The sequence below is a fragment of the Janthinobacterium lividum genome, assembly GCF_034424625.1.
In the GTDB taxonomy this organism is placed as follows: Bacteria; Pseudomonadota; Gammaproteobacteria; order Burkholderiales; family Burkholderiaceae_D; genus Janthinobacterium; species Janthinobacterium lividum.
In genome coordinates this window covers 4,688,147-4,743,751 of record NZ_CP139976.1, presented here as the reverse complement: position 1 = coordinate 4,743,751, position 55,605 = coordinate 4,688,147, and the positions used below count along the sequence as shown (strand labels likewise).

Here is a 55,605-nt window from a genome sequence, read left to right as displayed (position 1 = left end):
ACGGCGCCGGCAAGTCCTACCTGGGCTTCATCCTGTACGACCTGTTCTTCAAGAATGGCAACGACGGTTCGCACATCTACGGCATCGAGACGCGCGAAGAACTGGTGCAGCGTTCGCAGGAGCTGGCCAAGAAATTCAAGTTCCCAGGCATGTCGTTCTTGCCGCTGTCCGTGGCCGAATCGACGGAGTCGAACTTGCTGCCGCAGCAGATCGACATCGTCACGGCCTTGCACGCGTGCAATACGGCCACCGACGACGCCATCCACTTCGCCTTGAAGAAAAAGGCGAAATTCATGGTGCTGGTGCCATGTTGCCAGGCGGAAGTCGCTTCCGTGTTGAAGAAGAACAAGGGCAAGAGCCTGGGCAAGAGTGTCTTGACGGAACTGTGGCGCCACCCGCTGCACACGCGCGAGTTCGGCAGCCAGATCACCAACGTGCTGCGCTGCCTGCAGCTGGAAGCGCATGGCTACCAGGTCAGCGTGACGGAACTGGTGGGCTGGGAGCATTCGATGAAGAATGAGCTGATCATCGCCAGTTACAAGAACTTGCCGCGCCAGCGCCCGACGGAGCGTCTGCAGGAAGTGCTGCAAACGCTGGGTCTGGAAGAGATGGGGCACCGTTTCTTTGCCGAGGAGCTGGCCAAGGCCACGGCCTGATTGTTGGATTACGCGGCAAGCCGCTAATCCAACCTGCGAAACGGATTGTTGGATTACGCGTACCGCTAATCCAACCTACCTGATGCACTACGTAGGTCGGATTAGCGCAGCGTAATCCGACAACCACCTGCGCAATCAACAAGAGGGGAGGAGCGGGTCGGTTACAATACCGGCTTTCTCCTCCTCTTGCTTTTTGCGCCTCCCCATGACCACACCCATTGAAATGCCCACCGTCCGCCTGGCCAAGCGCCTGTCTGAAGACGTGCCCTGTTCGCGCCGCGAGGCCGAGCTGTATATCGAGGGCGGCTGGGTGACGGTCGATGGCGTGCTGGTGGAAGAGTCGGGCGCGCGCGTGGCCGATAATCAGACGGTGGTGCTGCTGCCGAATGCTACCCTGGAAGAAATGCCGCCCGTGACGATCCTCCTGCACAAGCCGGCCGGCATCAATGGCGGCGTGGGCGCGGAAGGCAAGCCAGCCTTGAGCTGCCTGCGTCCCGAAGAAATTTTCACACCGGAAAATGTGGCGCCCAGCTCCGTCACGCGCTTCCTCAAGCGCCACCTGATCGGCCTGACCATCACCAATCCGCTCGAGACCATGGCTTCCGGCCTGCTGGTGTTTACGCAGGATTTCCGCGTCGCCCGCAAGCTGGTCGACGAAGCGAAAACGGTGGAGCAGGAATTCATCGTGGAAGTGTCGGGCGCCATCGCCGAGAATGGCCTGGCGCTGCTCAATCACGGCTTGCCCTTCAATGGCAAGCCTTTGCCGCCGATCAAGGTCAGCTGGCAGAACGAAACGCGTTTGCGCTTTGCCCTGAAAAACGTGCAGCCGGGCCAGATCGCCCATATGTGCAAGATGGTGGGACTGGACGTGGTCGCCATGAAACGGCTGCGCATCGGCCGCATTTCGATGGGCGCCATGCCGTCAGGTCAGTGGCGCTACCTGCAGGGTTACGAGAGGTTCTAAAGCTGCGGCGCCGTGATGGCGTGGTTTTCCGCAAAGCTTTTCCATAGCCGTTCGGCAATATTCAAGGCGATGGTATCGGCCTTCTCTTGCAGGGCCGCATTGCCCATGCTCTCGGTCGTGGCGAAGAACAGGGTCAGCCAGCGGCGGAACATGCAGGGCGTCAAATTTTCCATTTGCGCGTGCTGGGCCAGCGGCTTGCCGTGGTAGCGCATGGTGCCGCGCAGCAAACCTGACCAGAAATCGATCAATGTTGCCAGATGGGCGTCCCAATCCTTGACCTCGGCGGCAAAGATGGGGCCCAGCATGGCGTCGTCGCGCGCGGCCGCATAAAAGGTGTGGACGAGATGCCTGACTTCGTCTTCGCTGCAGACTTCCTCGCGGTAGGGGGCGAAGCGTGTGTGGGGGAGGGGGGCGGTATTATTCATGGCATGCCATGATCGCAGAGCCCCCGTGGCGCTTCAATGACCCAGGTCAAGCCGCGCAAAAACTCAGGCGGCGACTTTCTTCGACTTCTTTGCGGGGGGCGGCAATTGGACGATCTGCGTGCCGACCAGCTTGTCGTGCAGGAATTGCCCATTGCCCGTGAACAGGGCCGTGCTTGACCAGGCCAGGATGCCGATGCCGATGGCACCCAGGGCAGTCCAGTGCTGCAGGTCGAAGGCATACGCCGCCACGAGCGCTGGCAGCAGCCACATCCATGACAGGACGTAACGGTACGCGGCCACGCGCAGTGGCACGTGGGCATGGCCCGGTAGTACCAGTTGCAAACGCCACGTCTTCATGGCCAGGGTTTGCCCTTCGCGGCTCCATTGATGGATGAAATACGCGCCCATGACGAGGAAGGCCAGGCATTGGCGCATGTGTTCCGTCAACGGCGTATGCGCGCCTTGCACGGCCAGTTCAAACAGCAGGAAGGGCAGGAACAGCACGGCCAGGGCCAGCAGCGACTCGTACACCATGGAAATCAGGCGACGCTTGATCGTGGGATGGGAAGTGATGCTGGCGGCAGGCGTGCTATTTGACATTGGTTGGCAGTGGGGCAGGCGTGGTAGGTGGCGTGACTGGCACGGCGGCAGGATCGCTTGCCGGCACTGCCGGCGCTGCGGGAGCGGGCGGCAGGACGGGCACGGCGGCGGCAGGCGCTGCCGGCGTGGCGGGCGCCATGAGCACGGGCGGCTTGCTCGTGTTGGAATTGATCGCGGGCACTTTGCCCAGCGGTTTCTTCGGCACGAGTTCCGTCGCCAGCTTTTTCTTTTGATCTTCCGGCAATTGCTGGTACTGCTCCCATTGCGCGGTTTTTTGACCCGGATCAATCTTCTTCGTGCGCGTATAGTTTTCGCGCACGAGGCGGCGCTGTTCCGGCGTCAGCTTGATCCATTCGCGCATGCGCTCATGCACGCGGGTTTGCTCGTCCGGCGTCATGGAAGCAAAACGGCTGGCGATATCGAGCCATTTCTGCTTGCGCAAGGCTTCCAGCTTGTTCCATTCGCCCGCCAGCGGCTGCAGGGCTTCCTGCTGCGCGCGTGACAGCTTGCTCCAGGACGGGTTATCGCCGGCCTTCGGCGTGCCGCCTTTGCCTGCCGTGCGGGGGGAGCCGGGCTTGACGGCCGGGGCTGGGGGCGCCACCACCACGGGCGCGGCCGCCACGGGAGGGGCGACGGGAGCGGCATGTTGCTGCGCGCCTACCCAGGCGGCGCCAGCGAGGGCGCAGGCACCCAGGCCGATGCCGCCAGCCAGCCAGCCTTTGCGTACGCTCGAGCGTGCCATGTTTATTGCTCGCGTTTCGTCAGGTAGGCGTTGAAGCCATGGTCCATGTAGGCGGAGAGCGGCAGTTCGTCCGACAGCACGGCGGCGTCGATTTCTGCCAGTTCGGCAATATGTTGTTCCTGTTCAAACTGATAGATGCCCACCAAGCCGCCGACCAGCAGCAGCAGGGGGATGATGACGCTCATGCGGCCCAGCCACGACAGCGGTTCGACAAACAGGCTGCTGGCCGCGCCGGCGAACACGTTCTGACGCACGGTGACGGCGGCGGGCGCGTCCGCCTTCTTGCGCGACAGGGCCAGTTTGCGTGCCGCTGCCAGGCGATCGGTGGCCGATGCGGGCAGGTCGTCGAGTTTTTCGTTCAGTGCATGGCGCACTTTGTAAGCGAAATTGAGATCGTCGGTGTTCATAATTTAATTCCCTTGGCTTTCAGCGATTCGGCGAGCGTGTGGGTAGCTCTAGAGCAATGTGTTTTCACGCTACCTTCGGAGCAACCCATCGCTTCCGCTGTTTCAGCCACATCCATGTCCTGCCAATAACGCATGAGGAAGGCTTCGCGTTGACGTGAGGGCAGTTTTTGTACCTCTGCATCAATCAAATCAAGGATTTGCGCGCGTTCGACCTGGTCGGCCGAGGATTCGGCGGCGCTGGAGCCCTGTTCCGATTCATAAGTATCAAGTATATCAAAATCCTCATGCTCGTCGCCCGAGGGCTTCATGCCGGAGAAGAGGCTGACCCAGGTGTTGCGCACTTTTTCGCGGCGGAAATAGTCGAGTATGGTGTTTTGCAAGATGCGTTGGAACAACATCGGCAGCTCGGCGGCCGGCTTGTCGCCGTACTTTTCGGCCAGCTTGATCATGGCGTCCTGCACGATGTCGAGTGCCGATTCTTCCTTGCGGACCGCGTAGGCGGCCTGCTTGAAAGCGCGCCGCTCGACATTTTCTAGAAAGTCGGATAATTCTTTGTCTGTTGCCATGCGGTATGGGGCGAGCTAACGGCTGCGTGTGCTGTGGGCGGAGAGGAGGCGGGACTGCTTTTCGTAAACTGAGCGCATGCTAGCAAAAAATGTGCGTTTCCGCATGGTTTTTGCATATCGGGTGAGCAAAAAGGCAGCAGCGCTGACATTTTCCTTGACCATAATGGTGCAACGCGATAACGTATGGGACGCTTTGAACACCCCAAAGCCCTATGGTCAGGTCGCGACCGGCACACAAGGCCATCCGCGGCAAGACGCGCTTTCATTTGTAGGCAGTTTGTTCTAACCCGCGCCACAAGCGCGAGCGGTTCGTACAGGCGCCACAGAAACTCCGGCCAAACGAGTTGCGTTAAGCGTTGTTTTGTAAGGTATCTATGGGTGCCCAAAGAAATGTCGTGACCGCATGAAAAGGGAAGCAGGAGCACTGTCGCGCACGGCGAACTTCGTCAGGAAAGAACATCCGATCAATCTCCAATGGACCTTGAAAGGAATGTTTCATGAATACCGAAGCAGCAGCAGGACCAATTACCGGCGCAGAAATTGTCGTGCGCTGTCTGGCTGAAGAGGGCGTCGAGCACGTCTTTGGATACCCGGGCGGAGCCGTACTCTACATCTACGACGCCATCTTCCAGCAAAACAAATTCCAGCATATCCTGGTACGCCACGAGCAGGCCGCGATCCACGCCGCCGATGCCTATTCGCGCAGCTCGAACAAGGTCGGTGTCGCCATCGTCACGTCCGGTCCGGGCGTCACGAATGCCGTCACGGGCTTGTCCACCGCGTACATGGACTCGATTCCCATGGTCGTGATCTCCGGCCAGGTGCCGAGCCACGCCATCGGGCAGGATGCGTTCCAGGAATGCGACACGGTCGGCATCACCCGCCCCGTGGTCAAGCACAACTTCCTCGTCAAGGACGTCAAGGACCTGGCAGCGACGATCAAGAAGGCTTTCTTCATCGCCCGTACCGGCCGTCCGGGACCCGTGCTGGTCGATATCCCGAAGGATATCAGCATGCACAAATGCCATTTCGACTATCCGAAGGAAGTCGAGATGCGTTCCTACCGTCCCGTCGACAAGGGCCATTCCGGCCAGATCCGCAAGGCCGTGCAATTGCTGCTGCAAGCGGAACGTCCGATGATCTACACGGGCGGCGGCGTGATCCTGGCAAATGCCTCGGCCGAGCTGAACAAGCTGGTCGACCGCCTGGGTTTCCCGTGCACCAACACCTTGATGGGCCTGGGCGGCTACCGCGCCTCGAGCGAGCAGTATGTCGGCATGCCTGGCATGCACGGCACCTATGAAGCGAACATGGCGATGCAGAACTGCGACGTCCTGATCGCCATCGGCGCCCGTTTCGATGACCGCGTGATCGGCAACCCGAAACATTTCGCTTCGCATCCGCGCAAGATCATCCACGTGGACATCGATCCATCGTCGATTTCCAAGCGCGTCAAGGTCGATATTCCCATCGTCGGCAACGTCAAGGATGTGCTGATCGAATTCCTGGCGCAACTGGACGCGGCCGAAGCCAAACCGAACGTCAATGCATTGAGCAACTGGTGGAAGCAGATCGCCGAATGGCGTGGCCGCGAATGCCTGAAATACCCGACCTCCGACCTGGTCATCAAGCCGCAAGCGGTGGTGGAAAAGGTATTCCAGATCACCAAGGGCGACGCCTTCATCACGTCCGACGTGGGCCAGCACCAGATGTGGGCTGCGCAATATTATGGCTTCGACAAGCCGCGCCGCTGGATCAATTCCGGCGGCCTGGGCACCATGGGCGTCGGCTTGCCGTATGCCATGGGCGTGCAGATGGCCAATCCGGATGCCACCGTTGCCTGTATTACCGGCGAAGGTTCGATCCAGATGTGCATCCAGGAATTGGCGACGTGCAAGCAGTATCACTTGACGCCGAAGATCATCATGCTCAACAACCGTTTCCTCGGCATGGTGCGCCAGTGGCAGGAAATCGATTACGGTTCGCGCTATTCCGAGTCGTACATGGATTCGCTGCCCGACTTCGAGAAGCTGGCTGAAGCCTACGGACACGTGGGCATGAGAATTGAAAAACCGGGCGACGTCGACGGCGCCCTGAAAGAGGCGTTTGGCATGAAAGACAGGCTGGTATTCATGAACTTCATTACTGACCAGTCCGAAAACGTGTGGCCCATGGTGAAAGCCGGCAAAGGCCTGTCCGAAATGATGCTCGGCTCGGAGGACCTCTAATCATGCGCCATATTATTTCTGTCTTGCTGGAAAACGAAGCGGGCGCCCTGTCGCGCGTGGTGGGCCTGTTCTCGGCACGCGGCTATAACATCGAAACATTGACGGTGGCGCCGACGGAAGACTCGACCCTGTCGCGCATGACCATCGTCACCAGCGGCTCGGACGACATCATCGAGCAGATCACCAAGCACCTGAACCGCCTGATCGAAGTGGTGAAGGTGGTGGACCTGACCGAAGGCCAGCATATCGAACGCGAGTTGATGCTGATCAAGGTTCGTGCCGTGGGCAAGGAGCGCGAGGAAATGAAGCGCACCGCCGATATCTTCCGTGGCCGCATCATCGATGTCACCGAAAAGACGTACACGATCGAACTGACCGGCAACAAGGTCAAGCTCGACGCGTTCATCGATTCGATCGACCGCGCCGCCATCCTGGAAACCGTCCGTACGGGTGGTTCCGGTATCGGCCGCGGCGAACGCATCCTCAAAGTATAAAAGACAAGCAGCACTACGCGGCCCTGGCGCCGCATTTAAAACAACAACGCATCATCAAATTATAGGAAATACCATGAAAGTTTTTTACGACAAAGACGCTGACCTCTCCTTGATCAAAGGCAAAAACGTTGCCATTATCGGCTACGGTTCGCAAGGCCATGCACACGCACAAAACCTGAACGATTCGGGCGTCAACGTCACCGTCGGCCTGCGCAAGGGCGGCGCTTCGTGGACCAAGGTCGAGCAAGCGGGCCTGAAAGTAGCGGAAGTCAACGACGCCGTGAAAGCAGCCGACGTCATCATGATCCTGTTGCCGGATGAAAACATCGCCCAGGTCTACAACGAAAACATCGCCCCGTTCGCCAAGCAAGGCGCCGTCCTGGCTTTCGCCCACGGCTTCAACGTGCATTACGGTCAAGTCGTGCCACGCGCCGACCTGGACGTGATCATGGTCGCGCCGAAAGCCCCGGGCCACACCGTGCGCGCCACCTACACCCAGGGCGGCGGCGTGCCCCACCTGATCGCCGTGTACCAGGACAAATCGGGCATCGCCCGCGATATCGCCCTGTCGTACGCCTCGGCCAACGGCGGCGGCCGTGCCGGCATCATCGAAACGAACTTCCGCGAAGAAACTGAAACGGACTTGTTCGGCGAACAAGCCGTGCTGTGCGGCGGCGCCGTGGAACTGATCAAGGCCGGCTTCGAGACCCTGACGGAAGCTGGTTACGCGCCTGAAATGGCCTACTTCGAGTGCTTGCACGAACTGAAGCTGATCGTCGACCTGATCTATGAAGGCGGCATCGCCAACATGAATTACTCGATCTCGAACAACGCCGAATACGGCGAATACGTGACGGGTCCTAAGGTCGTGACCTCGGCCACCAAAGATGCGATGCGTCAATGCCTGAAAGACATTCAAACGGGCGAATACGCGAAGAGCTTCATCCTGGAAAACAAGGCAGGCGCACCGACCCTGATCTCGCGCCGCCGCCTGACGTCCGAGCACCAGATCGAAGAAGTGGGCGCGAAACTGCGCGCCATGATGCCTTGGATCGCCAAGAACAAGATGGTTGACCAGTCGAAGAACTAAGCAGTCATAGTTCCTCACAAGAAGCCGGCGCAAGCCGGCTTTTTTTGTGCGCCGGCGCCTGGCAGGCAACATCCGTTACAATCAGGCCCATTCAACAATACCGTCAGCACCATGCTTGTTTTTTCTAAAGTTTTTATCGGTAATCTTCATGTGGTCAAGCGCCCCGTCTCGGTTGCCATCAGCTGCTGGTTTCTGGTCATCGGCTCGCTGTCAGCGCTGGTGTCGGCTTACCTCGGTCGCGACGATCCCGCCATGCTGGCCGGAATGGGGGACAGCGTGATTCCCGCCGGGGTGCAATACGCGATGTTGCTCTTCAGCCAGGGCATTACCCTGGTGGCAGCGCTGGCCATGCTGCAAAGGCAGCGTGGCGCGCGCACTGTGTATCTGGTGTGGGGCGTGATCGACATTGCATTCTGCCTGGCGACCGTGCCGCTGAAGATGAACGTCTTGCCTGGCGCGCTGACGTTCGCCGTCATCTGCGCCTTCCTGTACAGTCCGAAATCGAATGCCTGGTTTTCGCCGCGCAAGGCGGCCAATGATGCCTGCATGACACCAGCTTGAGCACTGCCGGTTCAAGCACGGCTGTCTTGGCGCGCCCGTTTTTCGCCCGCCTCCTGTCTTTTTATATTCCTATATAATTCCGCCCTTCCTTTGCAGTTTCCCATGGACTGCATCTGTTTCGGTATCTGCCGACCGCAACGCGCATCACCGCTTTTGTAGCACGCCAGGCGCTAATTGATCAGCCGCTTGCGCAACCTGAAGGACCCCTATGACCGACCGCATTACCGCCACAGTACCCATGCCGGGCGCTGCAGAATCCTCCGTTTCCGAACGGCTTCCCGTCCTGGCCTTGCTGGCCCTGGCCATGACGGCGTTTCTCGCCCTCCTGTCGGAAACCTTGCCGGCCGGCTTGCTGCCGCAGATTGCCCGGGACCTGAATATTTCCGAAGTCATGACGGGCCAGCTGGTGACCGTCTACGCCATCGGTTCCATCCTGACGGCGATTCCCCTGACGGCCCTGACGAGCGGCTGGCGCCGGCGCAATGTCTTGCTGCTGGCCATCATTGGCTTTTTGATCTTCAATACGGCGACGGCCCTGTCGCCCAACTATATGGTCGCCCTGGCCTCGCGCTTCGTCACCGGCATGGCCGCTGGCCTGGCCTGGGGCTTGATGGCTGGATACGCGCGCCGCATGGTCAGCGTCGAACAGCAGGGCAGGGCGATGGCCATTGCCATGATCGGCACGCCGCTGGCCCTGTCGCTGGGCGTGCCGCTGGGCACCCTGATGGGTGGCGTGCTGGGCTGGCGCAGCATCTTCGGCATCATGTCCGGCATGGCCGTGGTGCTGGTCGCGTGGGTGTTGCTGGCCGTGCCCGATTATCCGGGGCAAAAGAATGGCGAACGCCTGTCGATCCGTCAGGTGTTCATGACGCCGGGCGTGCGGCCGATCTTGGCCGTCATCGTCGCCTGGATGCTGGCGCATAACATTCTATATACCTACATCGCGCCGTTCCTGGCGCCGTCAGGCTTGCGCCCCCGCGTCGACCTGGTGCTGCTTGTGTATGGCGTGGGCTCGCTGGCCGGCATCTGGCTGGTCAGCCAGCTGATCGACCGCTGGCTGCGCCCGCTCGTGCTTGGCTGCATCGCCGCGTTTGCCCTCGTGATGGTGGCGCTGGGCCTGGCGATGGACTCCCCGATCGTCATCTATGTCAGCATGGCCATCTGGGGCATCACCTTTGGCGGCGCCGGCACCTTGCTGCAGACGGCGTCGGCGGACGCGGCTGGCGACGGCATGGATGTGGCGCAGGCTATGGTGGCGACCATCTGGAACGTGGCCATCGCGGGCGGCGGCCTGGCGGGCGGCATGCTGCTCGACGGCTATGGCGCGGCGTCGTTCCCGTGGGCCATGCTGGCCTTGCTGATGGTGGCACTGACCATCGCCTGGCGCGCGCACCGGCATAGTTTCAAGCCGGGCCGGCGCAGCGGCGGCGCAGTGCACGGTCACTAAGAACACTGTTATTTTGAATGTCGCTGTGTTGAAATGTGAGCAGATGTGACTGGCAAGCACATTTTGTGACGATTTGTTAATTTGCGCCACAGGAATGAATGAGGCGTTAGAATCTACACAGTTTGACAAGTTTCTCAGGCGAAAGGGATGGCAAAAGCGTCCCCTTCGCTGGCTGTCAGCCATATTAACTACCTAGGAGTACCCCCATGACCGTGATGAAATCCGTCCTTGTTGCCGCCGCCGCCACCGTTGCCCTGAGCGCACAAGCCCAATCCCTGCCGACCAACGGCACCCTGGTGGTCGTACCCGCGTTTGGCGAAGTCAAGCATGTCAATGACCAGGTGGTCGCTACCCTGGCCGTCGAAGAACAGGACAAGGACAAGGCTGCCGCCGCGTCGAGAGTCAACCAGAAGATGAACAAGGGTATCGCCATCGTCAAGCAGGCCGATCCGTCGGCAGCATTGAAATCGTACGGCTACTACACCTATCCCGTGTATCCGGAAGAGCGTCCATTGCCGGCTGGCGCCGTTGCCAAGCCGCGCCTGCCAACGGCCTGGCGCGTGGGCCAGTACCTGGAAGTGACGACGGCCAACCTGGCGTCCCTGCCAAAAACCGTGTCGGCGGCGCAAGGCGTGCTGACCCTGAATGGCTTGAATTTCGGCCTGAAGCCGGAAACCATCCGCCTGCTGGATGACCAGCGCATCGCCGCCACGTATAAAAACCTGAACGAGCGCGTGGCCGCCATCGCCAAGGCCATGGGCCGCAACGTTTCCGACGCCGTGCTCGATACGGTGGACTTCGAAGGTTCGGGCAACTATGTCACCGAAAACCGTGCTGCCGCCGCGCCGATGATGATGCGCAGCGCCAAGATGGCTGAAGACAGCACCGTTGCCGAACCGAGCTTCGAGCCGGGCGAAACGACGCTCGACATGCGCGTCGTCGGCAAGGTCAAGTTCAAGTAAGCTCAAGTAAGCTGAGTCGCGCGGAAATGCTTCCGCGTTAGCATGTTGTAAAGATCATGGGGCTGCTGGCCCCATGGTCGTTTTTGCCCCATTATTTCCAGGAGAACACTATGACCGTCATGAAAGCTATGCTGGCAGCCGCCGCCGCTACCGTTGCCCTGAGCGCACAAGCCCAGGCCCTGCCCACCTCCGGCACACTCGTGGTGGTGCCCGCCAACGGCGAAGTGGTGCATGCGAATGACCAGGTGACCGTCACCCTGGCCATCGAAGAGCAGGACAAGGACAAGGCCGCCGCCGCCTCGCGCGTGAACCAGAAGATGAACCAGGGCGCGGCCATCGTCAAGAAAGCCGACCCGCAAGCCGTGCTGAAGACCCAGGGCTACTACACGTATGCCGTGTATCCGGAAACGGCGCCCTTGCCGCCGGGCGCCGCCGCCAAGCCGCGTGTGCCGACCGGCTGGCGAGTGGGCCAGTATCTGCAGGTAACGACGACCAACCTGGCCGCCTTGCCGAAAACCGTGTCCGCGGCGCAAGGCGTGCTGACCCTGAACCGCTTGAATTTCGGCCTGGCGCCGGCCACCATCCGCAAGCTCGATGACCAGCGCATCGCGGCCGCGTACAAGAACTTGAACGAGCGCGTGGCCGCCATCGCCGGCGCCATGGGTCGCAATGTCAATGATGCCGTGATCGATACCATCGATTTCGAAGGTTCGGGCAATTACGCCCAGCGCGTCAGCGTGGCCGGCGCGCGCAACATGAGCGCCGATGCCATGGGCTATGGCGGCAACCAGGTGGCCGAACCGAGCTTCGAAGCGGGCGAAACGACCCTGAACATGGGCCTGGTGGCGAAGATCAAGTTCAAATAGGATAGTATCGGCGTCAATATTGCCAGCTTGACGCCGCCGCGCTTTTCTTTGGCGGTGGCTCCTCTATAATGGCAACATCGGCAGGCGCATGCCGCAAGACGAATGCGCCTGCCATCTGGCACCGAATCCCCGCAGTACACAAGATATGGAACAACATGGCAAACTTCCCCCGTCGTAGAGGCAAGAACGGCACCCCCGCAGTATCCAAAGCGTCCCGCTTCAGCAAATTCGTGCGCCAACCGGTGAGCGATGGCACTGGCAAGAAAACCTTGCGCCGCCGCGGCATCTATCTGTTGCCGAATGCCTTCACGACGGCAGCCCTGTTTTGCGGCTTCTACGCCATCGTCATGGCCATGAACCAGAAATTCGAACACGCAGCCTGGGCCATCTTCATCGCCATGATCCTCGACGGCCTCGACGGCCGCATCGCCCGCCTGACGAATACGCAGAGCGAATTCGGCGCCCAGTACGACAGCCTGTCCGACATGGTGTCGTTCGGCGCCGCGCCGGCGCTGGTGATCTATGAATGGTCGCTGCGCGGCATGGGCAAGCTGGGCTGGCTGGCCGCCTTCGTGTATTGCGCCGGCGCCGCCTTGCGCCTGGCACGCTTCAACACGAATATCGCCGTGGTCGACAAGCGCTTCTTCCAGGGCTTGCCCAGCCCGGCGGCGGCGGCCATGGTGGCCGGTTTCATCCTGCTGATGAACGACCTGGAATTTGCCGGCAACCAGCTGGCCTGGGTCTCGTGGACGATCGCCTTGTTCTCCGGCCTGACCATGGTCACCAACGTGCCGTTCTACAGTTTCAAGGATGTGAATTTCCGCAAGTCCGTGCCCTTTATCGTGGTATTCCTGCTGGCATTGTTTTTTGCGCTCATTTCCATTGATCCGCCGAAAGTGCTGTTCCCGATCTTCGTCGCCTATGGCCTGTCCGGCTACGCCGTGTTTTTCTGGCGCATGGCGAAGGGCAAGCCCGTCAGCATCATCCAGACCGACCCCGAGCATTGATGCGCTGAGTCGGTAGCGTCGCCAGTCTTCAGCCAGCCAGGAGCAGCCATGAACACCAGCAACCGACTCATCATTTTTGACACCACCTTGCGCGACGGCGAGCAATCGCCGGGCGCTTCCATGACGCGCGAGGAAAAGCTGCGCATCGCCAAACAGCTCGAACGCATGAAGGTCGACGTGATCGAAGCGGGCTTCGCCGCTGCCTCGCAGGGCGATTTCGAGTCGATACGGGCGATAGCCGGCGCCGTGCGCGAGTCCACCATCTGTTCGCTGTCGCGCGCCAACGACCGCGACATCGCCCGCGCCGCCGAAGCCCTGCAGCCGGCCGAGCGCAAGCGCATCCACACTTTTATCGCCACGTCGCCCCTGCACATGCAGATGAAGCTGCGCATGACGCCCGAGGAAGTCTTGCTGCAGGCACAGAACGCCGTGCGCTTTGCCCGCCAGTTCACGGACGACATCGAATCAGCCCCGAAGACGGCAGCCGCTCCGACGAGGATTTCCTGTGCCGCGTGCTGGAGGGCGTGATCGCCGAGGGCGCCACCACCATCAATTTCCCCGACACGGTCGGTTACGCCGTGCCGGAGATCTTCGGTAATACCATCAAGCGCTTGCGCGAACGCATCCCGAACTCCGATAAAGCCATCTGGTCTGTCCATTGTCATAACGACCTGGGCCTGGCTGTGGCCAATTCGCTGGCCGGCGTCATGATCGGCGGCGCGCGGCAGATCGAGTGTACCGTCAATGGCCTTGGCGAGCGGGCCGGCAACACGGCGCTGGAAGAAGTGGTGATGGCGCTGCGCACGCGCGCCGCCTATTACAACTTGACGGTGGGCATCGATACGACGCAAATCGTGGCGGCATCCAAGATGGTGTCGCAAATCACGGGCTTTGCCGTGCAGCCGAACAAGGCCGTCGTCGGCGCGAACGCCTTTGCGCACGCGTCCGGCATCCACCAGGATGGCATCTTGAAGGCGCGCGAGACGTATGAAATCATGCGCGCCGAAGACGTGGGCTGGACGGCCAACAAGATCGTCCTCGGCAAGCTGTCGGGCCGCAACGCCTTCAAGCAGCGGCTGCACGAGCTGGGCATCGCGCTGGAATCGGAAGCGGACATCAACGCCGCCTTCATCCGCTTCAAGGAGCTGGCGGACCGGAAATCCGAGATTTTCGACGAAGACATCATGGCCCTCGTCAGCGAAGAACAGCAGGCGCAGGAGAGTGAGCACTACCGTTTCATTTCACTGACGCAGCAGTCGACGACGGGCGCCGTGCCGCATGCGCGCGTGGAATTCCTCGTCGGCGGCAAGCAACTGAGTTGCGAAGGGCGGGGCGACGGCCCCGTCGACGCCACCGTCAACGCCATCGAAAGCGCGGCGGCCAGCGGCGCGGAGCTGGTCTTGTTTTCAGTCAATGCCATCAGCACGGGCACGCAGTCGCAGGGCGAAGTCACCATGCGCCTGTCGCGCGACGGGCGCATCGTCAACGGCGTGGGCGCCGACCCGGACATCATCGTGGCCTCGGCCAAGGCGTATCTGTCAGCCTTGAATAAACTGCATGCCAAGGATGAACGTATCGACCCGCAGCCGTAGGCAGTACGCCTGATCAAACCTACTGCGCGTCGCGCTTTGCAGCCGGCGATGCTCACCGTGCTTCAGCACGGCTGCGCTTCTCGGCCACAAATCACTGCCGCTCGCTACGGTTTTATCAGGCGTCGTTACGCTGGTAATGTTCTACCAAAAAAAACGCCGCTCTTCCTTGGCCGGATCGGGCCCGTTCATCATCATGCGCACGATGCCGTCGTGGTCGAAGTGCACGTGCATCATGGAATCCCAGACGCCCGATTCCTTGTAGCGGTAGGACCAGACGTGCAGTTTCGGCAGCGACAGGTACGATGTTTCCGTCGGGCGGCCCAGGGTGTGCAGCACGTCTTGCTGGGTCGACACGCCCACCTTGATGCGGGCAAAGCCCGGCGTGTCGAGCACTTGCTCGTAGGAAATTAGCTTGTCATCGGGGCCGAAGCGGGCCATATACGTGTACTGGCCGTACGGTCCCGTCGCGTATTCCAGTTCAGGCCCGGTGGGCAATTGATAGATATTCGTCGGCCGGCCCAGGCGCGCTTCCACGGCGGCGCGCGGCTCGCCCGGCTGGGGCGGCGGGGCGTTCCAGCTGGCGCAACCGGCCAGCACGGCAAACAGCAGCGGTGTTGCCAATTTGAGCAGTTTTTTCATGTTTGACCTCCTGAAATGCAGGAAAACCCTATCATGCACCGAGAAAAGCGCGCACGGCAGGATACAGGCGGGCATTTTTCCGATATACTTGCGCGTCTGGTTGGCAGCATAGGCCAGTATTTTAATAATCGTAGTTCACGGTGGATAGGGTTCAGACTCTGTGCACCGCATGTGAAAGGTTTATCATGACAGTAGAAAACATCAACAAAGCCGCTATCATCGCGGACAACGCACGTGGTCAAAACGACACCGGCTCCCCTGAAGTGCAAGTTGCACTGCTGACAGCTCGCATCAACGAACTGAACGGCCACTTCAAAGCCCACTCGAAAGATCACCACTCCCGCCGCGGCCTGATCATGATGGTCAACCGTCGTAAGAGCCTGTTGTCCTACCTGAAGGCTAAAGACGCTACCCGTTATCGCGACCTGATCGCTAAACTTGGTCTGCGCAAGTAATTTTTGCCGTACAAGGTTTATACAGAAATGCCTGCGCCAGTTCGCTGACGCGGGCATTTTGTCATTTGAATTCCGGATTTATATCGAGAAGTACAGTATTCTCTCCCGATATCATGTTTTAAAAGTAAAGTAGTAAAGGTGGCAACGATGTTTCTGCCGCCTGTGGTGAGGTGAACGACAGCCCCTGAAAATCTGTCGGCAATTAGAAAAGGGATACCCCATGTTTAACAAAGTTACGAAAACCTTCCAGTACGGTCAACACCAAGTGACCCTGGAAACCGGCGAAATCGCACGTCAGGCATCCGGCGCAGTGCTGGTGTCGATCGAAGATACCGTCGTTCTGGCAACGGTAGTGGCACGCAAAGATGCCAAGCCAGGCCAGGATTTCTTCCCTTTGACGGTTGATTATGTCGAGAAAACCTATGCTGCCGGTAAAATCCCGGGCGGTTTTTTCAAGCGCGAAGGCCGTCCTTCCGAAAAAGAAACACTGACATCCCGTTTGATCGACCGTCCTATCCGTCCGCTGTTCCCGGAAGGCTACCTGAATGAAGTGCAAGTCATCATTCACGTGTTGTCGGTCAACCCTGAAATCGATCCGGACATCGCTGCCATGATCGGCGCATCGGCCGCCCTGTGCGTATCGGGCGTGCCTTTCAACGGTCCTATCGGCGCAGCGCGCGTCGGTTACGCCAATGGCCAGTACATCCTGAACCCGACCGTCCAGCAGCTGAAAACGTCGGAAATGGACCTGGTTGTCGCCGGCACCGAAACGGCCGTGCTGATGGTCGAGTCGGAAGCGAAACAGCTGTCCGAAGAAATCATGCTGGGCGCCGTGGTCTTCGGCCACGACCAGATGAAAGTCGTCATCGACGCGATTCACGACCTGGTGCGTGACGGCGGCAAGCCGGAAGTGGAATGGGCGCCTGCGCCGAAAAACGAAGCACTGATCGCCCGCGTCGCGCATTTCGCCAACGCCAAGATCAATGACGCGTATCAAACCAAGGACAAGCAAGAGCGTACGGCCAAGCTGAAAGCGGCGACGTCGGAAGTGATCGCCGACCTGTCGGCCGAAGCGGCTGCCGCCGGCGGCGCGTCCATCGACAGCGCTGAAGTCAACAACATCCTGTTCGACATCGAAGCGAAAATCGTGCGTACGCAGATCCTGGACGGCGAGCCACGCATCGACGGCCGCGACACGCGCACCGTGCGTCCGATCTCGATCCGCACCAGCGTGCTGCCACGCACCCACGGTTCGGCCCTGTTCACGCGCGGCGAAACGCAAGCGCTGGTCGTGGCGACGCTGGGCACCGCCCGCGACAGCCAGAAGATCGATGCGCTGATGGGCGAGTTCACCGATTCGTTCATGCTGCATTACAACATGCCTCCGTTCGCCACCGGCGAAACGGGCCGTGTCGGTACGCCAAAACGCCGTGAAATCGGCCACGGCCGCCTGGCAAAGCGCGCGCTGATCGCCGCCCTGCCAGCCGCTGAAGAGTTCAGCTACTCGGTGCGCCTGGTATCGGAAATCACGGAATCGAACGGTTCCTCGTCGATGGCATCGGTGTGCGGCGGTTGCCTGGCACTGATGGACGCCGGCGTGCCGATGAAAGAACACGTGGCCGGTATCGCCATGGGCCTGATCAAGGAAGGCGGCAAGTTTGCCGTGCTGTCCGACATCCTGGGCGACGAAGATCACCTGGGCGACATGGACTTCAAGGTAGCCGGTACCCGCAACGGTATCACGGCGCTGCAGATGGACATCAAGATCATGGGCATCACCAAGGAAATCATGCAAGTGGCACTGGCGCAAGCCAAGGAAGGCCGCGAGCACATCCTGGGCGAAATGCAAAAAGCCATGCCGCACGTCAAAACCGAACTGTCCGATTTCGCACCGCGTCTGATCACGATCAAGATCAACCCGGAAAAAATCCGTGACGTGATCGGCAAGGGCGGCGCCGTGATCCGCGCGCTGACCGAAGAAACGGGCACCCAGATCGACATCAGCGACGAAGGCGTGGTCACCATCGCTTCCGTCGACGCTGCTGCCGGCCAGGAAGCCAAGCGCCGCATCGAAGAACTGACCGCTTCCGTCGAAGTGGGCAAGACCTACGAAGGCACCGTGCTGAAACTGCTGGACTTCGGCGCCATCGTGCAAGTCATGCCAGGCAAGGACGGCTTGCTGCACATCTCGCAGATCGCCAACGAGCGCGTCAACGCCGTGGCCGACTACCTGAAAGAAGGCCAGCTGGTCCGCGTCAAGGTTCTGGAAACGGATGACCGCGGCCGTCTGAAGCTGTCGATGAAAGCTGCCGAAGGCAACGAAGCGCCAGCCGCTTAAGTCAGGCTGAGTGCGGCCTAGTCCGCATGCTCAACAACCGCCGGCGCGCAAGCCCTGGCGGTTTTTTTACGCCTTGTTTGCGCTGTATCGAAGGTGTGTGCCGACGTGTGCATGGGTCTTGATCCAGCGCGTATCGGCCGCTGCCGCGCCTTGTAGATTCGGGGTGGGACCTTCCCCTGAACGAGTCTTCCAAGGAGATGCAGCATGCGCACATTCTGCGGTCTGGCCGCCGCCTTTCTGCTTGCCGTCGCGCCCGGTGTCCGGGCGCAGCTGGACAATGCACCCACGCCGGTGCCGTTGCCCATCCCCATCGCCGCCGCGTCCGCGGCCATGCCGGCGCAAGACCTCGACGCCTTGCGCGCCGTGCATGCGCGCGAAATCAATGACCTCAGCACCTTCAAGACGGCGGGCTTGCAGCGCGAAGCGATCGATCCCTACCTGGACAGCGCACCGGGCCGGCAATTCCTGCGCGAACTGCGCACCGCCGATCCAGCCGCCCCGGCCGAGACGATTTACGCGCGCGCCGTCGAGCAGCTTGCTTCCGGCAGCACCTTGCCCGATTTGCAAGCCATGTCGGCCGCGCTGGTGAAGATCGTGCCGCATGGCCAGAACGTGTCGCCGTACTCGCCGTATTTCACCACCAGCGCGCAATTGCAGCTGGCGTCGGGCCAGTGCGCCAGCCTGGCCGACTGTTTCGGCTTGCCCTTGAAGATCGAGGCGCCGCTGTATGATGTGTATCAGATCATGCCCAAGGGCACCGTCAACGTGTTCGTCAGCCAGGTGGCGCCGACGCAAGAGCTGGGCGGTCTGGTGCGGCGCCGTGGCGGGGCGCAGCAGTATTTATTGCCAAATCGCAACTTGTGGTCGGCGCCCGTGCTGATCGGCACGATCAAGAATTGAGGAGAGATGATGGATCAACAGCGTTTGCAAGCCCATGCCGCCGAACTGGAGCAATTGTTGGCCCGGCTGGCGCCCGCCGATGGGGAGGTGGCCGACCTGCGCAGCGCGCTGGAACCGCTGCTGGCCCTGGCGGGCAGCGGGGCCTTGAGCGCGCCGCTGCCGTGGGGCGACATCCCCGGCGGGCGTTATTTTACGGAAGGCGGCTTGCGCCAGTACCCTGAACTGGAGCAGGCATTTGCCCGTTTCCGCATCGAAGCGACGGGTGGTGAATCGCCGGCCCTGCGCAAGCTGCGCGGCGAGCTGTAATTAATATATGGTATCAATTGTTGTTTATGGGTAATTGACTGTCAGTATTGCTTGACGACAAAATCTTATTCATCGACCATGGCGCATCCCTCCCGATTTTCTCTTTTTTATTGGATGCACCATGTTGTCCTCCCTTAAGGCGCGGCTGATCGCCATCGCCGTTTCCATCGTCGTGCTGGCCATGCTGGCCGTTGCCATCGCCAATTTCTTCACTACGCGTTCCAGCACCCTGGCCGCGCTCGACACGCAGATGCTGCAGTTGTCGCACAGCCATGCCGCGGCCATCGCCGAATGGCTGCGCTCCAAGCAAGCCGTGGTGGGCTCGCTCAAGCAGGGCGCCACGGCAGCCGATCCGCTGCCGGCCCTGAAGGCGGCCGAGCAGGCGGGCACCTTCGACATGGCGTATATCGGCTTTGCCGACAAGCACGCCGTCTTTTCGCAAGAGCGCAAGCGCGCCGCAGACTATGATCCTACGGCGCGGCCCTGGTACAAGCTGGCGTCCGAAGCGGGCGGCCCCGTCATCACGGCGCCGTATATCGGCGCCAGCACGGGCAAGCTGGTGGTGACGTTTGCCGAGTCGCTGGGCGGCAAGGGCAGCGTGACGGGCGTGCTGGCGGCCGACGTGATGATGGATGCCGTGGTGCAAAACGTCGCATCGATCAAGCCGACGGCGTCCAGCTATGCCTTCCTCGTCGATGGCGGCGGCAAGATCATCGCCCACCCGGACGGCAAGCTGACCTTGAAGCCCCTGGCCGAGCTCGATCCGGGCCTGAGCGCGCAGGCGCTGGCCGATATTGAAAAGAGCGGCGATGGCGCCGCCATTCGCCTGGGCGAGCGTGACGGCATCTTGCATGTAAGTAAGGTGTCTGGCAGCGACTGGTTGCTGGCGACCGTGCTCGACCGCGCAGAAGCGACGCAGGCATTGACCTCCATGCTGCGCGCCTCGGCCTTGACGGCCTTGCTGGTGCTGGCCCTGGCCGCCACGGTATTGAGCGCGCTGGTGGCGCGCGCCTTGCGCCGCCTGGGCCTGGTGCGCGATGCGATGGAAGCGATCGCCACGGGCGACGGCGACCTGACCAGCCGCCTCGACGCGGAAGGCTCGGACGAGCTGGCGCAGATCGCCAAGGCGTTTAACTTGTTTGTCGAAAAGATCGCCACCGTGCTGGTGCAGATCCGCAGCATCAGCACCCTGGTGCGCAGCGAGTCGGCCGATATTGCTGCAGGTAATGCCGACCTGTCTTCGCGCACGGAAGCGCAGGCGGGCGCGCTGGAAGAAACGGCCAGCTCGATGGATGAGCTGACCTCGACCGTCAAGCAGAATGCGGAAAACGCGCATGCGGCCAATGAGCTGGCCGTATCCGCCTCGGAAGTGGCGGCCAAGGGCGGCCGCGTGGTGCAGCAAGTGGTCGGCACCATGGCCGGCATTCAGGAAAGTTCGCGCAAGATCGTCGACATCATCGGCGTGATCGACGGCATCGCCTTCCAGACGAATATCCTGGCCCTGAATGCGGCCGTCGAGGCGGCGCGCGCGGGCGAGCAGGGCAGGGGCTTTGCCGTGGTGGCGTCCGAAGTGCGCAACCTGGCGCAACGCTCCGCTGGCGCGGCCAAGGAAATCAAGGAATTGATCGGCGACTCGGTGGAAAAAGTCGATGCGGGCGGTCGCCTCGTCGATGAAGCGGGCCAGACCATGGATCAGGTGGTGGCGTCGGTGCAGCAATTGACCACCATCATGAGCGAGATCACGGTGGCCAGCCGCGAACAGAGCGCCGGCATCGGCGAAATCAATACGGCCGTCACGCACATGGATACCATGACGCAGCAAAACGCGGCCCTTGTCGAGCAGGCGGCCGCCGCCGCGGAAAGCCTGCAGGAACAGGCCGTGGACCTGGCGCAAGCCGTCGGCATGTTCCGCCTGGGCGATGCGCCAGCTGCGGCACCGGCGTCCGTGACGCGCCTCAAGGCTAAGCCTGTGGCCCCTGCGCCGCGCGCGCCGGCCCGCGCGCTGTCGCCGGCCAGGCCCGTCAAGGCGGCCAAGTCCGGCGCCGACGAGTGGGAAGAGTTTTAAGCGCGCAGCAGTAAATCGACGTTTATCCGCGTTTTTGTCAGGCCAGCCTGCCAAAAGCGCATTTCGTCGCAATCGGCGTGTCTGCCGGGAGCGGTATGGCTATAGTGATCACATACCGCAAGCCCACTGCCAGACACCCGAGGAGAACAACATGAACGTCGCTAAAAACATGGAAGTCATTGCCGTTGCCGCCGCCATCCTGCTCGGCACCAGCTGCTACGCCATCGCCCCGGCCGCCCCGGCCCTGCAAGTGGCCAGCTCCACCGCCACCCTGGCTGCGCCAGCGGGCAAGGCTGCCATGCACGTGGTGGTCGTCAAGGCCAAGCGCCTGAACGCCGCCGAAAAAGCCCGTTTCGCATAATTGATTGTCAGCAATTTTTGCTGCTGCTACAGTGGCAGCCAGTGGCAATGCGCGGGAGCTCCATGAGGGCGCCGCGGCACATAAAAACAAGATACCGAGGATGCATTACATGAAAAAGACACTGCAACTGGCGCTGCTGTTCCTGGCGACTTTGGGCCTGGTGCGCGGCGCGGCCGCCGAGACCCGCTTGCTGGAAATGCGCAACGTCGACGCCCGCGTGGTGCGGGTCAAGCTCGATGGCGTGATGGAAGTGCGCATTCGACAGGGCAACGTGCCTTCGCTGAGCATCACGGCCGACAAGCGCTATATCGCCGATGTCAGCACGGCGCAAAGCGGCGATACCCTGCACATCGAAACGGAAGTGCGCGGCTTCAAGATCGGCCCTTCGTCGATCCGCGCCGACCTGGTCTTGCCGAATTTGCGCGAACTGAGCTCGGAAGGCTTTGGCAGCACGGACATCACGGGTTTCAAGGGCGAGGAACTGACCCTGTCGCTGGAGGGCGCGGGCAGCATCAAGCTGGTGGGCGACTACCGCAAGCTCAATGCCAGCCTGGGCGGCGTGGGCAGCATGCAGATATGGATAGGTAACAATGAGCGGGCCGAGCTGGACTTGCAGGGCGCCGGCTCGGTGGTGCTGGGTGGACGCGGGCGACTCCTGAAAGCCAGCCTGGGCGGCCTGGGCAGCCTGAATGCGCAGCAGTTCGAAGCCGATGCCGTTAACCTGGAATTGAGCGGCCTCGGCAACGCCACGGTGAATGCCCATACGAATGCCAAGCTGAACTTGAGCGGGCTCGGTTCTGTGGTGGTGTACGGCAAGCCGGTCAACCGCGATGTCAGCGTCGAGGGCCTGGGCAAAGTTAGCTGGAAGTAAAAGCATCCTGCCGCAGGCCTTTTGGCAGGACAAGAATAAGTAGTCAGACCACATCCCATTCCGATGAAAAAACTGATCATTACATTACTCATGCTGTTGACGATACAGCTACCCGCGCGGGCTGGCTTCGCCGAAGGCGCCAGCGCCTACAACAACAAGAATTACGCGCTAGCCTACAAGGAAATATTGCCACTGGCCAAGACCGGCAGTGCCGATGCCCAGCATTTGCTGGGTTTGATGTATTACATGGGGCGGGGCTTGCCGCAGGATTACAAGCAAGCCATGTTCTGGCACCGCAAGGCGGCCGAGCAGGGCAAGGCCGACGCCCAGTATGTGGTGGGCGCCATGTATTACACGGGCAACGCCGTGCTGCAAGACCATAAGCAGGCCGTCGGCTGGTTCCGCAAGGCGGCCGAGCAGAATCATGCCGAGGCACAGCAGGTGCTGGGCCTGATGTACCGCTACCACATGGGCGGCGTGCAGCAGGACAACGTCATCGCCTACATGCTGTGGAACCTGGCGGCGGCGAATGGCAACGCGAATGCGGCCGACCAGCGCGCCGCCGTGGTGCGCAAGATGACGCATGAGCAAGTCGAGGAAGGGCAAGCCCTGTCGGCGAAATGGAAGCCCGGCACGCCATTGCCGCGCCAGTCGAAGACGGGCGGCGCCTAAGGGGAAGCGGTGCTCTGCAAGGGCTAGCGGCTTGGCGTACAATCGCCGTTTTCCCTTGAAAGAGTCCCGCCATGCGTGCAGTTGCCATCAGCCAGCCAGGTCCCGCCGACGTTTTGCAGATCGCGGAGCGTCCCACGCCGCAATTTAAGGCGGGCGAACTGCTGATCAAGGTGCACGCGGCCGGCATCAACCGTCCCGACGTGCTGCAGCGCCTGGGCAAATACGCGCCGCCAGCCGGCGCGTCGGACTTGCCGGGCCTGGAAGTGGCGGGCGAAGTTGTCGATGGCGACTTCACTAATACCGCATTCAGGAAAGGCGACCTGGTCTGCGCACTGGTGCAGGGCGGCGGCTATGCCGAATACTGTGCCGCGCCCGCCGGCCAGTGCCTGCCCTTGCCGAAAGGCTTGACGGCGCTGGAAGGCGCGTCCCTGCCCGAGAATTTCTTTACCGTCTGGAGCAATGTCTTCGACCGCTGCGCGCTGGCCGATGGCGAAACGTTATTGGTGCAGGGCGGCACGTCCGGCATCGGCGTGACGGCCATCCAGCTGGCTGCCGCGCTCGGTCACCGCGTGTTTGCCACGGCGGGCAGCGACGAGAAGGCGCGCGCCTGCGAGGCCTTGGGTGCCGAACGGGGCATCAATTACCGCACGGAAGATTTCGTTGCCGTCGTCAAGGAATTGACCGATGGCAAGGGCGTCGACGTCATCCTCGACATGGTGGGCGGCGACTACCTGCCGCGCGAAATCGATTGCCTGGCCGACGATGGCCGCATCGGCCTGATCGCCGTGCAGGGCGGCACCAAGGCGGAACTGGACCTGGGTAGCTTGCTGCGCCGTCGCCTGACGGTGACGGGTTCCACCCTGCGTCCCCGTTCGGTCGCCTTCAAGGCTGCCATCGCCAACCACCTGCGCGCGACCGTCTGGCCGCTGATCGAGGCAGGCAAGATCAAGCCCGTGATCTATAAAACTTTCCCGTTGGAAAAAGCCAACGAGGCGCATGCCTTGATGGAAGCGAGCACGCACGTGGGCAAGATCATGTTGCAAGTTGCCTGAAACGGGGCACTGCCTGTTTGACCGGCATCGGTGCCGGAGTTAGAATGACGGGTTATTAGAATTTAGGCTACTATGCGTCGCAAACTCGTCGTCGGAAATTGGAAAATGAACGGCAGTCGCACCTCGAACGCGGTGTTATTGTCTGAAATAGTTGCTGGCCTGGCTGCCTCTGGCGCCGCCAGCGCCGTTTGTGTGCCTGCGCCGTATCTGGCGCAGTGCCAGGCGCAATTGGCAGGCACGGCGCTCGGCTGGGGCGCGCAGGATGTGTCCGCGCATGCCGGCGGCGCCTACACGGGGGAAATCTCGACCGCCATGCTGCAGGATTTTGGCTGCGGCTATGTGGTGATCGGGCATTCCGAGCGCCGCGCCTACCATGGCGAGAGCGATGCGCAAGTGGCGGCCAAGACGGTTGCCGCGCTGGCGGCAGGCATCACGCCTATCGTCTGCATCGGCGAAACGCTGGCGCAGCGCGAAGCGGGCCAGACCAATGCCGTGGTGGCGCAGCAGCTGGGCGCCGTGCTGGCGGCGATTTCCGCCGACGATGTGGCGAAACTGGTGCTGGCCTATGAGCCAGTCTGGGCCATCGGCACGGGCAAGACCGCCACGCCGCAAATGGCGCAGGACGTGCATCAGGTATTGCGCGGCCAGCTGGCGGCAAAGAATGCGGTAGCGGCCGCCGGCGTGCAAATCCTGTACGGCGGCAGCATGAAGCCGGAGAACGCAAAAGAATTGATGGCGATGCCGGATATCGATGGCGGTCTGATCGGTGGAGCAGCATTGAAGGCGGCGGATTTCCTGGCAATTATTCACGCCGCTGATTGAATTAATTTAAACTAAGAATGGAATTGCAATGAACATGATGTTCAATCTGGTAGTGGTAGTACAGGTTATTTCGGCATTGTCGATTATCGCGCTGGTGTTGCTGCAGCACGGCAAGGGCGCCGACATGGGCGCCGCCTTCGGTTCGGGCGCCTCGGGCAGCCTGTTCGGTGCGACGGGTTCGTCGAACTTCATGTCGAAATCGACGGGCGTTGCCGCCGCGATCTTCTTCGGCGCCACCCTGGCTCTGTCGCTGATGGCCAATCAGCGCGCCACCACGGTGGGCGGCGGCGTGATGGATAAAGTCGTCAAGCCAGTGCCGGTCACCGGCGCGGGCGCGATCCCGACGACGGTGCCAGCAGCCCCTGCGGCACCAGCGGCCAGCGCTCCAGCGGCGGCGGCACCGGTTGCCAGCACCCCGGCCGGCGCGATTCCGAAGTAATTCTGTATTAACTCGATACCTCATCGAGAGTAATTCTCATTACGGGCAGATTATTGCTCAATGTTTTAGCAGTGCGGCAGGAAAAAATCGTGACGCGCTGGAAGATGTAAAAATTTATCGTTTTTATCTGTGTTTTGATGCATTTGTGCATTAACTTTAGCGGCAAAGCAGAGTAGAATACGGGCCTTACCGCCGACGTGGTGAAATTGGTAGACACGCTATCTTGAGGGGGTAGTGGCGAAAGCTGTACGAGTTCGAGTCTCGTCGTCGGCACCAGAAATCAGAAGCCAGCAACGGCGCACGAGCCATGGCTCGTACAAAGTTGCTGGCTTTTTTTACGAGGATGTGTCGTTCGATCCTGGTCTTAGCTTTGATTGGGGTCGTGCGTTAGATACGCTGCAAATGATCGCAGCGTCCTCATTTAACCGATCGTTCAATATAAGCTCATCAATCGTGAACCTCGAAAATTACTTCCCCGTCCTGCTGTTCATTATTATCGGCCTTGGTGTCGGTATCGCTCCCCAGCTCCTGGGGCGCCTGTTAGGTCCTAACAAGCCTGACGCAGCAAAACTCTCCCCGTACGAATGTGGCTTTGAAGCATTCGAAGACGCGCGCATGAAATTTGATGTGCGCTACTATCTGGTCGCAATCCTGTTTATTTTGTTCGATCTGGAAACGGCATTCTTTTTCCCATGGGGCGTTGCAATGCGCGACCTGGGCTGGGCCGGTTTCGTCACGATGATGGTGTTCATCGCTGAATTCGTGGTCGGATTTTGGTACATTTGGAAGAAAGGTGCCCTTGACTGGGAATAAGCCATGGCTATTGAAGGCGTATTAAGCGAAGGTTTCATCACCACCTCGGCCGACAAGCTGATCAACTGGGCGCGCACCGGGTCTATGTTCCCGATGACGTTCGGTCTGGCCTGCTGTGCGGTCGAAATGATGCATGTGGGCGCAGCCCGCTACGATATGGACCGTTTCGGCGTCGTGTTTCGTCCGTCGCCGCGTCAGTCCGACGTCATGATCGTTGCCGGCACCCTGTGCAACAAGATGGCGCCGGCCCTGCGCAAGGTCTACGACCAGATGGCAGAGCCACGCTGGGTCATCTCGATGGGTTCCTGCGCCAATGGCGGCGGGTACTACCATTACTCCTATTCCGTGGTGCGCGGTTGCGACCGCATCGTGCCCGTCGACGTGTATGTGCCTGGCTGTCCTCCGACCGCTGAAGCCTTGCTGTACGGCATCATGCAGTTGCAGAACAAGATCAAGCGTACCAGCACGATCGCACGCTAACGGGGCCGCTTCAGATTATGACAACACATTTAGAAGTATTGCAAAACGCCCTCGGCACTGCCCTGGGCGATCGCGTTAGCACGACGGTTGCGCTGGGCGAAGTCACCCTGGTCGTCAAGGCCGAGGACTACCTGGCCGTGATGCAGACCTTGCGCGACGATCCGACCCTGCATTTCGAGCAGCTGCTCGACCTGTGCGGCGTCGACTACTCGACCTATGGCGACGGTAGCTGGGATGGCCTGCGTTTCGCGGCCGTGTCGCACTTGCTGTCGGTCAAGCATAACTGGCGCGTGCGCGTGCGCGTGTTCGCACCGGACGACGACATGCCGCTGCTGCCTTCCGTGGTGGGCATCTGGCGCGCCGTCAACTGGTACGAGCGCGAAGCATTCGACTTGCTGGGCATCCTCTTCGAAGGCCACAACGACTTGCGCCGCCTGCTGACCGACTACGGTTTCATCGGCCATCCGTTCCGCAAGGATTTCCCCGTCTCCGGCTATGTCGAGATGCGTTACGATCCGGAACAAAAGCGCGTGATTTACCAGCCCGTGACGATCGAGCCGCGGGAAAACGTGCCGCGCGTGATCCGCGAAGAACATTACGGGATGAAATAATGGCTGAGATTAAGAACTACACCCTGAACTTTGGGCCGCAGCATCCGGCCGCGCACGGTGTGCTGCGCCTGGTGCTGGAGATGGACGGCGAAGTCATCCAGCGCGCCGACCCGCATATCGGCCTGCTGCACCGCGCCACCGAAAAGCTGGCCGAACAGAAGACCTACCTGCAATCCGTGCCGTACATGGACCGTCTCGACTATGTGTCGATGATGTGCAATGAACATGCGTACGTGATGGCCATCGAAAAGATGCTGGGCCTGGAAGTGCCGCTGCGCGCGCAATACATCCGCGTCATGTTCGACGAGATGACGCGCATCCTGAATCACCTGATGTGGCTCGGCACCCACGCGCTGGACGTTGGCGCCATGGGCCCGTTCCTGTATTGCTTCCGCGACCGCGAAGACTTGTTCGACGCCTACGAGGCAGTGTCGGGCGCGCGCATGCACGCAGCCTACTACCGCCCGGGCGGCGTGTACCGCGACCTGCCGGACGCGATGCCGCAGCACAAGGCGTCGATCATCCGCAACGCCAAGGCTATCGGCAAGCTGAATGAAAATCGCCAGGGTTCCCTGCTGGACTTCATCGAAGACTTCGCGCGCCGTTTCCCGAACTCCGTGGACGAGTACGAAACCTTGCTGACCGACAACCGTATCTGGAAACAGCGTACCGTCGGCATCGGCGTGGTCTCGCCGGAAGATGCGCTGGCCATGGGCTTTACGGGCGCCATGCTGCGCGGCTCGGGCGTGCAGTGGGACTTGCGCAAGAAACAGCCGTACGAAGTGTACGACTTGATGGACTTCGACATTCCTATCGGCACCAATGGCGATTGCTACGACCGCTACCTGGTCCGCGTGGAAGAGCTGCGCCAGTCGAACCGCATCATCAAGCAATGCGTGGAGTGGCTGCGCAACAATGAAGGTCCTGTCATGACCAGCAACCGCAAGGTGGCGCCTCCGGGCCGTGTCGACATGAAGACCAACATGGAATCGCTGATTCACCACTTCAAGCTGTTTACGGAAGGTTTCCACGTGCCGCCAGGCGAGGCCTACAGTGCCGTGGAACATCCGAAGGGCGAGTTCGGCGTGTACCTGGTGTCCGATGGCGCCAACAAGCCGTACCGCATGAAACTGCGCGCGCCAGACTACGCCCACTTGCAGTCGCTCGACGAGATGGCGCGTGGGCACATGCTTGCCGACGCCGTGACCATCATCGGGACGCAAGATATCGTGTTCGGCAGTATTGACCGCTAAGAGGCAAAAAGTATGTTGTTATCAGAGCAATGCTATAAGAAAATTGACCGTGAGTTGGCCAAGTACCCGGCCGACCAGCGTCAATCCGCCGTCATGGCCGCGCTGGCCCATGCCCAGGATGAACTGGGCTGGTTGGCACCGGAAACCATGAAGGAACTGGCCGATTACATCGGCATGCCGGCGATTGCCGTGCAGGAAGTGGCCACGTTCTACAATATGTACAACGTGAAACCCGTGGGCAAGCACAAGATCACCGTGTGCACCAACCTGCCATGCGCCCTGTCGGGCGGCGTGCGCGCTGCAGACTACCTGAAGCAGAAGCTGGGTATCGATTTCCGCGAAACCACCCCTGACGGCCAGTTCACCCTGGTTGAAGGCGAGTGCATGGGTGCGTGCGGCGATGCGCCTGTCTTGCTGGTCAGTAATAAAACCATGTGCAGCTGGATGTCGAACGAGAAAATCGACGCCATGCTGGAGGAACTCAAGAAATGACGTCACTCCACAACCGCCATATCGATCCATTGATCCTGAAGGATCTGGATGGCAAGAACTGGCATTTGCAAGATTATGTGAACCGCGGCGGCTACAGTGCCCTGCGGCGTATCCTGGAAGAGAAAATCACGCCGGAACAGATCATCGCCGACCTCAAGGCTTCGTCCTTGCGCGGCCGTGGCGGCGCGGGTTTCCCTACCGGCTTGAAGTGGAGCTTCATGCCGCGCCAGTTCCCGGGTCAAAAATACCTCGTCTGCAATACAGATGAAGGCGAACCGGGCACTTTCAAGGACCGCGACATCATTCGTTACAATCCCCATGCCCTGATCGAAGGCATGGCCATTGGCGCTTACGCGATGGGCATCACCGTCGGCTATAACTATATCCACGGTGAAATCTTCCAGGAATACCTGCGTTTCGAAGAAGCGCTGGAAGAGGCGCGCGCCGCCGGTTTCCTGGGCGACAAGATCATGGGCAGCGAGTTCTCGTTCCAGTTGCATGCGCACCATGGTTATGGCGCCTACATCTGCGGCGAAGAAACGGCCCTGCTGGAGTCGCTGGAAGGCAAGAAAGGCCAGCCACGCTTCAAGCCGCCTTTCCCTGCCTCGTTTGGCCTGTACGGCAAGCCGACGACGATCAACAACACGGAAACCTTCGCGGCCGTGCCATTCGTGCTGAACATCGGTCCAGAGAAATACCTGGCGATGGGCAAGCCGAACAACGGCGGTTCGAAGATCTTCTCGATCTCGGGCGACGTGGAAAAACCGGGCAACTACGAAGTGCCGCTCGGCACCCCGTTTGCGACCCTGCTGGAACTGGCAGGCGGCATGCGCGGTGGTAAAAAGATCAAGGCCGTGATCCCTGGCGGCTCGTCCGCTCCGGTGATCCGCGGCGACATCATGATGCAGACCGACCTGGACTACGACTCGATCGCGAAAGCCGGTTCGATGTTGGGTTCGGGCGCCGTCATCGTGATGGACGAAACACGCTGCATGGTAAAGGCGCTGGAACGCCTGTCCTACTTCTACTTTGAAGAATCGTGCGGCCAGTGTACGCCTTGCCGTGAAGGCACAGGCTGGATGTACCGCATGGTGCACCGCATCGAGCAGGGGCAGGGTCGTCCAGACGACCTGGACATGCTCAACTCGATCGCCGACAACATCCAGGGCCGCACCATTTGCGCGCTGGGCGATGCGGCTGCCATGCCGGTACGGGCCTTCATTAAGAATTTCCGTGAAGAATTTGAATATCATATCGAGCACAAGCATTGCTTAGTGCCCGCATATATCTAAGCTGCGTCAGGTAACGATCACCATGGTTGAAATCGAAATAGACGGCAAAAAAGTCGAAGTCCCTGCTGGTAGCATGGTGATGGACGCCGCCAACAAATTGGGAACCTACATTCCGCACTTCTGCTATCACAAGAAATTGTCGATCGCAGCGAACTGCCGCATGTGCCTGGTCGAAGTGGAAAAGGCGCCCAAGCCTTTGCCCGCTTGTGCGACCCCGGTCAGTGCCGGCATGATCGTGCGCTCCGCCAGCGATAAAGCTGTGCAGGCGCAAAAGTCGGTGATGGAATTCTTGCTGATTAACCACCCGCTCGATTGCCCTATCTGCGATCAGGGCGGCGAATGCCAGTTGCAAGACTTGGCCGTGGGTTACGGCAAGAGCGAATCGCGCTACAAGGAAGACAAGCGCGTCGTGCAGCCGAAGGAAGCCGGTCCGCTGGTGTCCATGCAAGAGATGTCGCGCTGCATCCAGTGCACCCGCTGCGTACGCTTTGGCCAGGAAGTGGCTGGCGTGATGGAGCTGGGCATGATCGGCCGCGGCGAACACTCGGAAATCGTGTCCTTCGTCGGCCAGACGGTCGACTCCGAACTGTCGGGCAACATGATCGACCTGTGCCCGGTCGGCGCACTGACCTCGAAGCCGTTCCGCTACAGCGCCCGTACGTGGGAACTGTCGCGCCGCAAATCGGTCAGCCCGCATGACGGCCTGGGCGCGAACCTGATCGTGCAAGTGAAAGCTGGCAAGGTCAAGCGCGTATTGCCTCTGGAAAACGAAGCCGTCAACGAGTGCTGGATCTCGGACAAGGACCGTTTCTCGTATGAAGCGCTGGACAGCGCCGAACGCCTGATGTCCCCGATGCTGAAACAAGGCAACGAGTGGAAAGAAGTCGATTGGCAAACGGCGCTGGAATACGTGGCGCACGGCCTGAAAAACATCAAGCACGAGCATGGCGCTGACGCCATCGCCGCGCTGGCAACGCCGCATTCGACCGTCGAAGAGCTGGTACTGCTGCAAAAAGTGGTCAACGGTCTCGGTTCCGAGCACGTCGACTTCCGCCTGCGCCAGACCGACTTCGCACTGGACGCCGGCGTCAAGCCATGGCTGGGCATGCCGATCAACGAATTTGGCCAGATCAAGCGCGCCTTCGTCATCGGCTCGTTCCTGCGCAAGGACCACCCATTGCTGGCCACGCGTTTGCGCGCGTCCGTCAAGGGCGGCGCCAAGCTGTCGATCCTGCACGCCTCCGACGATGACCAGTTGATCACCATCGCCAACAAGATGATCGTCGCGCCTGGCGATTGGCTGGCGGCCTTGTCGGAAGTGGTCGTCGCCGTTGCCAAAGCCAAAGAAATCGCCGCGCCGGCCGGTTTTGAAGCGATCGCCGCTTCGGACGTGGCTGTCGCCATCGCCGCCAGCCTGATGGCTGGCGACCACGGCGCCGTACTGCTGGGTAACGCGGCAACGCAACACCCGCAAGCGTCGCAATTGCATGCTGCCGCGCAATGGATCGCCGAACAGACGGGCGCCAAGCTCGGCTACCTGACGGAAGCGGCCAACACGGTTGGCGCGCACCTGGTCGCCAAGCCGCGCGCCAATGTGCAAGCTGCCTTTGCCGCGCCGAAAAAAGCCTACGTGCTGCTGCACGCCGAGCCGGAACTCGACGCCGCCAACCCGCAAGCGGCCCGCGCCGCCCTGGATGGCGCCGACATGGTCGTGGCGATGTCGGCCTTCAAGCACGGCATGGATTACGCCGATGTCTTGCTGCCGATCGCTCCGTTCGCTGAAACCTCGGGCACCTTCGTGAACTGCGAAGGCCGCGCGCAAAGCTTCAACGGCACCGTGAAACCGCTGGCGGAAACCCGTCCAGCCTGGAAAGTGCTGCGCGTCCTGGGCAACATCCTGGGCCTGGCCGGTTTCGACTACGACACTTCCGAAGCGATCCGCGACGAAGCGTTTGGCGCAGGCGTGACCGATCTGTCGGCACAGCTGAACAACATCGCGAAAAACGCGCCGGAAGCGGCAAGCTACGCACCGGCTTCGCCTGCGCTGCAACGCATCGCCGACGTGCCGATCTACTTCGCCGACGCGCTCGTGCGCCGCTCCGAACCGCTGCTGCGCACGGTCGATGGCGCCGCACCGCAAGCGCACCTGTCCCTGGCGCTGGCTGACAAGCTGGGCATCAAGGCGGGCGACAAGGTCAAAGTGGCGCAAGGCTCCGGCAGCGCCATCCTGGTGGCGGCACTCCATGCCGGCCTGCCAGCCAATGTGGTGAAAGTGTCGGCGGCGCATGCCTCGACGGCTAGCCTGGGCGGCATGTTCGGTGACATCACAGTTGAAACAGCAGAGGGGAAAATCTGATGGCTCTGCCTGAATTTGTAAACGTCATCAACAGCAGCGGCCAGGATTTGCTGGGCGGCTCGTGGCCGTTCTTCTGGACCCTGATCAAGATCCTGTGCGTGCTGCTGCCGCTGATGGGCCTGGTTGCCTACCTGACCTTGTGGGAACGCAAGCTGATCGGCTGGATCCAGATCCGCGTCGGCCCGAACCGCGTGGGTCCATTGGGCTTGCTGCAGCCGATCGCCGATGCATTGAAGCTCTTGTTCAAAGAGATCATCATCCCGTCCAAGGCCGCCAAGGGCCTGTTCGTGATCGGCCCGATCATGACCATCATGCCGGCCCTGGCCGCCTGGTCGGTCGTGCCGTTCGGTCCGCAAGCCGTGCTGGCCAACGTCAACGCAGGCTTGCTGATGCTGCTGGCGATTACCTCGATGGAAGTCTACGGCATCATCATCGCCGGCTGGGCCTCGAACTCGAAGTACTCGTTCATGGGCGCCATGCGCGCTTCGGCACAGATGATTTCGTATGAAATCCCGATGGGCTTCGTGATGGTCATCGTGCTGATGGTGTCGGGCAGCCTGAACTTCATCGACATCGTCAGCGGCCAGCAAATCGGCTTCTTCGCCGACAAGGGCGTGAACTTCCTGTCGTGGAACTGGCTGCCGCTGCTGCCGATGTTCGTCATCTACCTGGTGTCGGGCCTGGCTGAAGCCAACCGTCACCCGTTCGACGTCGTCGAAGGCGAGTCGGAAATCGTCGCCGGCCACATGGTTGAATATTCGGGCATGGCCTACGCCATGTTCATGCTGGCCGAATACGCCAACATGATACTGATCGGTGCACTGGCTTCGATCATGTTCCTCGGTGGCTGGTCCGCACCATTTGCTTTCCTTGAGTTCTGGGGTGGTTTCGGCGGCTTCTTCTGGCTGTTCGCCAAGACCTTCTTCATCGTGTCGGTGTTTATCTGGGTGCGCGGTACTTTCCCACGCTACCGTTATGACCAGATCATGCGCCTCGGCTGGAAAGTGTTTATCCCGTTGACGCTGGTCTACCTGGTCTTCGTCGCTGCCTGGATGCAGACATCCTGGAATATTTGGAAGTAAGAGAGTGCATACGAATGGATAAGGTAAAAGATTTCTTCAGCAGCCTCTTGTTAGGCGAGCTGATCAAGGGCATGGCGTTGACAGGCAAGTACATGTTTTCGCGCAAGATCACGGTGCAATTCCCGGAAGAGAAGACACCGATCTCGCCGCGTTTCCGTGGCTTGCACGCGCTGCGCCGCTACCCGAACGGCGAGGAACGTTGCATCGCCTGCAAACTGTGCGAAGCGGTTTGCCCGGCGATGGCCATCACGATCGAATCGGAACAGCGTGACGACGGCTCGCGCCGCACCACGCGTTACGATATTGACTTGACCAAGTGCATCTTCTGCGGTTTCTGCGAAGAGTCCTGCCCGGTCGATTCGATCGTCGAGACGCAAATCCTGGAATACCACGGCGAGAAACGCGGGGATTTGTATTACACGAAAGAGATGTTGCTGGCCGTGGGTGATCGTTATGAAAATGACATCGCCGCTGCGCGCGCCGCCGACGCACCTTATCGCTGATGGATGCGCCGCAGCTGACCAGCTGCGGCGCGCCCCTCGTTCATCTGTACGTCTATTGGGTTTTTTATGGACTTTAAAACAATTTTGTTTTACGCCTTCGCGCTGATCTTGATTCTGGCAGCGACGCGCGTCATCACGGCCCGTAATCCGGTCCACGCAGTACTGTTCCTGGTACTGTCCTTCTTTTCCGCAGCGGGCATCTGGATGCTGCTGCAAGCTGAATTCCTGGCCATCGTGCTGGTATTGGTGTATGTCGGCGCCGTGATGGTGCTGTTCCTCTTCGTGGTCATGATGCTCGATATCAATATCGACCGCATGCGCGAAGGTTTCTGGGGCTATCTGCCACTGTCCGTGACGGTGGGCGTGATCATCGTGCTGGAAATGGCCGCTGTCCTGTGGCACGGTTTCCGCAACTTTGCGCCTAGCATCGCTCCGGTCAACGTCAACCTGGGCGGCACCAAGGAACTGGGCCTGCTGATCTACACGAAATATGTATTCGCCTTCGAGATCGCTGCCGTCGTGCTGCTGGTGGCCATCGTTGCCGCGGTCGCACTGACCCTGCGCAAACGCAAGGATACCAAGCATTTTGCTCCGGGCGATGCCGTGCGCGTCAAGCGCAACGACCGCCTGAAGATCATCAAGATGGACGCGGTCGTCGAGCGTCCTGCGGCTGAGCCGGAAGTTAAGGAGGCACCATGACATTATCGCTCACACATTTTCTGGTCCTGGGCGCGATCCTGTTCGCAATCTCGATCGTCGGTATTTTCCTGAACCGCAAGAACATCATCGTATTGCTGATGGCAATCGAATTGATGTTGCTGGCGGTGAATATGAATTTCATCGCGTTCTCCCATTTCATGGGCGACGCGGCCGGTCAGATCTTCGTTTTCTTCATCCTGACGGTTGCCGCCGCTGAGTCGGCTATCGGTCTGGCTATTCTGGTGGTGATGTTCCGTAATCTGGATACCATCAACGTCGAAGACCTGGACAGCCTCAAAGGCTGATGTTTTTCAGACTCGATCTCTCGAATAATAACGATTAAGGTTCATCATGGCGGGGCAACTCCTCAACCCTAACCTCCTTCTTGCCGTACCGCTGGCGCCGCTGGCCGGTGCCGCGATTGCAGGTTTGCTTGGCACCCAGTTCCTGGGTAATTTGGTCGGACGCAAGACGTCGCATACCGCGACGATCCTGGGCGTACTGATTGCGTTCATCCTGTCCGTGCAGACACTGCTGGCAGTGATGGATGGCGCGACATTCAATGGCACGATCTATAACTGGATGACGATCGGCACCCTGAAGATGGAAGTGGGCTTCCAGATCGATTCGCTGTCGGCGATGATGATGTGCGTGGTCACCTTCGTCTCCCTGATGGTGCACATCTACACGATCGGCTACATGAAGGACGACGAAGGCTACAACCGCTTCTTCGCCTACATCTCGCTGTTCACGTTCTCGATGCTGATGCTGGTCATGGCCAACAACTTCCTGCAACTGTTCTTCGGTTGGGAAGCCGTGGGCCTGGTTTCCTACCTCCTGATCGGTTTCTGGTACCAGCGTCCGACGGCCATCGTGGCCAACATGAAGGCTTTCCTCGTCAACCGCGTGGGCGACTTCGGCTTCATCCTCGGCATCGGCCTGTTGCTGGCCTACGCCGGCACCATGAACTACCAGGAAGTGTTTGCCAAGAAAGACGAACTGGCGCTGCTGAGCTTGCCAGGTACCGACTGGGCCCTGCTGACCGTTGCCTGCATCTGCCTGTTCATCGGCGCGATGGGCAAGTCGGCGCAGTTCCCGCTGCACGTGTGGCTGCCTGATTCGATGGAAGGTCCTACCCCGATCTCGGCGCTGATTCATGCCGCGACGATGGTGACGGCCGGTATCTTCATGGTTTCGCGCATGTCGCCGCTGTTCGAACTGTCCGACACGGCACTGTCCTTCATCCTGGTGATCGGCTCCATCACGGCGCTGTTCATGGGCTTCCTGGGCATCATCCAGAACGACATCAAGCGCGTCGTCGCTTACTCGACGCTGTCGCAGCTCGGTTACATGACCGTGGCGCTGGGTTCGTCCGCATACTCCGTGGCCGTGTTCCACCTGATGACGCACGCATTCTTCAAGGCACTGCTGTTCTTGGGCGCCGGTTCCGTCATCATCGGCATGCACCACGACCAGGATATCCGCAACATGGGCGGCCTGCGCAAATACATGCCGATCACCTGGATCACTTCCCTGATCGGTTCGCTGGCCCTGATCGGCACGCCGCTGTTCTCCGGTTTCTACTCGAAAGACAGCATCATCGAAGCCGTCGAAGCGACGCACATCTGGGGTGCTGGCTTTGCCCAGTTCGCCGTGCTGGCTGGCGTGTTTGTCACCGCCTTCTACTCGTTCCGCATGTATTTCCTCGTCTTCCATGGCAAGGAACGTTTCGGCCAGGCGCATGCGCATGGCCATGACGACCATCACGCACCGAAAGCGGCCCATGGCGCGCACGGCGATGCGCATGACGACCACGGTCATGAAGAAGAGGAAGACGACCACGCGCACCACGGTCTGGAACCTGGCCAGAAGCCGCACGAGTCCCCATTCGTCGTATGGTTCCCGCTGGTGATGCTGGCGATTCCTTCGCTGATCATCGGCTACCTGACGATCGGCCCGATGCTGCATGGCGATTTCTTCAAGGGCGTGATTTTTGTGGGCGAAAACCATCCAGCAATGGAAGAGTTGTCGCATGAATTCCACGGCGCAATGGCGATGGCGATCCACGGCCTGTCGACGGCACCGTTCTGGCTGGCATTGTCCGGCGTGGTGGCAGCCTACTACTGCTACATGGTCAACCCGCGTGTACCGGCCTGGTTCTTTGCCAAGTTCCACGCGATCCACACCCTGCTGGACAACAAGTACTACATGGACAAGTTCAATGAAGTCGTGTTCGCCGGCGGTGCCCGCTTGCTGGGTAATGGCCTGTGGAACTTCGGTGACAAGAAGCTGATCGATGGCCTGCTGGTCAACGGTAGCGCCAAGGTCGTCGCCTGGCTGTCCTCGCTGTCGCGAGTGCTGCAGACCGGCTACATCTATCACTATGCATTCGTGATGATCCTGGGCGTGCTGGGCTTCCTGATCTATTTCCTGCCATTCTGGCCCGCTAAGTAAGCTGACCTGATAAAAGAATACTGAGAACCATGATGCAGTCTACGATTTCTACACTACCTCCTTACCTGAGTCTGTCGATCTGGGTGCCGATCATTTGCGGCGTCCTGATCCTGGCTCTCGGCCGTGACAGCAAAGCGGGCTTTACCCGCTGGCTGTCGCTGGCTGGCGCCGTGCTCAGCATGCTGTGCACCTTGCCGCTGATCCAGCATTTCGACAACGCCGCGCACGGCATGCAATTCGTCGAAAAAGCACCGTGGATTGAAACCTTCAATATCTGGTACTCGCTGGGTATCGACGGCCTGTCGCTGTGGTTCGTGCCACTGACGGCGTTCATCACCGTCATCGTCGTTATTTCCGCTTGGCAAGTGATCGAGAAGCGCATCGCCCATTACATGGGCTCGTTCTTGATCCTGTCGGGCCTGATGATCGGCGTGTTCTGCGCGCTGGACGGCTTGCTGTTCTACTTCTTCTTTGAAGCAACCCTGATCCCGATGTTCATCATCATCGGTATCTGGGGCGGTTCGAACCGCGTGTACGCGTCGTTCAAGTTCTTCCTGTACACCTTCTTCGGTTCGCTGCTGACCCTGGTTGCCATCATCTACCTGCGCAATGTGTCGGGCACCTTCGACATCCTGGCCTGGCATGCGTTCAAGCTGACGATGAACGAGCAGATCTTCATCTTCCTGGCCTTCCTGATGGCGTTTGCCGTCAAGGTGCCGATGTTCCCCGTCCACACGTGGCTGCCGGACGTCCACGTGGAAGCGCCAACGGGCGGTTCCGCCGTGCTGGCCGCCATCATGCTGAAACTGGGCGCCTACGGCTTCCTGCGTTTCTCACTGCCGATCACGCCGGACGCCAGCCACTACCTGTCGGGTTTCATGATCGCCTTGTCGCTGATCGCCGTGATCTACATCGGTCTGGTTGCCCTGGTGCAAACAGACATGAAAAAACTGGTCGCCTATTCGTCGATCGCGCACATGGGTTTCGTGACCCTGGGCTTCTTCATGTTCAACGACATCTCGGTGCAGGGCGGTATCGTGCAGATGGTCTCGCACGGCTTCATCTCCGGCGCGATGTTCCTGTGCATCGGCGTGCTGTATGACCGCATGCATACCCGCAACATCGCCGACTACGGCGGCGTCGTGAACCGCATGCCGAAATTTGCCGCCTTCTTCGTGCTGTTCTCGATGGCCAACTGCGGTCTGCCTGCGACGTCCGGCTTCGTCGGCGAGTTCATGGTGATCCTGGGCGCGGTGAAATACAACTTCTGGATCGGTCTGCTGGCTGCAACGGCACTGATCTGGGGCGCGGCGTACTCGCTGTGGATGGCCAAGCGCGTGGTGTTCGGCAAGATCAAGAACAAGCATGTGGCCGAACTGACCGACATCAACAAACGTGAATTCTTCATGCTTGCTGTGCTGGCCATCGCCGTGCTCGTGATGGGTCTGTACCCAGCCCCGTTCACCGACACGATGCAAACTTCGGTTGCCGACCTGCTGCAGCATGTCGCCACCAGCAAGTTGCCTTAAATAGAAGACCGATAACATGACTAATGCACCTAATCTGGTACCGCTGTACGCGGAAATCTTTCTGCTGATCGCCACGTCGGCGCTCTTGCTGATCGATATGTTCTTGCCTGCGGCGAAGCGTTCGATCACCTATGCGCTGTCGCTGCTGACTTTGGCCGGCTGCGCCTTGCTGACCGTGGGCGACTTCAATGCGGGCACCACCGTCTACACGTTCCACAATATGTTCGTGTCGGACCCGATGTCGCAGTTGCTGAAACTGTTCTCGTACGGCGCCGTGGCGCTGACCCTGATCTACTCGCGTGCCTATGCCACCGACCGCAGCATGCTGTCGGGTAACCTGGGCGGCGAGTTCTACGTGCTGGCCCTGTTTGCACTGCTGGGCCAGATGATCATGATCTCGGCCAACAACTTCCTGATCATCTACCTGGGTCTGGAACTGATGTCGCTGTCGCTGTACGCACTGATCGCCTTGCGCCGTGACAATGCCAAGGCCACGGAAGCGGCCATGAAATACTTCATCCTGGGCGCGCTGGCCTCCGGTTTCATGTTGTACGGTATCTCGATGTTGTACGGCGCCTCCGGCACCCTGGACCTGGGCGAACTGCGCGTGGCGCTGGAAAACGGCAAGACCAACGGCACCATCATGGTCTTCGGCCTGGTGTTCCTCGTTGCCGGCCTGGCCTTCAAACTGGGCGTCGTGCCATTCCACATGTGGGTGCCTGACGTGTATCAAGGTTCGCCAACGGCCGTGACCCTGCTGCTGGGCGCGGCGCCGAAACTGGCCGCCTTCGCCATCACCCTGCGCTTGCTGGCCGAAGGCTTGCTGCCGATGGCACATGACTGGCAGCAAATGCTGCTGGTGCTGGCCGTGATGTCGCTGGCGATCGGCAACTTCACCGCGATCGCGCAAACCAACCTGAAGCGCATGTTGGCGTACTCGACCATCGCGCAAATGGGCTTCGTTCTGCTGGGCTTGCTGTCCGGTACCGTGGATGCACCGAACAACACCCTGAACGCGGCTGGCGCAGCCACCGCCTACGGCGCCTCGATGTACTACGTCATCACCTACGTGTTCACCACCCTGGGTACCTTTGGCGTGATCATGTTGTTGGCACGTAATGGTTTCGAAGCAGACGAACTGGCCGACTTCAAGGGCCTGGGCAAACGCAGCCCGATCTTCGCGCTGGTGATGACCCTGTTCATGTTCTCGCTGGCCGGCGTGCCGCCGCTGATGGGCTTCATGGCCAAGTACTCGGTGCTGGCATCGGTATTGGCCACGGGCCAGCTGTGGCTGACCATCGCTGCCGTGCTGTTCTCGCTGATCGGCGCCTTCTACTACCTGCGCGTCGTGAAAATGATGTGGTTCGACGAGCCGACGGACGGCAATGTGCTGGTCGTGCATGGCGACATGCGCGTCGTGCTGGCCCTGAACGGCGTGTTCGTCCTGGCGCTGGGTGTGATGCCTAACAGCATCCTGGCTGCCTGCGCGACCGCCATCACCAAGACGCTGGCGTCCTGACCGATGGATGTCACCGCTTCGAGCTGGCTGGTGATCGCCCTGGGCATCCTGGGCGCCAACCTGCCTTTCCTGAACGAGAAACTGTTTGCCGCCGTGCCCCTGAAAAGGGCGGCGCAAGCAGAGCAGGGCTGGCGCAAGCCGCTAGCGCTGCGCCTGCTGGAGATGGTGATTCTGTACTTCATCGTCGGCGCCGTGGCGTTCGCGCTCGAAGCACGTATCGGCAACGGTTTCCCGCAGACGTGGGAGTTCTATGCCATCACGGGATGCCTGTTCCTGGTGCTGGCTTTCCCAGGCTTTGTCACCCGCTACCTGCGCAAACGACATTAGCCCCATCGACCGAAAGCGGCGCCTCTGGCGCCGTTTTTTTTTATTGAGCATAATCAAGGTATGGATACTGAACGCATGGATATGAATTTAACTGAGACCAAGGTGGACGGCGAGCTCGTCTATCAGGGCGGCTTCCTGCGCGTGCAGCGCGACCGGGTTGCGCTGCCGGACGGCAAGATCACGGCGCGCGAATTCGTCCTGCATCCGGGCGCCGTCGTCATCCTGCCGCTGCTCGACGATGGCACCGTGCTGATGGAACGCCAGTACCGCTATCCGCTGGACCGCGTCTTCATTGAATTCCCGGCCGGCAAGATCGACGCGGGCGAGTCCCATCTGGCCTGCGCCCAGCGCGAATTGCTGGAAGAGACGGGCTACACGGCCAGCGACTGGCAATTCGTCTCCACCATCCATAACGCCATCGCGTATTCCGATGAACACCTGGAGCTGTTCCTGGCGCGCGGCCTGGTGGCCGGCGAACGCCAGCTCGACGAAGGTGAATTCCTGGAAACCTTTACGGCCACCGTGCCGCAGCTGCTCGACTGGGTCAAGGATGGCACGATCACGGACGTGAAAACCGTCATCGGCATCTTCTGGCTCGACAAGATCACCAGCGGCGCCTGGCAACCGGCCTGATTCCGCACATGCGCGCGGCTCTCTTTTTGCTGTTGGCATTTGCCAGCCTGGGCGCGCACGGGGCCGCGCGCACGCCGTTCCAGGTGCGCTGCGAAGACACGATCAGCAAGACGGTGTCCGTGCTGACGGCGCAGCAGAATGGCTACAGCATCGACACGCATCTGCCGTACAAGGCCCTGACCGTCATGAAGGGCACGGCGCGCGCCAATACCTGGGTACTCGGATTGACGAAGACGGATTCGCGCGTGGCCATCGCCCTGGCCGGTCCCATGCTGCAAGACCCGGCCAGCGGCTATGAATGCGTGGCGCCGCAGATTACCGTGTCCCTTACGTATGCGCCCGTGGTGATCTATATCGGCCGCGAGTTTGCCCCCGGCACTTGCGCGTATGATGAGATACTCGCGCACGAGCTGCGGCACATGAGGACCTATATGGAACATTTGCCGCGCGTGGAAAAGACCGTGCGCGCGGCGCTGGCCAAACGCTTCGAGGCACGGCCCCTGTATGCGCCCAGCGGCACGGCCAAGGCGGCGCTGGCGCGCGAGATCGACACGGGCTGGTTGCCGTATATCAAGGCTGAAATGCGCAAGGTGGAAACCTTGCAGGCGGCCATCGATTCTCCACAAGAATATGCGCGTCTGGGCAAGGCGTGCAAGGGCGAAATCCAGAACATCCTGGCGGGCAAGGCAGCGCCCGCCAACTAGACAAGGAATGGCATGACAGCAGCACCGAACACCGTCCGTTATTTTGCGCTGATCCCTGCCGCCGGCGTGGGCACGCGCATGGAAGCGGGCAGTCCCAAGCAATATTTACCTATCGCCGGCAAACCCATGCTGCGCCACGCGCTCGACGCCTTTCTCGCCAGCCCCCTGATCGCGCACACGTATGTCGTCGTCAGCGCGGAGGATAGCGTGATCGACACGGTCGTGCCGGAGCAGGGCGTCACTGTGCTGCGCTGCGGCGGCGCCACGCGCATGGAGACGATCCTGAATGGCTTGCAGGCCGTGCACGGCAGCATCGGTGCCCACGACCAGGTGCTGGTGCACGACGCGGCGCGTCCCGGCCTGACGCCGGCCCTGATCGAAAAGCTCATCGGCGAGGTGGGCGACCACCCGGCCGGCGGCCTGTTGGCCTTGCCCGTGGTCGATACCGTCAAGCGGGCGGGGCCGGACGGCCTGTCGGCGCAGACGGTGCCGCGCGATCATCTATGGCTGGCGCAGACGCCGCAAATGTTCAGCTATGCCTTGCTGCACCGGGCCTTATCCGAAGCGCCCGACCCGCAAGCGATTACGGACGACGCCAGCGCCGTCGAAGCGCTGGGCCTGGCGCCCAGGCTGGTTGAAGGCCACCCGCGCAACCTGAAGGTGACCTTGCCGCGCGACATATACACGGCCGAGCTGTATTTGGCCAACCCTTGAATTCCAGAGAGACCCGCATGAACACAACGACTCCCGTACTGCCTGTCCGCATCGGCCAGGGCTATGACTGCCACGCGCTGGTGGAAAACCGCGACCTGATCATCGGCGGCGTGAAAATCCCCCATCACCTGGGCTTGCTCGGCCATTCCGATGCGGACGTATTGCTGCACGCGATCACGGACGCCATCTTCGGCGCCGCCGCGCTGGGCGACATCGGCCGCCATTTTCCCGACACGGACGCGCAGTTCAAGGGCGCCGATTCGCGCACCTTGCTGCGCGAAGCCGTGCGCCGCGTGCAAGCGACCGGTTATATCATCGGCAATATCGACGCCACCATCATTGCCCAGCGCCCGAAGATGGCGCCGCACATCGCCGCCATGTGCGCCAACGTGGCCGAAGACCTGGGCGTGAGTGTGGGCCAGGTCAACATCAAGGCCAAGACGAATGAAAAACTGGGCTACCTGGGCCGTGAAGAAGGCATCGCGGCCGAAGCCGTGGCCTTGCTGCTGCGCGCCTGAGCGTACCCGGCAGCTCCTTTTTAAGGATTCCTGAAAATTAATATTTCCAAATTGAAATTTGGTGAAAATTTAACGTTATTGTCATGATAATATTTGTCCGCTTTTTCGGACGCGACAAGACGTCACTTTATAACCACGGGAAATATTGAAAGAACGGAATCATATGCGTAGTCGTATGCAGGGACCAGCCGCGCGCTGGTTGGGAGCGGGTATGTTGGCCATGGCCATGCTGGCCGGGTGTGGCGGTGGAGGCGGTGGCAGTGAAACTGCGGCGCCGCCGCCCGTGGCGGCCGTGCCGCAGCCGGCCATCCTGTTTGCCGGTGCCGTGTCGGCGGCGGCAGAAGGTGCCGATGCCGTCGGCAGCATGGGTGGACAGATTGAACTCGATGCCGGTAGCAGCAAGGATAGCGACGGCGGGACGCTGAGCTTTGCCTGGAGCATGGTCTCGAAACCTGCCGGCAGCGGCTTGAACATGGGCGCCGTCTCGACCCCGAAACTGAACTTCCAGCCCGACGCGCTGGGCACCTATGTCTTCAAGCTGCGCGTGACGAATGGCAAGGGCGGTTTTGCGGAAAAGAATGCCACCGTGCTGGTGAATAACCGGGTGCCGAATGCGGTGCTGGTGGTCAATGCGACGTTTACGGCGCAGCCGCTCGTCAAGGATGCCGTGAGTGTCTCGGCAGGCTCCGGCATCGTGCTTGATGCCACGGGCAGCGTCGATATCGACGGCGACAAGGTAACCACGACGTGGGAACTGATCCAGAAGCCGGCCGGCAGTACGTCCCTGCTGTTTGTCAGCGGTCAAACGGCGCGTTTCTCGCCCGATGTGCTGGGCCTGTACAAAGTGCGTGCCCGCGGTGCGGACGGCAAGGGCGCGTATGCCGAAACGGTGTACCTGTTCGATGCCAACAACAGCATGCCGATGGGCGTGATCCAAGGCACGGTCGCGGTGGTCAGCCGCAACAACCAGACCGTCCCCGTCGGCCAGCCGCTGGTCACCAGCGGCATCCTCAGTTATGACGAGGGTGGCGCTCCCCTGAGCTATGCCTGGGCGGTCGATACCCGTCCCGCCGGTTCTGTCGCGGCGGTGGGCGCAGCGACGGCGGCGATTCCTGCATTTACACCGGACGTGGCTGGCGCTTACGTGCTGTCGCTGACAGTGAGCAATGGCCGCCAGACGGCGATCGCTTACCTGAAATTCAATGCGCTCACGTCGACTTCGAGTGTGGTCGCATTGCCGTTCAAGCCGGTTGAGATGCGTTATAGCCTGGCTACCGACCGCCTTGTCGTCGTCACTGCCGAGCCGTACACCGTCAAAGTCATCAATCCGGTTAACGGCGCGACCAGCAGCGTTGATCTGCCGACAGCGGTCAAGGCCCTCAATCTGAGTCCGGATGGCAAGCTGGCCGCTGTGTTGCATGATGGCGTGGTCAGTCTGGTGGATCTGGTGTCGGGGAGCCTGTTGAAATCGACCGGCACCGGTGGCACGCAGACGGAGGTATTCGTTACCAATGCTGGCGTGGTATTTCTCTCGGGCCAATCGATTGGTCCATCCGCGCGGCCCGCTGTTGCTGTTATTAACGCACGTACGGGACAGGCATTGCCTTCGCTTGATTTTGCCAATGGCGGTTTCTATGGCGCTCTGCGCGGCGTATTTGCAGCATCGAAGGACAAGGTCTTTCTCTCGCAGGGCAATTACTCAACGCTCTCGTATTTCACCTTTGACCCGCAAACGCATGCCATCCTCACTAACGGCGCTGTCTATGGCGACTATTACATTTCGTCACCGTTCTTCCTGTCGCCGAAGGAAGATATTTTGTTTACCGGAAACGGTACCTACTTTAATGCCGACACGCTGCAATACATGGGGCGCTTTACCTTCGGCTCAAGCAGCAGCGGCACCAGCAGCATGCAATCGATGACTTATTCGCCCACCAAAGCGGAAGTGCTGCTGATGGAAAGTTCGTTTGAGTACGCTTATCCAGGCTACGATACGGTATATCAGGGCAGTTACAAGAAATATAGCGGTGAATTGCTCTTCCCAGCAGGCAGCGTCAGCCTGCCGGTGATTGGCGGCGAGCAAAGTTATGGCATCGGCATCTTCCATACGGCCGCCGGCGATCCGGTGGCGCTGGTGCAGACGGGCGGCGCGCAGAAAACCACCGCGCGCCCGAAATACTATCTGGTGTATCGCTGATGGCATGAGAACGGCGGCGCGTCCGCCGTGCAATCTGTGCTATTTTTAAAGGCGGCGCGATGGCAAAGACCATCGCGGCCGCCTTTTTTATTGACGACACAGGAGAATTCCCGATGCCAATCATCAAGCGCACACGCTTTGCCACCGCATTGCTGCTGGGAGCCTTCGCCGCCTGCGCCATGCCTGCCCACGCCGAACTGCAAGCGACGGGCGAACCGCCCGCCGCGAAACAGCCATGGAAGACCGTTACCGTGGCCGAGGGCGTGCGCCAACCCTGGGGCATCGCCTGGCTGGGCGAGGGGCGCGCGCTCGTCACCAGCAAGCAGGGCACCTTGCATTTGCTCAATGGAAAGACTTTTACCGACGTGGCGCTGGAAGGCATGCCGAAGGTGTTTACGGGCGGGCAGGGCGGCTTGCTCGATATCGTCCTGCACCCGCAGGATGCGGGCAAGGCGCAGCAGCGCGTCTACATGACGGTGTCGACCGGAAACAATGACGCCAACCGCACGACCCTGGTGCGCGGCGTGTTCGACGGCAGGAAGGTGACGGGCATCCAGACCCTGTTCAAGGTGGCCACGGACAAGAGCGGCGGCCAGCATTTCGGTTCGCGCCTGCTGTGGCTGCCGGACGGCACTTTGCTGATGAGCGTGGCCGATGGCGGCAACCCGCCACTGCGCATCGGTGACCGCCTGGCGCGCGAGCAGGCACAGAATCTGGCCACGCACCAGGGTTCCATCCTGCGCCTGACGGAAGACGGCAAGCCGGCACCTGGCAACCCGCTGGCGGCCAAGGGCGCCTTGCCGGAAATCTGGTCGTATGGCCATCGCAACGTGCAGGGCCTGGCGTTCGATCCTGTTTCCGGCCGCGTGTGGGCCACGGAACACGGACCGTATGGCGGCGATGAGCTGAATCTGGTGGTGGCGGGAGGCAACTACGGCTGGCCCCTGCAAAGCTATGGCGCCGACTACACGACGCATGAACCGGTCGGCAAGCATGAAGTGGCCGGCATGCTCAATCCGAGCGTGGCCTGGGTGCCGTCGCCGGCACCGTCGGGCCTGGCCGTCTACACGGGCGACAAGATTGCCGCCTGGCGCGGCAGCATCTTCAGCGGCGGCCTGGCGGCCAAGGATATCCGCCGCATCGCCGTCGATGCCAGCGGCAAGGTGACGGGGCAGGACCGCCTGGCCATCGGCGCGCGCGTGCGCGACGTGCGCCAGGGGCCGGACGGCTATCTGTATGCGCTGACGGATGAAGACAATGGCCGCTTGCTGCGCATCGTGGCGCAGTAGCACGGCAGGCGCCATCTTCGCTTAAGATGGCGCCTTTACTTCATTCAAGGTGGCGGCATGGCCCGTGATACTTATGCATACCGGCACGTCGCCGTCGAATCGCGCGCGATTAATGGCCGCGTGGAAATCCGCCCCGTGCCGGGCCAGGCCTTCTCTCCCGAACTGGCCGTGCAGTGCTCGCGCCGCCTGGTCGACGTGCAGCGCTACCCGGTGGGCAGCCGCTTTCTGCTCTTTGCCAAGCTGACGGACCGTCTGGGCGGCACGCCCTTCCTGTATGCGTATCACGGCGATGCGGACGTCGTGATGACGCCGGCCGAAGTGACGAAATTCCTTGGCGAATTCCGCCGCGGCCGCATTTGATTCCTACGATGTGACGCAGGCCGCGCCAGCCTTGGGGCTGGCCTGCGGCTTGCCAAAGATAGCGATCGTCAAGGCGCAGCCGAGGGCGAATAGGCCGCCGACCACCATCGCGCTCGATACGCCCAGCCGGTCGACGGCCATGCCTCCCAGCAAGGCGCCCGACGCCAGCGACACTTGCACGATGGCGACAAACAGCGCGCTGCTGCCTTCCATCAGGTGTGGCGCCGCCTTGAACATCCACGTCTGCACGGCGATCGGCATGGCGCCGAAACCGAAACCCCACACGGCCACCAGCAGCATGGCGGTAAGCGAATGGCTGCCGAACGCGGCCAGGGCCAGGGTGGACAAGCCCAGCACGGCACCCGTCACCATCAGCGCGGCCCGTTCGTAGCGGCCGGCGGCCCAGCCGCCCGCGAGGTTGCCGATGAAGCCGGAAGCGCCATACACGAGCAGCATGGCGCTGACCGTGCCGGCCGCCAGGTGCGAGATTTGCGTGAGGAACGGCGCGATATACGTGTAGGCGGCGAACTGGCCCGTGAAGATCATGGCTGTGGCGATCAGGCCCAGCCTGGCCTTGCGGATGCCGAAAATCATCGGCAACTGGCGCAGGCGGATGGCCTGCGTCGGCGGCAGCTTGGGCAGCAGCAACAGCTGGCCGAGGAAGACCAGCACGGCAATGGCGCTGGCCGCGCCGAAAGCGACCCGCCAGCCCACCAGCTCGCCCACAAGCGCGCCGGCCGGCACGCCCGCCACCGTGCCCAGCGAGACGCCGGCGAAGATGATGGACATGGCGCGCGACGCATGCTGCGGCGCCACCAGGCGCGGGCCGATGGCGCTGCCGATGGCCCAGAAGCCGCCCACGCCCACGCCCAGCATGGCGCGGCCCAGCAGTATCCAGGCATACGACGGCGCCAGCGCCACCAGCAGATTCGACGCCACTAGCAGGGCCGTGAGGGCCAGCAGCACAATGCGGCGGTCCAGGCGGCCCGAGCCGACGGTGACAAAGATGGCGGCAAACGCGGCAACGATGCCGGGCGTGGTGATCATCAGCCCCGCCTGGCCCTTGCTGATGGCCAGTTCGGCCGCCATGGCGGGCAGCAGGCCGACGGGCAGGAATTCGGAGGTGACGAGGGCGAAGGCGCCGATGCCGACCGATAAGACGGCCAGCCATGGCGCCACGGTGGTATCGTCGCCAGTAGCGTTGGAAGGTGTGTGCATAGGGGTTCCTGAAAAGCCGGGAGGTTTTTAACCGGTCGGTATATAATCAGGGAAGGCAGACAGTGTTGTCAATAATTTTTTACCGAACGGTATGAAACAAGATAAAAATGAGGAAGCGGTCAAGGCGAAAACGGGGCGGCCACGCACGTTTGACGCGGATCAGGCGCTCGATTGCGCCATGAAAGTATTCTGGGAAAAGGGTTATGAGGGCAGCTCCCTGCCGGAATTGACGAAAGCCATGGGCATGAACCGGCCCAGCCTGTATGCCGTCTTCGGCAACAAGGAGCAATTGTTCCACAAGGCGCTCGAGCGCTACAGCGACACGCGCATGCGGTTCTTCGACGCGGCGCTGGAGCAGCCGACGGCGCGCCAAGTGGTGGAAGCCTTGCTGACGCAATATGTCGACGCGCAAACCATGCCCGATGGCCCGCACGGCTGCATGGGCGTCAATGCGGCGCTCGCCTGCAGCGACGATGCCTTGCCGATCCGCGATGAATTGTTTGCGCGCCGGCTGCGCGGTGAAATCAAATTGCGCGACCGCTTGCGGCGCGCCAGGGAAGAGGGGGATTTGCCGCCCGATTCCTGCCCGGAGCAGCAGGCGCGTTTTGTCGTGACCCTGTCGCAGGGCATGGCCATCCAGGCGGCGGCCGGCGTCTCGCGCGAGCAGTTGCAGCAGATGGTGGGATTGCTGCTGCGCAACTGGCCGCTGTAACTACCCTGTCGGGGCGATGGTCTTGGCCAGGTCGCTGGGCGCCTTGCGCCGCCAGGCGGCCGTCAGGGCGGCGGCCAGCATGTCCAGCTCGGCGTCCGCCAGGCGCACCGTGATGCCGGCCAGGCGTTCGCCCCACCACAGCTTTTCGCAACCCGATGGCGTGATGACGGTGGCGATATGCGCCGCTTCCGCATCGAGCAGCACGTTGATGTGCTCGTCATCGGGCAGGGTGGCAAAGATCTTCCCGCCCACGCGGAACGCCGGACGGTCGTGGTGTTCTTCCTCGGTGGTGTCGGGAAACGACAGTGCCAGATAGCGTAGTTCTTCCAGGTCGACCATTCCTCTTTCCCCCTCATCGGACAGATAGCAGCGTGACTGCATTTTGCCATGCTGTTTCGCCCCGTGGTGCAGAGGCATGCGAAAAGAAATGCGCAAGATGCGACACTGACGGACTGGTCTGTGGTGCAGCCGCGACACGTCACGTGCCGCGCATGGTCGCCGCTCCAGAGTGAGGGATGGGTTTTTTCTGCCACTGGACAGGTGCTTGCCATAAAAATATCTTTCATGGTTAAAAGAAAAATACTTTTCTTCCAAGGAATTTGAGCTAGAATAGCTTCATCGTCTTACCTGACCCGTCAATTGTCTGGTCTTGTCCCGGGAACCCGAACCCTTTCCAGGACGCTTGCAGTGCCGCCATGGCACGCCGCAAGTCCGCGCTGTTTCGCGGAAGCCATGCCCCCGACCGCTCATTCCTGCAATCCCTAGCGCTACGCCGACACGCCTCAATGCAGCGTGTATTCAGCTCCAGCGCCCCTTGCTGCGCCCACTGAATACTTACTTACTGGATACCATCATGAAAAACTTGCCTAAAATCGCTTTGTCCCTGATCGCTGTCGGTGTGTTTGCCCACGCGAACGCCAGCACCATCACCCTGTCCACCGGCTATTCGGGCGCCGGCGCGCAAAGCTCCGCCGCCGACTACCAGTCCGTTGTGAATGCCGCCGTGGCCACGCCTGGCGCCGGTTATGGCTCGACGACGATTGCCAGCTATGACAACGTCAACAACAGCGGCCTGTTTGGCAGCGGCTCGAACATCGCCTTCAAATCCGTCATCAACTTTGGCGTCGGCGCGGCCGATGCGGGCACCTGGAGCTTCCGCAGCGGCGTCGATTTCGGCAAGGGCGGCGCCCTGTTCCTTGACGGCGTGGCGCTGGATTTCAAGAGCAATGACATGTGGTGGGCAGGCAACTACAACAATGGCAGCCAGTTCCTCAGCGGTTCGAGCACCCTGGCGGCCGGCAACCATACCCTGAGCATCTACGGCCTGGAAGGCTGCTGCGATGGCGGCCAGCAAGCGCAGTTCAAGGCGGGCAACAACAATTTCGCCAGCTTCGGCGCCAATGATGGCTTGATCTCGGCCGTCCCAGAGCCAACCACCTACGCCATGCTGCTGATCGGCCTGGGCTTGCTGGGCTTTACGGCACGCCGCAAGCAGGAATCCAAGTTCTAAGTTTGTATCGCCGACCTCGCCGCGCCTGATGGCGCGCGATAAAAAGCCCGCCGGTCTGTCAGGACACGGCGGGCTTTTTGCATGGCGGCGGCTTAATCGCCGCTGTCTTCGTCTTCGTCGGCACCCTTGGCCGCCTTGCCGCGCTCGGCATCGACGGCGCGCTGCAGGCTGGCCGCATCGCGGAAGAAGGCGTCCGTCGTGTGATCCGGGCTCAGGCGTAAGGCCGGCGGGTAGATCACGGACATGTACGGCTCGTCGGCCAGGCGGCCGCTGCTCTGCAAATTGCTCAGCAGGATCAGGGTCGAGCCAAGGATGGCCAGCACGACGGCAACGAGGCCGAAGCGGCGCGGGTGCTGCGGCTTGATCGTGCACAAATGGTAGTAGATCATGGCGCAGACGATGACGATGAACATGTGCCGTCCGTAGCGCGTCAGCACTTCCAGCGACAGCGCATACGCCGCCATGTTGCTGCCCAGTTCCCACGCCTCCATGGCCAGCAAGCCGCAGCCGATGATGAACAGGTGGCGGCCGAAGCGCGCCACATGGCCGAACAGGCGGTTTGCCACGGCCCAGATCGACGCCCACACGAGGCCGCCGGCCAGCGCGTAGGCGATGATCATCAGGTAGGAAATCGGGTCGAAGGCGTCCGCATCGCTGAGCCAGTTGCTGAAGGCGGCCGAGGCGCCGATCATGGCCAGGCCGGCGACGGCGGGGCGCAAGCCTTCCCAGTCATGCCGGGTGGTGTCGCCCAGTTCGGGCGCCACGGGATGGTCGCTGGCGCGCACGCGCAGGCGCGTGTGGCCCAGGCGCACGATGCTGTTGCCGGTCATGGCCACTTGCAGTTGCCGCTGCCCCCGGTGGATCACGCCATTCTGGCTGCCCAGGTCGCGCAACAGCAGGCCGCCTGCGCCGTCGTCCTCGACAATGGCGTGCGCGGCTGCCGTATGCGCATCATCGAGGATGAAGTCGTTGTCGTAGCCGCGGCCGATGCGGATCGGCAGGGATGCCATGCGCTGGCGCTGCCGCACCTCGCCATTCTCGGCGAGGATTTCGATGAAGTATGGTGCTTTCATGGCTTGCGTCCGCTTTCCCGCGACAGCGCTTCGAGGAAGGTGCGCGTGACGCGCATGCCGTTGGCGTAGGACACGCCGCGCGCGTCGATGCGGCTTTGCAGGCTCATCAATGGCTCATCGGTGCTGGCGGCCAGCAGGGCAAAGTCGTACAGTCCCGTAAACTTGCGGTAGGCGCGCACGCACAGGACGGCGCGCAAGGGCAAGGTCTTGTTCTTGACGAACTGTTCGGTGCAATGGGGGCCCGTCAGGTGCGCGCTCTTGTAGCTGCCGAAACTTTCATTCTTGAACGAGGCACTGGCCAGCTCGGAAAAGCGCAGCGGGCCCAGTTCGCTGCTGCGCAAAAATTCGTGGCGCATCGACACCTGCCCCGTCTGCAGGGCGCCGGAGATGAAGATGGCCGATTCCATGGCGCAGCTGGTATTGTCGAGCATATAGGGCTTGTCGGACTTGACGTTGGAGCGGCCCCAGCAGCGCATCTGGTTGGATTCGCGCACGGGCACGCGGTACGGGCCCATGGTTTTCAGGCTCAATGGCGTGTCGAGCAGGCGCGCCAGCATGACTTCCTGGTGCGCCAGCAGCTGCGCCGTCACCAGCGGCTTGAAGTCCTTCGGCGGCTTGCCTTGCTGCGCCACCTTGGCCAGCAATTGCTGGGCATAGCGGGCGGGCACGAGAAAACTGACGAGTTCGCCATCGAGGCGTTTCGATACGTTCACGCCGGCCACATCGCCATTTGCCGTCACGCTGGGGCCGCCGCTCATGCCGGAATTGATCGGTCCCGTAAACATCAGCTGGTCGTAGAAGCTGCGCGTGACGACGCCGTTGTACGAGCCTTCCGAAATGGCGAAGCCCAGGTCCAGCGGATTGCCCATCGAATACAGGTACTGGCCTTGCGTCAGCGGCGCCAGCCCTTCCGGCATCTTGAAAAAGCCCGTGCCATGGCGGTTCACGCGCAATACCGCCAGGTCGTGCAGTACGTCGACGGCCAGCAATTCCACGTTGCCCCGCTGGCCGCTCGTGTCGACCCATTCGCCCACATAGGTGTCCGGATCGAGGGCGAACTGGGAGACCACGTGATAGTTGCTCACCACCAGGTCGCCCGTGCCGATCAAAAAGCCCGAGCCGACGGACGACTGCGTGCGGCCGTTCTTCAGCAGCACGCGCACTTGCAGGATGTCGGCGCGCGCGGCCGTGTACAGCTTTTGTGCGGCCGAGGAGGGCGGCGGCAGGGCCGCATGTTCGGTGGCGGCTGGTGCGGCGGTGGCCGGCGGCGGCTTGATGGGGGGAGTCGAAGCGGTGGGGGCCGCGGCTGGCGCAGGCGCCGGGGCCGCGTGTGCGCCTGCGGCAGCGCACAGGCTGGCCAGCAAGAAGGCGAGGTTAGATAATTTCATGCATCCTTTGTGCGTGAGCAGGAGCGCGGCCGGCGCGGCGCGGTATCGAGCACGCACCGGCCCGGGGCACTACAGGGCGCCGTCTTCCAGCGCCGGTGCCGTTTCCGGCGTCATCATGTGACCGAGCTTGCTTTGCTTGGTATTCAGGTAGTGCTGGTTGAAGGCGTTGCGGTTGACCAGCAGCGGCACCCGTTCGGCCACCGTGATGCCCAGCGCTTCCATGGCGGCGATCTTGCGCGGGTTGTTCGTCATCAGGCGCAGGCTGTGGATGCCGAACTGCGCAAACATGGGTTTGCACAAGGTGTAGTTGCGCGCGTCGGCCTTGAAGCCCAGCTGTTCATTCGCCTGCACCGTGTCGGCCCCCGCCTCTTGCAGGCGGTAGGCGCGGATCTTGTTGATCAGGCCGATGCCGCGCCCTTCCTGGCGCAGGTACAGCAAGATGCCGCGGCCTTCCTCGGCGATGCGTTTCAGGGCGCCTTCGAGCTGGGCCCCGCAGTCGCAGCGCTGGGAAAACAGCACGTCGCCCGTCAGGCACTCGGAATGCACGCGCGCCAGCACCGGTTCGCCGTTGCCGATATCGCCCAGCACCATGGCCAGGTGTTCCTTGCCCGTGGCGTGCTCGACAAAGGCGTGCAGGGTGAACTGGGCCCACGGCGTCGGCAGTGCGCAGGAAGTCGTGTAATCCAATTCGCCTGTCGCCAGGATGTCTGCGCCGCTTTGCATGGTTGTGCTCATATAAGTAATTATCAAAAATAAAAGGCGCGCGACACCACTCCGGTGCCGGCGCGCCTTGCCATCATACCAAAAAGCAGGGAAACGTTTTCCCTGGCTGCCATTCGGTCGTTGCAATGTCTGGTGATAAGCCTTACTTAGGGACACTTCCTCCTTTTACAAGGTGAACTGATGGCTTTGCCTGGCGGATGCCGCCGCCAGGCACGGGACATCAACTGCCGATGCGTCCGCCGTCGTTCTTGGTGATCACGATGGTGGCCGAGCGGGGACGCTTGCCGGCGCCATAGCCGGCGTTGGCCGGCCACTGGCTCGTGTATTTGGACGGATCGCCGATATTCGCCAGCGAGGTGTTTTCACCCGGGTGCTGGATGTTGATGAACATGGTCTTGCCATCGGGCGTTTCGCTGATGCCCGTGATTTCCGAGCCGACCGGTCCCACCAGGAAGCGCTTGAGCGTGTCGGCAGTGGGTTTCTTGCCGATGAAGGTGTCGACCGCCAGGTTGCCGCCGGCCGCCGTCGCGTAGTTCAGGGTGGACTTGGCGCCATCGCCGACCTTGCCGGGAATGGCCGCCAGCATCATGCAGTTGGTCACATCCGTGTAGGCGCCATCGTCGGTCTGGATCCAGCAGATGCCCGTGTACGGGCTGAAGGCCAGGCCGTCCGGGCTCGAGAAATCCTGATCGGCCGTCAGGTTCGACAGGTTGATCTTGCTGGCGTCGGCGCCGCTTTCGGCGCCAAACAGGTAGACATCCCAGGTAAAGCTGGTGGCCGCGGCCGCGCCCGTGCCTTCCTTGAAGCGGATGATATGGCCGTTCGGATTGCCGTTCTGCGCGCTGCTGCCCTTCATGTCCGTGTAGGCGCGCGGGTTGGCGCTGTCCGGCGCCAGCTGCGACGAGCCGCTCGGATTGACGGTGCGGTTCGAGTTGTTGGTCAGCGTGTAATAGATCTCGCCATTCGCAGGATTGACCGAGCACCATTCCGGACGGTCCATCTTCGTCGCGCCCACGGCGTCGGCCGCCAGGCGGGCATTGACCAGCACGTCGGCCAGGTCGGCGAACTTGTAGGCGCTGTACGCCTGGATCAGCGCGTTCGACATGGCCAGCTCGATCCACTGGCCCGTGCCGTCGGCGGCCAGCTTGGCCACGTACAGCTTGCCCGAATCGAGGTATTTGTCGCCGGTGGCCATGCGGTCTGCCGGGTTGGCGTCCGCGGCGGCCCAGACGGCGGTCGTGACGAACTTGTAGATGTATTCGTTGCGCGAATCGTCGCCCATGTAGACAGCCAGCTGCTGGCCCACGGCCGGCACGCTGAAGGCGGCGCTTTCATGCGCGTAGCGGCCCAGGGCCGTGCGCTTGCGGATAGCCTTGGTCTTGTCGTACGGGTCCATTTCGACGATGTAGCCCATGCCGTTCAATTCATTGCGGTAGTCGTCGCTGCCGTTGCTTGATGCGCCGATCTTGCTCAGGTTCCAGCGCGCGTACTTGTCGTCGCTGCCGCCCGTTTCCCAGCCGTGGCGCGAGGCGCCGCCCTGGCTGCGGCCATAGCGGTTCAGCGAAGCGACGGACTTGTCGCCGCGCGCCGCATTGTCGGTGGCCGAGCGGGTGAAATAGCCGGCCCAGT

The 55,605-nt window shown here is 61.2% G+C and carries 58 protein-coding genes, 1 tRNA gene and 1 pseudogene (2 of these 60 only partly in view); 48 read left to right on the top strand and 12 right to left on the bottom strand.

Annotated elements, in window-relative coordinates; genetic code table 11:
• A protein-coding gene (locus tag U0004_RS21490) for a class I SAM-dependent methyltransferase (protein WP_070255659.1) crosses the window boundary here: on the top strand, positions 1 to 656 show its 3' portion. It extends 262 nt beyond the left edge of the window; only the last 656 of its 918 coding nucleotides appear in the window; its start codon lies beyond the left edge, outside the window; its stop codon occupies positions 654 to 656.
• 205 nt (positions 657 to 861) lie between these two features.
• Entirely contained in the window at positions 862 to 1,620 is a 759-nt protein-coding gene (locus tag U0004_RS21485) for an rRNA pseudouridine synthase (RefSeq protein ID WP_034779556.1), read from the top strand.
• On the opposite strand, the gene U0004_RS21480 is transcribed toward U0004_RS21485, so the two are convergent.
• The 5 genes from U0004_RS21480 to U0004_RS21460 form a co-directional block, all read right to left on the bottom strand.
• Positions 1,617 to 2,045, bottom strand: coding sequence for a group III truncated hemoglobin (locus U0004_RS21480; protein ID WP_070255656.1), 429 nt, complete (start codon positions 2,043 to 2,045; stop codon positions 1,617 to 1,619). The two genes, U0004_RS21485 and U0004_RS21480, sit on opposite strands and share 4 nt — an antisense overlap.
• Positions 2,046 to 2,108: 63 nt before the next feature.
• Positions 2,109 to 2,645 (bottom strand): RDD family protein, encoded by a 537-nt coding sequence (locus U0004_RS21475; protein WP_070255653.1) that lies wholly within the window; start codon positions 2,643 to 2,645, stop codon positions 2,109 to 2,111.
• Positions 2,635 to 3,387, bottom strand: a complete 753-nt coding sequence (locus tag U0004_RS21470; protein WP_070255651.1) for a DUF3106 domain-containing protein — start codon at positions 3,385 to 3,387, stop codon at positions 2,635 to 2,637. The genes U0004_RS21475 and U0004_RS21470 overlap by 11 nt, the downstream gene beginning before the upstream one ends.
• Positions 3,388 to 3,389: 2 nt before the next feature.
• The gene (locus U0004_RS21465; RefSeq protein WP_070255648.1) at positions 3,390 to 3,794 is read right to left on the bottom strand and encodes a DUF3619 family protein; all 405 of its coding nucleotides are present in this window, start codon (positions 3,792 to 3,794) and stop codon (positions 3,390 to 3,392) included.
• A complete protein-coding gene (locus U0004_RS21460; protein WP_034779551.1) occupies positions 3,791 to 4,360 on the bottom strand; it encodes an RNA polymerase sigma factor in 570 nt (189 codons plus the stop codon). The genes U0004_RS21465 and U0004_RS21460 overlap by 4 nt, the downstream gene beginning before the upstream one ends.
• A 497-nt stretch (positions 4,361 to 4,857) precedes the next feature.
• Here U0004_RS21460 and U0004_RS21455 point away from each other — a divergent pair, with 497 nt between their 5' ends.
• From U0004_RS21455 to U0004_RS30115, 10 genes and pseudogenes are all read left to right on the top strand, one after another.
• On the top strand, positions 4,858 to 6,588 hold the full coding sequence (locus tag U0004_RS21455; RefSeq protein ID WP_052139969.1) for an acetolactate synthase 3 catalytic subunit: 1,731 nt from the start codon (positions 4,858 to 4,860) through the stop codon (positions 6,586 to 6,588).
• 2 nt (positions 6,589 to 6,590) lie between these two features.
• Positions 6,591 to 7,082, top strand: coding sequence for an acetolactate synthase small subunit (gene ilvN, locus U0004_RS21450; protein ID WP_010399754.1), 492 nt, complete (start codon positions 6,591 to 6,593; stop codon positions 7,080 to 7,082).
• 73 nt (positions 7,083 to 7,155) lie between these two features.
• A complete protein-coding gene (gene ilvC / locus U0004_RS21445) occupies positions 7,156 to 8,172 on the top strand; it encodes a ketol-acid reductoisomerase (RefSeq protein WP_034750044.1) in 1,017 nt (338 codons plus the stop codon).
• Between the two features lie 150 nt (positions 8,173 to 8,322).
• Positions 8,323 to 8,733 carry a hypothetical protein gene (locus tag U0004_RS21440; protein ID WP_070255646.1) on the top strand — a complete coding sequence of 137 codons (411 nt, stop codon included), beginning with the start codon at positions 8,323 to 8,325 and terminating at the stop codon, positions 8,731 to 8,733.
• A 208-nt stretch (positions 8,734 to 8,941) separates the two neighbouring features.
• Positions 8,942 to 10,180 (top strand): MFS transporter, encoded by a 1,239-nt coding sequence (locus U0004_RS21435; RefSeq protein ID WP_081345584.1) that lies wholly within the window; start codon positions 8,942 to 8,944, stop codon positions 10,178 to 10,180.
• A 206-nt stretch (positions 10,181 to 10,386) separates the two neighbouring features.
• Positions 10,387 to 11,142, top strand: a complete 756-nt coding sequence (locus U0004_RS21430) for an SIMPL domain-containing protein (RefSeq protein ID WP_034779548.1) — start codon at positions 10,387 to 10,389, stop codon at positions 11,140 to 11,142.
• A 110-nt stretch (positions 11,143 to 11,252) separates the two neighbouring features.
• Positions 11,253 to 12,008 (top strand): SIMPL domain-containing protein, encoded by a 756-nt coding sequence (locus U0004_RS21425; protein WP_070255643.1) that lies wholly within the window; start codon positions 11,253 to 11,255, stop codon positions 12,006 to 12,008.
• A gap of 155 nt (positions 12,009 to 12,163) precedes the next feature.
• Positions 12,164 to 13,015, top strand: coding sequence for a CDP-diacylglycerol--serine O-phosphatidyltransferase (gene pssA / locus U0004_RS21420; protein WP_070255639.1), 852 nt, complete (start codon positions 12,164 to 12,166; stop codon positions 13,013 to 13,015).
• Between the two features lie 48 nt (positions 13,016 to 13,063).
• Positions 13,064 to 13,830: pseudogene (locus tag U0004_RS30120) on the top strand (2-isopropylmalate synthase); the annotation flags it as partial.
• Positions 13,807 to 14,607, top strand: a complete 801-nt coding sequence (locus tag U0004_RS30115; protein ID WP_370452838.1) for an alpha-isopropylmalate synthase regulatory domain-containing protein — start codon at positions 13,807 to 13,809, stop codon at positions 14,605 to 14,607. The pseudogene U0004_RS30120 and the gene U0004_RS30115, both read left to right, overlap by 24 nt.
• Before the next feature lie 141 nt (positions 14,608 to 14,748).
• Here U0004_RS30115 and bamE read toward each other — a convergent pair whose 3' ends face one another.
• Positions 14,749 to 15,246 carry an outer membrane protein assembly factor BamE domain-containing protein gene (gene bamE, locus U0004_RS21410; RefSeq protein ID WP_070255636.1) on the bottom strand — a complete coding sequence of 166 codons (498 nt, stop codon included), beginning with the start codon at positions 15,244 to 15,246 and terminating at the stop codon, positions 14,749 to 14,751.
• Between the two features lie 185 nt (positions 15,247 to 15,431).
• Between bamE and rpsO the strand changes: the two genes are divergently transcribed.
• From rpsO to U0004_RS21240, 34 genes are all read left to right on the top strand, one after another.
• Positions 15,432 to 15,701: a 30S ribosomal protein S15 gene (gene rpsO, locus U0004_RS21405; protein ID WP_010399743.1), complete on the top strand. Its 270-nt coding sequence runs from the start codon at positions 15,432 to 15,434 to the stop codon at positions 15,699 to 15,701.
• Between the two features lie 220 nt (positions 15,702 to 15,921).
• The gene (pnp, locus tag U0004_RS21400) at positions 15,922 to 18,039 is read left to right on the top strand and encodes a polyribonucleotide nucleotidyltransferase (RefSeq protein ID WP_010399742.1); all 2,118 of its coding nucleotides are present in this window, start codon (positions 15,922 to 15,924) and stop codon (positions 18,037 to 18,039) included.
• A 204-nt stretch (positions 18,040 to 18,243) separates the two neighbouring features.
• Positions 18,244 to 18,939, top strand: a complete 696-nt coding sequence (locus U0004_RS21395; protein ID WP_070255633.1) for a hypothetical protein — start codon at positions 18,244 to 18,246, stop codon at positions 18,937 to 18,939.
• A 9-nt stretch (positions 18,940 to 18,948) separates the two neighbouring features.
• Positions 18,949 to 19,245: a hypothetical protein gene (locus U0004_RS21390; protein ID WP_070282162.1), complete on the top strand. Its 297-nt coding sequence runs from the start codon at positions 18,949 to 18,951 to the stop codon at positions 19,243 to 19,245.
• A gap of 121 nt (positions 19,246 to 19,366) precedes the next feature.
• Positions 19,367 to 21,310 carry a methyl-accepting chemotaxis protein gene (locus U0004_RS21385; protein ID WP_070255630.1) on the top strand — a complete coding sequence of 648 codons (1,944 nt, stop codon included), beginning with the start codon at positions 19,367 to 19,369 and terminating at the stop codon, positions 21,308 to 21,310.
• 151 nt (positions 21,311 to 21,461) lie between these two features.
• On the top strand, positions 21,462 to 21,671 hold the full coding sequence (locus U0004_RS21380; protein ID WP_071653667.1) for a hypothetical protein: 210 nt from the start codon (positions 21,462 to 21,464) through the stop codon (positions 21,669 to 21,671).
• A 109-nt stretch (positions 21,672 to 21,780) separates the two neighbouring features.
• Positions 21,781 to 22,542: a GIN domain-containing protein gene (locus U0004_RS21375; protein ID WP_034779536.1), complete on the top strand. Its 762-nt coding sequence runs from the start codon at positions 21,781 to 21,783 to the stop codon at positions 22,540 to 22,542.
• Positions 22,543 to 22,605: 63 nt separating this feature from the next.
• Complete coding sequence (locus U0004_RS21370; protein ID WP_070255624.1) at positions 22,606 to 23,214, top strand: tetratricopeptide repeat protein; 609 nt, start codon at positions 22,606 to 22,608, stop codon at positions 23,212 to 23,214.
• A 71-nt stretch (positions 23,215 to 23,285) separates the two neighbouring features.
• The gene (locus U0004_RS21365; RefSeq protein ID WP_070255621.1) at positions 23,286 to 24,266 is read left to right on the top strand and encodes an NAD(P)H-quinone oxidoreductase; all 981 of its coding nucleotides are present in this window, start codon (positions 23,286 to 23,288) and stop codon (positions 24,264 to 24,266) included.
• 72 nt (positions 24,267 to 24,338) lie between these two features.
• Positions 24,339 to 25,088 carry a triose-phosphate isomerase gene (gene tpiA / locus U0004_RS21360; RefSeq protein ID WP_071653666.1) on the top strand — a complete coding sequence of 250 codons (750 nt, stop codon included), beginning with the start codon at positions 24,339 to 24,341 and terminating at the stop codon, positions 25,086 to 25,088.
• A 28-nt stretch (positions 25,089 to 25,116) separates the two neighbouring features.
• Positions 25,117 to 25,527: a preprotein translocase subunit SecG gene (gene secG / locus U0004_RS21355; RefSeq protein ID WP_070255615.1), complete on the top strand. Its 411-nt coding sequence runs from the start codon at positions 25,117 to 25,119 to the stop codon at positions 25,525 to 25,527.
• A gap of 191 nt (positions 25,528 to 25,718) precedes the next feature.
• Positions 25,719 to 25,803 (top strand) — tRNA-Leu (locus U0004_RS21350).
• 177 nt (positions 25,804 to 25,980) lie between these two features.
• Entirely contained in the window at positions 25,981 to 26,340 is a 360-nt protein-coding gene (locus U0004_RS21345) for an NADH-quinone oxidoreductase subunit A (RefSeq protein WP_010399734.1), read from the top strand.
• Between the two features lie 3 nt (positions 26,341 to 26,343).
• Positions 26,344 to 26,820, top strand: coding sequence for a NuoB/complex I 20 kDa subunit family protein (locus tag U0004_RS21340; RefSeq protein WP_010399733.1), 477 nt, complete (start codon positions 26,344 to 26,346; stop codon positions 26,818 to 26,820).
• A 17-nt stretch (positions 26,821 to 26,837) separates the two neighbouring features.
• Positions 26,838 to 27,431 carry an NADH-quinone oxidoreductase subunit C gene (locus U0004_RS21335; protein WP_034779526.1) on the top strand — a complete coding sequence of 198 codons (594 nt, stop codon included), beginning with the start codon at positions 26,838 to 26,840 and terminating at the stop codon, positions 27,429 to 27,431.
• Entirely contained in the window at positions 27,431 to 28,684 is a 1,254-nt protein-coding gene (locus U0004_RS21330; protein WP_034749992.1) for an NADH-quinone oxidoreductase subunit D, read from the top strand. Before U0004_RS21335 ends, U0004_RS21330 begins: the two co-directional genes overlap by 1 nt.
• 12 nt (positions 28,685 to 28,696) lie before the next feature.
• On the top strand, positions 28,697 to 29,176 hold the full coding sequence (gene nuoE / locus U0004_RS21325) for an NADH-quinone oxidoreductase subunit NuoE (RefSeq protein WP_034779513.1): 480 nt from the start codon (positions 28,697 to 28,699) through the stop codon (positions 29,174 to 29,176).
• Complete coding sequence (gene nuoF / locus U0004_RS21320; RefSeq protein WP_010399729.1) at positions 29,173 to 30,468, top strand: NADH-quinone oxidoreductase subunit NuoF; 1,296 nt, start codon at positions 29,173 to 29,175, stop codon at positions 30,466 to 30,468. The genes nuoE and nuoF overlap by 4 nt, the downstream gene beginning before the upstream one ends.
• A 22-nt stretch (positions 30,469 to 30,490) precedes the next feature.
• Positions 30,491 to 32,824, top strand: a complete 2,334-nt coding sequence (nuoG, locus tag U0004_RS21315; protein WP_070255612.1) for an NADH-quinone oxidoreductase subunit NuoG — start codon at positions 30,491 to 30,493, stop codon at positions 32,822 to 32,824.
• Positions 32,824 to 33,906: an NADH-quinone oxidoreductase subunit NuoH gene (gene nuoH, locus U0004_RS21310; RefSeq protein ID WP_070255609.1), complete on the top strand. Its 1,083-nt coding sequence runs from the start codon at positions 32,824 to 32,826 to the stop codon at positions 33,904 to 33,906. The genes nuoG and nuoH overlap by 1 nt, the downstream gene beginning before the upstream one ends.
• A 14-nt stretch (positions 33,907 to 33,920) precedes the next feature.
• Entirely contained in the window at positions 33,921 to 34,409 is a 489-nt protein-coding gene (gene nuoI, locus U0004_RS21305; RefSeq protein ID WP_010399726.1) for an NADH-quinone oxidoreductase subunit NuoI, read from the top strand.
• A gap of 66 nt (positions 34,410 to 34,475) precedes the next feature.
• Positions 34,476 to 35,108, top strand: coding sequence for an NADH-quinone oxidoreductase subunit J (locus U0004_RS21300; protein WP_034779507.1), 633 nt, complete (start codon positions 34,476 to 34,478; stop codon positions 35,106 to 35,108).
• Positions 35,105 to 35,413 (top strand): NADH-quinone oxidoreductase subunit NuoK, encoded by a 309-nt coding sequence (gene nuoK / locus U0004_RS21295; protein WP_010399724.1) that lies wholly within the window; start codon positions 35,105 to 35,107, stop codon positions 35,411 to 35,413. Before U0004_RS21300 ends, nuoK begins: the two co-directional genes overlap by 4 nt.
• A 46-nt stretch (positions 35,414 to 35,459) precedes the next feature.
• Positions 35,460 to 37,562, top strand: coding sequence for an NADH-quinone oxidoreductase subunit L (nuoL, locus tag U0004_RS21290; protein ID WP_070255607.1), 2,103 nt, complete (start codon positions 35,460 to 35,462; stop codon positions 37,560 to 37,562).
• Between the two features lie 29 nt (positions 37,563 to 37,591).
• Complete coding sequence (locus U0004_RS21285; protein ID WP_070255604.1) at positions 37,592 to 39,091, top strand: NADH-quinone oxidoreductase subunit M; 1,500 nt, start codon at positions 37,592 to 37,594, stop codon at positions 39,089 to 39,091.
• A 16-nt stretch (positions 39,092 to 39,107) separates the two neighbouring features.
• On the top strand, positions 39,108 to 40,610 hold the full coding sequence (gene nuoN, locus U0004_RS21280) for an NADH-quinone oxidoreductase subunit NuoN (protein WP_034779502.1): 1,503 nt from the start codon (positions 39,108 to 39,110) through the stop codon (positions 40,608 to 40,610).
• 3 nt (positions 40,611 to 40,613) lie between these two features.
• Positions 40,614 to 40,937, top strand: a complete 324-nt coding sequence (locus U0004_RS21275; RefSeq protein ID WP_070255601.1) for a DUF2818 family protein — start codon at positions 40,614 to 40,616, stop codon at positions 40,935 to 40,937.
• A 75-nt stretch (positions 40,938 to 41,012) separates the two neighbouring features.
• Positions 41,013 to 41,570: an NUDIX domain-containing protein gene (locus tag U0004_RS21270; protein WP_070255807.1), complete on the top strand. Its 558-nt coding sequence runs from the start codon at positions 41,013 to 41,015 to the stop codon at positions 41,568 to 41,570.
• A gap of 8 nt (positions 41,571 to 41,578) precedes the next feature.
• The gene (locus U0004_RS21265) at positions 41,579 to 42,274 is read left to right on the top strand and encodes a hypothetical protein (RefSeq protein WP_070255598.1); all 696 of its coding nucleotides are present in this window, start codon (positions 41,579 to 41,581) and stop codon (positions 42,272 to 42,274) included.
• Between the two features lie 12 nt (positions 42,275 to 42,286).
• Entirely contained in the window at positions 42,287 to 42,988 is a 702-nt protein-coding gene (gene ispD / locus U0004_RS21260; RefSeq protein ID WP_070255595.1) for a 2-C-methyl-D-erythritol 4-phosphate cytidylyltransferase, read from the top strand.
• 17 nt (positions 42,989 to 43,005) lie between these two features.
• Positions 43,006 to 43,506 (top strand): 2-C-methyl-D-erythritol 2,4-cyclodiphosphate synthase, encoded by a 501-nt coding sequence (gene ispF / locus U0004_RS21255; RefSeq protein WP_070255593.1) that lies wholly within the window; start codon positions 43,006 to 43,008, stop codon positions 43,504 to 43,506.
• Positions 43,507 to 43,717: 211 nt separating this feature from the next.
• Complete coding sequence (locus U0004_RS21250; RefSeq protein WP_070255591.1) at positions 43,718 to 45,703, top strand: PKD domain-containing protein; 1,986 nt, start codon at positions 43,718 to 43,720, stop codon at positions 45,701 to 45,703.
• Positions 45,704 to 45,816: 113 nt separating this feature from the next.
• Complete coding sequence (locus U0004_RS21245; protein WP_070255804.1) at positions 45,817 to 46,992, top strand: PQQ-dependent sugar dehydrogenase; 1,176 nt, start codon at positions 45,817 to 45,819, stop codon at positions 46,990 to 46,992.
• Between the two features lie 57 nt (positions 46,993 to 47,049).
• On the top strand, positions 47,050 to 47,352 hold the full coding sequence (locus U0004_RS21240) for a hypothetical protein (protein ID WP_070255588.1): 303 nt from the start codon (positions 47,050 to 47,052) through the stop codon (positions 47,350 to 47,352).
• A gap of 3 nt (positions 47,353 to 47,355) precedes the next feature.
• Here the strand turns inward: U0004_RS21240 and U0004_RS21235 are convergent, their stop codons facing one another.
• On the bottom strand, positions 47,356 to 48,570 hold the full coding sequence (locus U0004_RS21235; RefSeq protein ID WP_052139967.1) for an MFS transporter: 1,215 nt from the start codon (positions 48,568 to 48,570) through the stop codon (positions 47,356 to 47,358).
• A gap of 91 nt (positions 48,571 to 48,661) precedes the next feature.
• Here U0004_RS21235 and U0004_RS21230 point away from each other — a divergent pair, with 91 nt between their 5' ends.
• On the top strand, positions 48,662 to 49,282 hold the full coding sequence (locus U0004_RS21230; RefSeq protein ID WP_034779484.1) for a TetR/AcrR family transcriptional regulator: 621 nt from the start codon (positions 48,662 to 48,664) through the stop codon (positions 49,280 to 49,282).
• Here U0004_RS21230 and U0004_RS21225 read toward each other — a convergent pair whose 3' ends face one another.
• Positions 49,283 to 49,663 (bottom strand): MmcQ/YjbR family DNA-binding protein, encoded by a 381-nt coding sequence (locus U0004_RS21225; protein WP_225317377.1) that lies wholly within the window; start codon positions 49,661 to 49,663, stop codon positions 49,283 to 49,285.
• 472 nt (positions 49,664 to 50,135) lie between these two features.
• Between U0004_RS21225 and U0004_RS21220 the strand changes: the two genes are divergently transcribed.
• Positions 50,136 to 50,792: a CCXG family PEP-CTERM protein gene (locus tag U0004_RS21220; protein WP_070255801.1), complete on the top strand. Its 657-nt coding sequence runs from the start codon at positions 50,136 to 50,138 to the stop codon at positions 50,790 to 50,792.
• A gap of 92 nt (positions 50,793 to 50,884) precedes the next feature.
• On the opposite strand, the gene U0004_RS21215 is transcribed toward U0004_RS21220, so the two are convergent.
• From U0004_RS21215 to U0004_RS21200, 4 genes are all read right to left on the bottom strand, one after another.
• Positions 50,885 to 51,865, bottom strand: a complete 981-nt coding sequence (locus U0004_RS21215; protein ID WP_070255585.1) for an FHA domain-containing protein — start codon at positions 51,863 to 51,865, stop codon at positions 50,885 to 50,887.
• Positions 51,862 to 53,253, bottom strand: coding sequence for a S1 family peptidase (locus U0004_RS21210; RefSeq protein WP_070255582.1), 1,392 nt, complete (start codon positions 53,251 to 53,253; stop codon positions 51,862 to 51,864). Before U0004_RS21210 ends, U0004_RS21215 begins: the two co-directional genes overlap by 4 nt.
• A 69-nt stretch (positions 53,254 to 53,322) precedes the next feature.
• Positions 53,323 to 53,976, bottom strand: coding sequence for a GTP cyclohydrolase II (gene ribA, locus U0004_RS21205; protein ID WP_034749940.1), 654 nt, complete (start codon positions 53,974 to 53,976; stop codon positions 53,323 to 53,325).
• Between the two features lie 220 nt (positions 53,977 to 54,196).
• Positions 54,197 to 55,605 carry the 3' portion of a PhoX family protein gene (locus tag U0004_RS21200; protein WP_070255579.1) on the bottom strand. It continues 835 nt past the right edge of the window, so the window shows 1,409 of its 2,244 coding nt (coding positions 836–2,244); its start codon lies off the right edge, out of view; its stop codon occupies positions 54,197 to 54,199.

Coding starts and splice junctions, on each gene's coding strand:
- U0004_RS21390 (WP_070282162.1), top strand. CDS start 18,949: ATGGATCAACAGCGTTTGCAAGCCCATGCCGCCGAACTGGAGCAATTG.
- U0004_RS21270 (WP_070255807.1), top strand. CDS start 41,013: ATGGATATGAATTTAACTGAGACCAAGGTGGACGGCGAGCTCGTCTAT.
- rpsO (WP_010399743.1), top strand. CDS start 15,432: ATGACAGTAGAAAACATCAACAAAGCCGCTATCATCGCGGACAACGCA.
- pssA (WP_070255639.1), top strand. CDS start 12,164: ATGGCAAACTTCCCCCGTCGTAGAGGCAAGAACGGCACCCCCGCAGTA.
- U0004_RS21265 (WP_070255598.1), top strand. CDS start 41,579: ATGCGCGCGGCTCTCTTTTTGCTGTTGGCATTTGCCAGCCTGGGCGCG.
- U0004_RS21275 (WP_070255601.1), top strand. CDS start 40,614: ATGGATGTCACCGCTTCGAGCTGGCTGGTGATCGCCCTGGGCATCCTG.
- nuoE (WP_034779513.1), top strand. CDS start 28,697: ATGTTGTTATCAGAGCAATGCTATAAGAAAATTGACCGTGAGTTGGCC.
- U0004_RS21285 (WP_070255604.1), top strand. CDS start 37,592: ATGATGCAGTCTACGATTTCTACACTACCTCCTTACCTGAGTCTGTCG.
- U0004_RS21340 (WP_010399733.1), top strand. CDS start 26,344: ATGGCTATTGAAGGCGTATTAAGCGAAGGTTTCATCACCACCTCGGCC.
- U0004_RS21430 (WP_034779548.1), top strand. CDS start 10,387: ATGACCGTGATGAAATCCGTCCTTGTTGCCGCCGCCGCCACCGTTGCC.
- nuoG (WP_070255612.1), top strand. CDS start 30,491: ATGGTTGAAATCGAAATAGACGGCAAAAAAGTCGAAGTCCCTGCTGGT.
- nuoK (WP_010399724.1), top strand. CDS start 35,105: ATGACATTATCGCTCACACATTTTCTGGTCCTGGGCGCGATCCTGTTC.
- U0004_RS21235 (WP_052139967.1), bottom strand. CDS start 48,570: ATGCACACACCTTCCAACGCTACTGGCGACGATACCACCGTGGCGCCA.
- tpiA (WP_071653666.1), top strand. CDS start 24,339: ATGCGTCGCAAACTCGTCGTCGGAAATTGGAAAATGAACGGCAGTCGC.
- U0004_RS21475 (WP_070255653.1), bottom strand. CDS start 2,645: ATGTCAAATAGCACGCCTGCCGCCAGCATCACTTCCCATCCCACGATC.
- U0004_RS21210 (WP_070255582.1), bottom strand. CDS start 53,253: ATGAAATTATCTAACCTCGCCTTCTTGCTGGCCAGCCTGTGCGCTGCC.
- ispF (WP_070255593.1), top strand. CDS start 43,006: ATGAACACAACGACTCCCGTACTGCCTGTCCGCATCGGCCAGGGCTAT.
- U0004_RS21335 (WP_034779526.1), top strand. CDS start 26,838: ATGACAACACATTTAGAAGTATTGCAAAACGCCCTCGGCACTGCCCTG.
- ispD (WP_070255595.1), top strand. CDS start 42,287: ATGACAGCAGCACCGAACACCGTCCGTTATTTTGCGCTGATCCCTGCC.
- U0004_RS21385 (WP_070255630.1), top strand. CDS start 19,367: ATGTTGTCCTCCCTTAAGGCGCGGCTGATCGCCATCGCCGTTTCCATC.
- U0004_RS21480 (WP_070255656.1), bottom strand. CDS start 2,045: ATGAATAATACCGCCCCCCTCCCCCACACACGCTTCGCCCCCTACCGC.
- U0004_RS21250 (WP_070255591.1), top strand. CDS start 43,718: ATGTTGGCCATGGCCATGCTGGCCGGGTGTGGCGGTGGAGGCGGTGGC.
- U0004_RS21245 (WP_070255804.1), top strand. CDS start 45,817: ATGCCAATCATCAAGCGCACACGCTTTGCCACCGCATTGCTGCTGGGA.
- U0004_RS21455 (WP_052139969.1), top strand. CDS start 4,858: ATGAATACCGAAGCAGCAGCAGGACCAATTACCGGCGCAGAAATTGTC.
- nuoI (WP_010399726.1), top strand. CDS start 33,921: ATGGATAAGGTAAAAGATTTCTTCAGCAGCCTCTTGTTAGGCGAGCTG.
- U0004_RS21365 (WP_070255621.1), top strand. CDS start 23,286: ATGCGTGCAGTTGCCATCAGCCAGCCAGGTCCCGCCGACGTTTTGCAG.
- ilvN (WP_010399754.1), top strand. CDS start 6,591: ATGCGCCATATTATTTCTGTCTTGCTGGAAAACGAAGCGGGCGCCCTG.
- secG (WP_070255615.1), top strand. CDS start 25,117: ATGAACATGATGTTCAATCTGGTAGTGGTAGTACAGGTTATTTCGGCA.
- U0004_RS21395 (WP_070255633.1), top strand. CDS start 18,244: ATGCGCACATTCTGCGGTCTGGCCGCCGCCTTTCTGCTTGCCGTCGCG.
- nuoN (WP_034779502.1), top strand. CDS start 39,108: ATGACTAATGCACCTAATCTGGTACCGCTGTACGCGGAAATCTTTCTG.
- U0004_RS21370 (WP_070255624.1), top strand. CDS start 22,606: ATGAAAAAACTGATCATTACATTACTCATGCTGTTGACGATACAGCTA.
- U0004_RS21380 (WP_071653667.1), top strand. CDS start 21,462: ATGAACGTCGCTAAAAACATGGAAGTCATTGCCGTTGCCGCCGCCATC.
- U0004_RS21230 (WP_034779484.1), top strand. CDS start 48,662: ATGAAACAAGATAAAAATGAGGAAGCGGTCAAGGCGAAAACGGGGCGG.
- U0004_RS21485 (WP_034779556.1), top strand. CDS start 862: ATGACCACACCCATTGAAATGCCCACCGTCCGCCTGGCCAAGCGCCTG.
- nuoL (WP_070255607.1), top strand. CDS start 35,460: ATGGCGGGGCAACTCCTCAACCCTAACCTCCTTCTTGCCGTACCGCTG.
- U0004_RS21460 (WP_034779551.1), bottom strand. CDS start 4,360: ATGGCAACAGACAAAGAATTATCCGACTTTCTAGAAAATGTCGAGCGG.
- ribA (WP_034749940.1), bottom strand. CDS start 53,976: ATGCAAAGCGGCGCAGACATCCTGGCGACAGGCGAATTGGATTACACG.
- U0004_RS21425 (WP_070255643.1), top strand. CDS start 11,253: ATGACCGTCATGAAAGCTATGCTGGCAGCCGCCGCCGCTACCGTTGCC.
- U0004_RS21240 (WP_070255588.1), top strand. CDS start 47,050: ATGGCCCGTGATACTTATGCATACCGGCACGTCGCCGTCGAATCGCGC.
- nuoH (WP_070255609.1), top strand. CDS start 32,824: ATGGCTCTGCCTGAATTTGTAAACGTCATCAACAGCAGCGGCCAGGAT.
- U0004_RS21375 (WP_034779536.1), top strand. CDS start 21,781: ATGAAAAAGACACTGCAACTGGCGCTGCTGTTCCTGGCGACTTTGGGC.
- U0004_RS21470 (WP_070255651.1), bottom strand. CDS start 3,387: ATGGCACGCTCGAGCGTACGCAAAGGCTGGCTGGCTGGCGGCATCGGC.
- ilvC (WP_034750044.1), top strand. CDS start 7,156: ATGAAAGTTTTTTACGACAAAGACGCTGACCTCTCCTTGATCAAAGGC.
- U0004_RS21220 (WP_070255801.1), top strand. CDS start 50,136: ATGAAAAACTTGCCTAAAATCGCTTTGTCCCTGATCGCTGTCGGTGTG.
- pnp (WP_010399742.1), top strand. CDS start 15,922: ATGTTTAACAAAGTTACGAAAACCTTCCAGTACGGTCAACACCAAGTG.
- bamE (WP_070255636.1), bottom strand. CDS start 15,246: ATGAAAAAACTGCTCAAATTGGCAACACCGCTGCTGTTTGCCGTGCTG.
- U0004_RS21435 (WP_081345584.1), top strand. CDS start 8,942: ATGACCGACCGCATTACCGCCACAGTACCCATGCCGGGCGCTGCAGAA.
- U0004_RS21225 (WP_225317377.1), bottom strand. CDS start 49,663: ATGCAGTCACGCTGCTATCTGTCCGATGAGGGGGAAAGAGGAATGGTC.
- U0004_RS30115 (WP_370452838.1), top strand. CDS start 13,807: ATGGCGCTGCGCACGCGCGCCGCCTATTACAACTTGACGGTGGGCATC.
- U0004_RS21300 (WP_034779507.1), top strand. CDS start 34,476: ATGGACTTTAAAACAATTTTGTTTTACGCCTTCGCGCTGATCTTGATT.
- nuoF (WP_010399729.1), top strand. CDS start 29,173: ATGACGTCACTCCACAACCGCCATATCGATCCATTGATCCTGAAGGAT.
- U0004_RS21215 (WP_070255585.1), bottom strand. CDS start 51,865: ATGAAAGCACCATACTTCATCGAAATCCTCGCCGAGAATGGCGAGGTG.
- U0004_RS21465 (WP_070255648.1), bottom strand. CDS start 3,794: ATGAACACCGACGATCTCAATTTCGCTTACAAAGTGCGCCATGCACTG.
- U0004_RS21330 (WP_034749992.1), top strand. CDS start 27,431: ATGGCTGAGATTAAGAACTACACCCTGAACTTTGGGCCGCAGCATCCG.